Origin of the sequence: Ralstonia sp. UNC404CL21Col, assembly GCF_000620465.1 — a bacterium.
Taxonomy (GTDB): domain Bacteria; phylum Pseudomonadota; class Gammaproteobacteria; order Burkholderiales; family Burkholderiaceae; genus Ralstonia; species Ralstonia flatus.
Window position 1 is genome coordinate 829534 of sequence record NZ_KK211140.1, and the last position, 54658, is coordinate 884191.

Below are 54658 nucleotides of genomic sequence, written 5' to 3' on the forward strand. Positions count from 1 at the left end.
CGTGGGTGCGCAATTGCCGTCAGACACGCTGCAACAGCAATTCCCTGCCCAAGCCAAGGTCGGCCCGGCCGAGCGCTTGGCCGAACTCATTCGCTCGCACTTGCCGGGGGTGCCCCTGCAAGCCATGCCAGTGCCACCGCGCCAGATTCCATTCAACGCAGGTCAGGTGTATTTCGAGTTGGACCAGGATCACCCGCTTTGGGCGCAGGTCCAGCGCTATGGTGGGCTCGCCCTGCACGTCGCCGGCCAGTTCCCGGAATTGCGGCTTGAATTGTGGGGGGTACGGCAATGAATAATCCCGCAACAATTGGCGGCATCAATCCGCACGTCCCAGCGCCCGACGTGGCCCAACAGGGCGGCAAGGCACACGATACGGCCGCACAAGCCGCCAACGAGCCGCGCCAAAGCAAGCGCAAACCAATCGAGCAACGCGTCGAGAAAGCACTGAATCAGGTCAATCCATTGCTCTCGGCTGCTCGCCCCTTGCTGCGTGCACTGGCGGACATGCCCGCCGAATTGCGCGTTGATCAGGCCGACTTGCTGAAGAAAGTCCTGGTGCAGGAGTTGCACGACTTTCAGACCGTCTGCGAACGTGCTGGCATCCGCACAGAACACATCCTGGCGGCACGCTATAGCCTGTGTACAGCGCTGGACGAGGCTGCCCTCAGCGCCCCGTGGGGTAGCCGGAGCAACTGGGCGAGTGAGAGCCTGCTGATCAAACTGCATGGTGAGCACGAAGGCGGCGAGAAAGTCTTCCACGTGCTGGGCCGGCTGGTGAACAACCCGGAAGAACATATCGACGTCATCGAGGTGGTCTACTACCTGCTCGCATTGGGCTTCCAAGGCCGCTACGGCAACATGACCGATGGCGACCGCCAGCATCTGGCCATCCGCCAGCGCCTCTACGATTTGATCCGCAAGCATCGTGGCGCTGTCCCCAGAGAGCTTGCCGCGAACCTGAACGTTGCGCCCGCCGGGCGGTTCTCCATGGTCCGCACCATCCCCATTTGGCTGAGTGCCACCGTGCTGGGACTGGCCGCATTTGGCCTATTCGCCTGGTACAAGTACCAGCTCGCACTGCGTACGCACGATCTGGAGCAGCAGATCCAGGCCATCGGCCAGATCACGCCTCCACCGCCGCCCAAGGCCGCACCATTGCGCCTGGCCGAGTTGCTCAAAGACGAGATTGCCCGTGGCGTGGTGACGGTCAACGAAGACGCCAAACACAGCGCCGTCATTTTCCGTGGCGACGACATGTTTGCCGCTGGCCATGCCGACGTCAACGCCAAAGTTCAGCCGTTGCTGGACAAGGTGGCCGCCGAGATCGCCAAGGTGCCGGGCAAGGTCACTGTCACTGGCCATAGTGACAACCAACCTATCCGCACCGCCCGATTCCCCTCGAACCAAGTGCTGTCGGAAGAACGTGCTGCGCACGTCTCGGAATACCTCGCCAGCAAGGGCGTCGCGCAGGGGCGGCTGGAAGCCATCGGCAAGGGCGATACCGAACCTGTCGCAGATAACACCACGTCGGACGGCCGGGCAAAGAATCGCCGGGTCGAGATCGACGTCACGCAGCAGTGAGATTGCAGACATGAAATTTCTGAAACAGGTGGGCACCGCCATGGTGTCCTGGCAGGCGCTGGCCCTCACGGCGATCGTGCTGCTTTCTACCGCTGTCTGGTGGATTGGCCCGCTACTGAGTTTCGATGGCATGGTGCCGCTAGCCGGTGTTGGCACGCGCGTCGCTGTCATAGCATTGCTGCTGGCGCTGTACTTCTTCCTGGTGTTCGGGCTGCCGCTGTTCTTTGTCGCGGCCACCGCGTTGTGCCTGCTTATTTGGCATGCCGGTCCGTTGCTGGCATTCAATGGGCAGCACCCGCTGCAGGATACGACGCCGCGTCTGCTGCTGATTGCCGTCATTGCACTCGTATCGGCGGCCTATCTCGTTTACCTGCTGTGGCACCGCTTCCGGACGGACGAGGGATTTCGCAACTGGGTGATAGGTACGCAGACCAAGAATGATGAACCCGTCGCAGGCGCGGACACTAAGGCCGTCGCAGCCAGCGTGGAAGCTGCCATGCGCCAGCTGAAGGCGCTGCGCACCGGGAGCGGCTTGTCGAAACTGCTCGATGGCCGCCGCTATCTATACGAGTTGCCGTGGTACCTCACCCTGGGTCCAGCCAATGCGGGCAAGACCAGTATGCTGACCAACGCGGGCCTGGGTTTTCCGCTCACCGGTGGCGTCGGTTCGCCATCGCAAGCCAATGAGGATCGCAAAGCCCCGATATGGCGATTCACCAATGAGGCCGTCTTGATCGACACCGTTGGTAATTTCACCAGCCAGAACAATGCATCGGATGCCCTGCGGGCAGAATGGGAGAAGTTCCTAAGCCTGCTACGCAAGTACCGAGGGCGAGCCCCCGTCAACGGCGTGGTGGTCACCGTCAGTGTGCGGGATCTCGTTGGGCAAACTGCGCAACAACGTTCGGACGAGGCACAGAAGATCCGCGCACGCTTGGCGGAACTGCGGCAGGAGCTGCGCATCCAGTTCCCCGTCTATGTCGTGGTGACCAAGCTCGATCTGTTGAGCGGTTTCGCGCAGTACTTCCAATACCTGGGTAGTGAAGGGCGTGCGCAGCCGTGGGGCTTTGGCCTGCCCACCGATCGGAAGGCCAAACGCAACCAAGTTCTGCCGCCGTTGAGCGAGCTCTGCCGCACCGAGATGGCTGCGCTGGAGAAACGTCTGGTCGCTGGCGAAGCCGATCGCTTCAACGAAGAATTCGACGCCGGCCGGCGCAAGGTCCTGCTCGGCCTGGTTGAGGAGTTCGATGGCCTGACCGAACCCCTTGCGGACCTCGTCGAGCACATCTTTGCCGATTCGCGCTACGACAACACGCAGAACAAGGCGATGCTCCGTGGCGTGTACTTCACCAGTGCCGCACAGACCGGCGAGTCGGTGGTCGCTGCCAGTGACACGGTGGCCTCGCAAGTCCTGGATGGCAAGACACCGTCTGAAGCGCAGTCAGCGCGTTCCACGGTGGGCTCCGACAGCTACTTCCTGTCGGACCTGTTCAAGCGCGGTATCTTTGCCGAATCACACCTAGTGCGGCCCAATCTGCGTTGGGAATTCCGCTTCCGCTTGATGCGGCTGCTGGCCCATACCGCAGTGCTGGCATTCGTTCTGTGGTTGGTGCTTGGGTTCTATACGAGTTTTGGCTACAACACCAACTACCTCGACGTGGTTCAGGAGAAGGCCAAGGCCCTGACCGTCAAGGTGACTGGCTTCTATAAGAAGCCCGAAGCCGACGGTGTGCCGGACCTGCTGGCCGCGGCGCATGACCTGCCAGAATTCACGAACCTGAACCTGCTGGACCCGTCACTGAGCTGGCGCTACGGGCTGTATGTCGTAGCGCCCGTGCTCGCAGTGTCCACGGCCACCCACGTCAAACTGCAGGACAACCTTTTGGTGCCGTATCTGGTCCGTCGCGTGGAAGCGGTGCTCTCCGCCGCCATCGTCGACAAGGATGCCAAGCTGACCTACGACACCCTGCGCGTCTACCTCATGCTGTACGACAAGGAGCAGTTCCGTGCTCCCGACGTACGGAGTTGGGTGCAAAACGATTGGGCAACGGGTGGCGCGGATGCCTTTGGCGGCCGGATCACTGTGGTCGAGCAGCTCGACAGCCTGCTCGATGGCAGGCGAGCGATCCAATCGCCCTATGCCAAGAATGAGGCGTTGATTCGCTCCGCACGAGACTTCCTGGACGGCAACACCTCCACGGAACGCCTATACGAGCGTGCCAAAGCCGCCATGATGGAAGAGGCCCCGGCCGATTTCACGCTTGTGCGTGCGATCGGCCCGCAGGCCGGTACGGTCTTCTCGCGCGCCAGTGGGGAGCCGTTGGAGCGCGGTATTCCCGGCCTGTTCACCTACGCGGGTTATCACAATCTGTTCAATGCCCGCCTGCCGGAGTTTGTCAACAAGGCCCAGGCGATTGACGTTTGGGTGATGGGGCGTGCAGGCGGCGCTCAAAAAAAAACGCTTGAGAGCGCCGCTGGCAAGCTGACCGGCGACGACCCCGTCACGCGAGAAATCCGCCGCCTGTACCTGACGGAATACGCGCAGAGGTGGACGGAATTCTTGCGCGATATTCGCGCGCTCACCGGCAACAACCTCACCTTCGACCTAGAGGTGCTGCGCAACTTCGCTGCCCCGGACTCGCCGCTCGCGCGTCTAGGGCGTGTCGTCGTCAAGGAAACGACCCTCAGCCAACCGGCAGAACAAGAGGACAAGTCCCTGGCCGACAAGGCGCTCGCCGCTCTGGACAACAAAGCCGACAAAATCACGGGGTTCGCATCCCGCGCCGAAGCTCGCCAAGAGCGTGCGTTGGTCGACAACCGCTTCGCCGCGTTGCGCGAAGTTGTCATGGGGCAGGCCGACGTTGCTGTCCCCAACGCGCAAGCCGCCAACAACAAGCCGCGATTAGATGCCATTGCCGGTATGGTCAACGCGTACTACACCTCGTTGATGGTCGCCAGCAACGCGTTGGAGACTCGCAATTTGCCACCGCCTTCCGAAGCCGGTGCACAGTTGCGCATGGAAGCCGCCAAGCTGCCGGCGCCGCTCAAGGAGGTGCTAGCAGATTTGGTGATCCAGGGCACGCGTGACGTCAACAAGGGAATCGGGGACATCCTGATCGCGCAGATGAACGCAGTCATCGGCGAGAGTTGCCGCAGCGCTATCGACGGCAAGTACCCGTTCACGCCGACATCCAAGCAGGACGTGGATACGGAAGACTTTGCGCGGGTTTTCGCCAGCGGCGGTGTGCTGGATGACTTCTTCCACAAAGTCCTGGCGCCACATGTGGACACGACCATTTCGCCATGGCGCTACAAGCTGACCGCGCCGGATGTACCACCGGTTGCCGGCCCCAGTCTTGTTCCGTTCCAACGGGCCAGAGAAATCCGCGAAGTGTTCTTTCGCGACCCTGGTGCCAAGAAGATAGCCTGGAAAGTCGACTTGAAGGTGGTAGAACTGGACCCGGAAATCGTTGAGCTGACGATGGACTTCGATGGCCAGAGCCAGCGCTACGTCCACGGGCCGGTGATTCCGCTCAAGGTGACGTGGCCGGGGCCGCGTGGCGGGCAGGGCGCGGAAATCACGGCCAACCCGCGTGTTCGGCCCGAGACTTCCTCGCTCATCGCCAACGGCCCCTGGGCCATGATGCGCGTGATTGCCAAGGGCAAGCTGGACAACTCGGCGTCGCCCAGCCACTTTGTGGCTGAGTACGATTTCGATGGACGTAAGGCAAAACTCGATGTCAACACCGGCAGTCAGGCCAATCCGTGGACGACTGGGTTGCTGCAGGGCTTTCAGTGTCCGGGGAGGTCGGGGTGATGGATCACCGGTCACAGTCGAAGAACCACATCCTTCGCCTCGCCCAACCGCTGTTTTGGTTGCTGGCTGAGCTGTCGCCTGAGCTGGAGTCGGCGGCGCGGCTCGATACCCTCCGATCGGAGGCCCGCACACGGTTGAGGACCTTCAAGAAGGCCTCCCTGGCAGCCGCACTCAATGCCGACAGCATCGAGGCGGTGCATTACTGCTTCTGCGCCGCCATCGACCAGGCGGGGAGCCAAGTGCGCGGACGTGCGAACAGCCTGCGTGGCGTCTGGCTCCAACATGGGTTGCTCGCGGAGTTCTACTACGAAAACGCCTGCGGTCAACGCTGCCGTGGATGGATCGAAAAACTCCAACAAACACCGAACGCCAGCGCAAACGCGCTGGAAGTGATCGCCGAACTGACCGCGCGCGGCCTTCGTGATGAGTGCGGCTTGCCATTGCCGAAGATCGCATTGCCAGCGCGCCAGCAGCTCGCATCCACGACGACGGGCATTCCCCACATCCCCTACGGACGTTGGATACCGGAGTGGGCCGGGCCGGTCAACAAACCTGCACCCGAAGTTGTTCTTCTGCGAGAAGCGCCTCTGGAGCGGTCTTGGCTGCCCATCGTTGTTGTCACCGGGCTCATCGTGACAGGGATCGTGCTCGGCATGACGTTTATGCTTCGCCGCCAGCATCAGGACAATCAAGCGCTGGTTACGAAGGTGGAAGCTCTGTCCGCGCAACTGGCCCAGCAGCGTGAATCGTCGGCGGATCGCATTGCGCGCGCGTTGGCGCCCGAGGCCGGGGAGGCTCCGGTCGGCATCAGCACAAAAGACGATCGAATCTATCTTGCCTTTAATAGCGACGAAGGTTTCGCCTCCGGGCAAGCCGACCTTATGCCGATGCTCGCGCGCCAGCTCGATCGACTTGCCACCGTGCTCGCCGACACGCGCGGCAAGATCATCGTTCTTGGGCACACCGACGATGCCCCCGGCCCGCGCGATCGCATGGCATCAAACCTTGCGCTGTCAACCTCACGCGCCACGGCGGTCGCGCGGCATCTGCAAGAGCGCGGGATCGCTTCGGACCGCTTGTCCATCATCGGTCGCGGCGTGAAAGATCCCGTTGGAGATAACCGCACCGCCGCGGGCAGGGCGTTGAACCGACGCGTGGAGATCGTTCTTGAAAGCGTGCCAAATTCAGAGCCGACAGGCCTTCAGCGATAGTGGGGCAACGAGGCAAACTTGTGTGGCGAGTGAAGGGGAAACAGTGGCGTTGACGGCCAGTCGAGACCGAGCGATACGTGCCAAGGATGAAATCCGGTCACACTTTCCCGCGCTCACTTGTTAAACCGTCGCAGTGACGCTTAACGTGCGCGTTTTATCCACAAAGGTGATTGGCCTGCCCAGAGGGATTCGAACCCCCGACCGTCGGCTTAGAAGGCCGATGCTCTATCCAACTGAGCTATGGGCAGATATGCAGATGTGCAGGCTGCCCAGGCATACCAAAAACGTGCGGCCTCCGGTGCCTGGGAGGCCGCGATTCTAACAGATGGGATGTTGCGCCGCGCTAATGCTGGGGCGGGATTTCCGGCGGTACCTCCCCGGGTGGTAGTTCGATTGGGGGCGTTTGCGGTTCGGGGTCGTGCACCGGGTCGTGGGCCGGTTCATCGGGTGGCGGCATCTCCGGCGGCGGGTGCGGGGGCTGTTCGGGCGGCTGCGGCGGCGTGATATGGGCGCGCTTGGTCAGATCGGGCGAAGCGGGCATGGGCGGCCTCCATACATGGGTCGGATTCGGGGTTTGCCCTAATCGCGCCCGCAAGCGTCGTTCCTGCGCATCATCCGAAAGGTCATATACCCAAAATGCGTACCCCCCAATTGGGGGGATTTTTGATACATTTCGTGGCGTCGGGTAGTGCCACACAACAATAACGTTTCATTCGAAATTCCGCGCAATGACGCGGAACGCCGTGCCTACGCACGCCAACCGGCGTGACGAAGCCTTTTCGGTTCCGACCAGACGGGAAATCAGGGAGTCTTGTTTGGGCAGCCATGGAGCGATCCATGGGGCTGCTGTGTTTCGCCATGGCTGCAGGGAGCCGGGCGAGGCGCTAGCCATGGGGCAGGGAGGAAATAATGAACACGCGTCATGCACGACGCCCGGCTGGGTCGTCACGCACCACTTACATCCGTAGTGCCCAGAGCGGGCGCATCGGCGATCGTTCCAACGCCAGCGATCATCGTCTGCCGCCCAGCGGCGTGCCGCGCATGCTGCTGTGGCTGCTGGCGGCGACGGTCCTCTTCGCGGTGGCGAACTACACGTTCAAGCTGTTCGGCTGAAGCAAGGCCGGATCGCCCTACAACACCTTCCCCGGATTCATCAGGCCGCGCGGGTCCAGCGCCTGCTTGATCGCGCGCATCGCCGCCAGTTCAACGGGGCTCTTGTAGCGCGCGTTGTCTTCGCGCTTGAGCTGGCCGATGCCGTGTTCGGCTGAGATGGAGCCGCCGTGCGCATGCACGCTGTCGTGCACGATGCGGTTGATGCCGTCTTGGTTGGCGAGGAATGCGTCGTGCGCATGGCCTTCCGGCGGCGACACGTTGTAGTGCAGGTTGCCGTCGCCAAGGTGGCCGAACGTCACCATGCGGATGTCGGGGTAGGCTGCCGCCAGCGCGCGGTCCGTTACGTCAATGAAGTCGGCAATGCGCGAGATGGGCACGCCAATATCGTGCTTGATGTTCTTGCCTTCGTCGGCCTGCGCCAGCGGAATGTGTTCGCGCAGGCTCCAGAAGTCGCGCGACTGCGCCACCGATTCCGCCACCGCCGCATCGTCGATCACGCCGCGCGCGAGCGCGTCTTCCATGAGCGATTCAAACAGCGTGCGCGCATGCTCTTCGCTTTCCAGATCGGACAATTCCAGCAACACGTATTGCGGATATGCCTGCGTGAACGGCACGCGCAACTGCGGGTAATGCTTGCGCACCAGTTCCAGGCAAAACGCCGACATCAGCTCGAAACCCGTCAGCAGCGTCCCTGCATGGCCTTGCGCCAGCGATAGAAACGCCAGCGCCTGACGCGGCGATTGCAGCGCCGCCAGCGCCGTCACCTTGGCGCGCGGTTGCGGAAACAGCTTCAGCATCGCGCCGGTGATGATGCCGAGCGTGCCTTCCGCGCCGATCAACAGGTCACGCAGGTCGTAGCCGGTGTTGTCCTTGCGCAGGCCACGCAGGCCATTCCACAGTTCGCCGTTAGGCAGGACCGCTTCGATGCCCAGACACAGCTCGCGCGCATTGCCGTAGCGCAGGACGGCGGTGCCGCCGGCGTTGGTGGCAAGGTTGCCGCCGATCGTGCAACTGCCCTCTGCAGCGAGGCTTAGCGGGAAGAGGCGCTCCGCATCGGCGGCAGCCTGCTGCACGTTGGCCAGGATGCAGCCAGCATCGACGGTGATGGTGTTGTTGATGGGGTCGACGGCGCGCACGCGCTGCATGCGCTGCAACGAGATCACCACCGCGTTGCCTTCCATGTCGGGCGTGGCGCCGCCGCACAGGCCGGTGTTGCCGCCTTGCGGAACGATCGGCACGCCATGTTCGCCGCACACGCGCACGAGCGCTGCCACCTCGTCAGCGCTGGCGGGGCGCAATACGGCGCGTGCGCGGCCCGAGAAACGCTTGCGCCAATCGGTGAGGTAAGGCGCCTGGTCTTCCGGTGCGGTCAGGACGTGCGTTGCCCCGATGGCATCAACGCAGGCTTGCAGGAAGGCATCGTGGGTCATGGCGGGTCAGGTGCTCTGGCTGGCGCGGGCTTTGGCGGCCCGCTTGAATGGACGCAGGTAGAAGATGGTCGCCGAGAAAAACACCACGCTGAGCGCTACTTCGCCCCATGCCAGCGATCGCGAGAGCCCAACGTCCGATGTTGCCCGCACGATGCCTTCGGTAAAGAACAGCAGGATGAACATCGACGCCCATTGCATCGTGTAGCGGTTCCTGCGCAGCACGCCGGGCAGCGGCCACGCCAGCAGCAGCGCCTTGAGCGCCAGCCACGAGCCGCCTGGGCGCACGGGCGCGAGCCACAGCTCCCACGCGGCGCACAGGATGATCAATGCGATGAGGCTGCCTGCGCTCGTCAGCGCCAGCGCCCGGGATCCGGTGACGGCGTTGTTGGAGGAAGTCATGCGGCGAGCTTGAGAGCAGTCTGCGCCAGCCGCCGGCCCATGGCTGTGGCGAGTGTGCGTTCGTGTGCGGTCAGCGGTGCGGTATCGCCGCGGTGCGCAACGTGCGACGGCCCGTATGGCGTGCCGCCGGCGTCGGTGGAAAGCAGTTCGCTGTGCTGATACGGCAGGCCCAGGACGACCATGCCGTGGTGCAGCAGCGGCAGCATCATCGAAAGCAGCGTGGTTTCCTGCCCGCCGTGCATGCTGCCCGTGGAGGTGAACACACATGCCGGTTTGCCGGCCAGCGCGCCCGCCAGCCATTGCGGCGTGGTGCCATCCAGGAAGTACTTGAGCGGCGCGGCCATGTTGCCAAAGCGCGTGGGCGAGCCCAGCGCCAGGCCCACGCATTGTTCAAGGTCGCGTACCTCCACGTAAGGTGGACCGCCATCTGGCACGTCGGGCTGTGTGGCCTCGCAGACGGTGGAGACCGCCGGCACGGTGCGCACCCGCGCCTGGGCGCCATCGACGCTTTCGATGCCTTGCGCAATGGCTTCGGCCAAAGCGCGCGTGCTGCCGTGACGGCTGTAGTACAGGACCAGGATATCTTTCATAACAAAGCGTGGAGAGCGTCGCGGTATTATAGTTGCGCCCCCCAACCCCGCGTCCCGCCTCATTTTTCATGCTTTTTGACACCCGCGCGCTTCGTCAATGGAATGCCGCCAAGCTGCGTGCGCTGGCGCGCTACGCCTTGCGCCGCGCCGGCGAAGACCGCCTGCCGCAAGTGGCCGGCAGCCTGACCTTCACGACCGTGCTGTCGCTGGTTCCGATCCTGACGGTGGCGTTTGCGCTGTTCACGGCCTTCCCGATGTTCAAGAGCTTCCGGGCGGACATCGAAGGCTACATGTTCAGCAACCTCGTGCCGGGCAGCATCAGCCGTCCGATCCTGACGTATCTGAACCAGTTTTCCAGCAACGCCAAGGGGCTGACGGCCGCAGGCCTGATCGGCCTGGTCGTGACGTCGGTGATGACCATGCTGACCGTCGAAAACGCATTGAACGCCATCTGGCGCGTGCGTCATCGACGACCGCTGGCGCAGCGCGTTCTCGTGTTCTGGGCGTTGATGACATTCGCGCCAGTGCTGATTGGCGCGAGCCTGTCGGTCAGTTCCTACCTCGTGTCGATCTCGGCGGGCTATGTGCACAAGCTGCCGTTCGGCCTGGGCGTGATCGTGAGCCTGATCCCGATTCTGCTCTCGGCGATTGCGTTCGCGATGCTTTACGTGTTCGTGCCGAATACCAACGTGGAGCGGCGCGATGCGTTCATTGCTGGCCTGATTGCTGCGGGGGCATTCGAAATCGCGAAGCGCGTCTTTGGTGCTTACGTCGCGCATATCCCCACCTACACGGCCGTCTATGGCGCGTTTGCCACGCTGCCGATCTTCTTGACGTGGATCTACGTGAGTTGGCTGGTGACGTTGCTTGGCGCGACCATCGCATCGACGCTGCCGATCATCCGCCAGGGCTACTGGCAGCGGCGCACGTTTCCGGGCAGCGAGTTCTTTGATGCGCTGGGTGTCCTGTTGCTGCTGTATCGCGCACGCGAACAGGCGCCGCGTACGGTGGCCGAACGCGATATCGGCCGGCGCCTGCAATTGGAAGCCGATTACCTCGTCGACCTGCTGACGAAGCTGAAGGCGCTGCATCTGATCGGCAAGCTGCAACAGGATCGCGGTGAGGCTCACTGGGCGTTGCTGTGCGATGCGCACACGACCACGCTGCGGCCGCTCTATGAAAAGCTGGTGCTGAATCTGCCGCGCTTGCCGCGCACCGCGCTGGCTCGCCATCTGGGTGACACGCACGCGCTGGTTAGCCAACTGCAGAATCCCTCCCTCGATGCCACGCTCGAGAGCATTTTTACGAGTGGCGAACGCGGCGTGGCGGCGGCCGCGCACGCGGCTACCGCAACCGCGCCGGCTTCGGCAATGCCCGCCGCTGCCAGCGCCAGCGCCTGACGTTTTCTCAGAACGGGATCTTGCCCATCCAGATGTCGCGGTACATCACCCAGTCGCCCATCAGGCTGTAGAAGGGGTGGCGGAAGGTGGCGGGCCGGTTCTTCTCGAACCCGAAGTGCCCCACCCACGCGAACGCGTAACCGCTCACGGCCGCCCCCAGCAACCACCACAGGTTGCCCGTGAAGACCAGCAGGAACAGGCATACCAACGCTACCGTCGAGCCGGCAAAGTGCAGGCGCCGGCAGGTGCGGTCCTGGTGCTCGCTCAGGTAGTACGGATAGAACTCGGCGAAGCTGCCGAAGCGGTGGGTCTCGGTGGTGGCCATGATGCGTCTCCGGGAGGCGACTTATGCGGCGACCGGGTCTCGTTCGCGCGCAAACGCAATCAGCGCGTCGAGTGTGCCGTCGGGGCATTCTCCCATGATCGCGTGCCCGCCCGGCAGGCCCACGACACGGCTGCCGGCCAGTCCTGCCGCAACCTGACGACCGGCTTTCGCTGGGGTCATCTGGTCTTTCTCACCGACGATCACGAGTGACGGGCACTTCACGGCGGCCATGGCTTCGGCGCCGCGCGCATAGGCGTTGCAGGCGGCAAAGTCCGTGTGGAAGACGGGCGCGTCGGTACCGCGCGCGACACGCTCCATTAGCCGCTGGCTGCCACCGTGCATCCAGAAGCCCGGGCCCGGCGATGACGGCTTGTTTGCCAGACTGGAATGCGACCAGGCATTCACCATGTCGATGGCGCCCGGTGTGTTGTTGAGCGCGGCGTCGAGCAGCGCATCCGACACCTTCATCGGCCAGGCCGTCGCGACCAGCGCGATGCGGCGCACGCGACTCGCATATCTGGACGCGCACTCCAGCGCAATCAGCGAACCCATGCTGTGCCCGACCACAATCACCGGCCGCGTGACCCCAGCCTCGTGCACCAGCGCCATCACCCAATCGGCCATGGCTTCCACGGTCTGCAGCGGGGCGCCGGCGCTGCGGCCGTGCCCCGGCAAGTCGACCGCCAACACACTGAAGCCGTGGTGCGCAAACCAGCGCGTCTGCAGGCCCCACACGGAATGATCGTTCTGCGCGCCATGCACAAATACGACGCACGGCAATTCGGCGTTGAACGGCTTGCCGCCGGTGTAGGCGTAGGCGCGCTCGCCCTGTACGGTCCATTCCATCAGCGGGCTCCCGTTGCGTTGGCGGCTTTGCCGGGCGCGGTGGACATCGCGCGCTCGGCGGCTTTCAGGCCGCGTTTGAGATCGTCGATCAGGTCGTCGGCGTCTTCCAGGCCGATGGAAAGGCGGATCGTGCCTTCGCTGATGCCGGCCGCGGCCAGCGCGTCGGCGTCCATGCGGAAGTGCGTCGTCGATGCGGGGTGGATGACCAGCGAGCGTGCATCGCCCACGTTGGCAAGGTGGGAGAACAAGCCGAGCGATTCGATGAACTGCTGGCCGGCACGCCGGTCGCCGCGCAGATCAAAGCTGAACACTGCACCGCAGCCCCGCGGCAGCAGGCGCTTGGCCAAGGCGTGATCGGGGTGCGATTCCAGCTCCGGATAGGCGACCGACGCCACCATCGGGTGGCTTGCCAGGAAGGCGACGACGCGGCGGGCGTTGTCCACGTGCCGCGCCATGCGCAGCGGCAGGGTCTCGATGCCTTGCAGCAGTTGCCACGCGGCCATCGGGTTCATGCAGGCACCAAAGTCGCGCAGGCCTTCACGGCGCGCGCGCAGCAGGAAGGGCGCGACGGTGCTTTCCTCGGCAAACACCATGTCGTGGAAACCCGCGTACGGCTCGGTCAGCTCGGGGTGCTTGCCGGCGGCCACGTAGTCGAACGTGCCGCCGTCGACCAGCGCGCCGCCGATGGTCGTGCCGTGCCCGCCCAGGAACTTGGTGGCCGAGTGATAGACGAGATCTGCGCCGTGCGCGAACGGCTGCAGCAGCCAAGGGGTGGTGAAGGTCGAATCGACCAGCAGGGGCACGCCTGCGTCATGCGCAATCGATGCGATGGTCGGAACGTCCAGCACATCCAGCCCCGGGTTGCCGAGCGTCTCGCCAAACAGCAGCCGGGTGTTCGGGCGGATGGCAGCGCGCCAGCCATCGATGTCGCCGGGCTTGACGAAGGTCGTCTCGATGCCGAAGCGACGCAGTGTGTAATGCAGCAGATTGTGCGAGCCGCCATACAGCGCCGAAGACGCGACGATGTGCGAGCCGGCCCCCATGAGCGTGACGATGGCCAGATGCAGCGCCGCCTGGCCCGACGCCGTGGCAATGGCGCCTACCCCGTTTTCCAGCGCGGCCATGCGCTCTTCGAACACGGCAACGGTCGGGTTGGAGAGGCGCGAGTAGACGTGGCCCGCGCGTTCCATATTGAACAATGACGCCGCATGTTCGCTGTCGCGGAACACGAAAGACGTGCTCAGGTGGATGGGCGTGGCGCGTGCACCGGTGGCCGGGTCTGGCGCGGCGCCGGCATGCAGGGCCAGCGTGTCGAAGCGGGCTTTGGACATGGATTCAGGCACCCGGAAAGGGCGCGGGAACAGGTTGGGACGGGGCATGCTAGCACTGCTCCCTGTTGCAGCGCATTCCGGGCAAACGCCGAGCGGGCGCGGTTTTTGACGGGTTTTTTCTGCGCTGCATGCTTGTCGAAGCGATCCGGTTTGGGCTAGGATCGAAGCACAACCATAACCACAACCCGCGCGCGGTCGCTCCCCCGGCAGACCGGCACCCCGAACTCTGGGAGACGCAATATGAAAGTCAGCGACATCCTCCACGTGAAGGGCAACACGCTCTACACCGTGGCGCCTGAAACGAAGCTCCAGGTGGCCGTGCAGACGATGGCGGAAAAAGACATCGGCTCGCTCGTTGTCATGGAGTACGGCGAACTGGTCGGCATGCTGACCTTCCGGGAGATCATTAAGGTGGTCGCCAAAAACCACGGTTCCGTGGGCGACGGCACGACCATCCGCAAGGTGATGGACGATCATCCCGTCACCTGCACGCCCGAAACCGAAGTCAACGAAGTGCGCCGCATCATGCTGGAGCACCATGTGCGCTATCTGCCTGTGCTGGACAGCCGCACGCTGATGGGCGTGATTTCCTTCTACGACGTGGCCAAGGCCGTGCTGGAAGACCAAAGTTTCGAGAACAAGATGCTCAAGGCGTACATTCGCGACTGGCCCGAAGAAAAGGCCAACGAAGACTGACCTGCGCGATCTCTCTACCGCATTCCTGAAACCCGCCCGCCGTTGCGAGCGGGTTTTTTGTTGAACCCAGAACCGCCTGCCGATGAGCCAATCGAGCCAGTTTTCGCTGCTGAAGCAGCGTCGCTTTTCACCGTTCTTCTGGACCCAGTTTCTGGGCGCGATGAACGACAACGTTTTCAAGGTGGCGTTTTCCTCGTTGGTCACCTACCACGCTGCGCTGTTTGGCAATGCAGACCCGGCGTCGGCGGCATTCCTGATTTCTGCGATCTTCATTGCGCCGTTTGTGCTGCTGTCTGCCACCAGCGGGCAGATTGCCGATCGCATGGACAAGGCGCGGCTGATCCGTCTGGTGAAGACGTTGGAAATCGCCATCATGGCGATCGGCTGTGCGGGTTTTGCGCTGCGGCATGTTGAACTGCTGTACCTGTGCACGTTCTTGATGGGCGTGCACTCGACGCTGTTCGGGCCCGTGAAGTACGCCTATCTGCCTCAGCATCTGCAATCGGCAGAACTGGTGGGCGGCAACGGGTTGGTGGAAATGGGCACCTTCGTGGCCATTCTGATCGGCACCATCGGCGGTGGCGAGCTGGCCAATTACACGCGCGATGGCGAACTGATCGGCCCGATGTTCACGGGCATCGCATGCATTGTCATCGCCGTGGCCGGCTGGCTGACCGCGCGTGGTGTGCCGGTGTCGCCGGCCTCGCAGCCGGACTTGCGCATCAACTGGAACCCTATCTCTGAGACCTGGCGCAACCTGAAGCTTGCAAGCAACCAGCGCGCGGTGTTCCTGAGTCTGATGGGCATCTCGTGGCTATGGTTCGTGGGCGCGACGTTTCTGACGTCGTTCTTTGCCTTCGCGCGCAATGTGCTCGGCGGAGACCAGAACGTTGTGACACTACTGCTGGCGGTGTTTTCGGTTGGCATCGGGTTGGGTTCGGTGCTGTGCGAAAAGCTCTCGGGGCGCAGGGTGGAAATCGGCCTCGTGCCGTTCGGCTCGATCGGCATGACGGTGTTTGCGGTGGACCTGTACTTTGCCTCGCATGCCGAGGCACTGGTCGCGCACGACGTGCTGACGGGCATTTCCGGCTTTCTGCAGAACCACGGCCATTGGCGCGTGCTGGCCGATCTGTTCCTGCTAGCAATGTTTGGCGGTTTCTACAGCGTGCCGTTGTACGCGCTGATCCAGAGCCGCTGTGAGCCGACGCACCGCGCCCGCATCATTGCTGCCAACAACATCCTCAACGCGCTGTTCATGATCGCTTCAGCGGTGCTGGCGATGGTGCTGACACGCGCCGGGTTCACGATCCCGCAGTTGTTTCTCGTCACCGGCATCCTCAACGCCGTGGTGGCGATCTACATTTACTCGCTGGTGCCGGAGTTCCTGATCCGCTTTGTGATGTGGCTGCTGATCCATACCGTCTATCGTGTGAAGGTGGAGGGCTCGGAGCAGATTCCCGATGAAGGCCCGTGCCTGTTGGTCTGCAACCACGTGAGCTTCGTCGATGCCGTGGTGGTGGGCGCGTTCGTGCGCCGCCCCGTGCGTTTCGTGATGGACCACCGCATCTTCAAGGTTCCGCTGCTATCGTGGTTCTTCCGCACGGTCAAGGCGATTCCGATTGCGCCGATGCATGAAGACCCGGAGATGCTCAAACGCGCCTACGACACGATTGCCGCGGCGCTGGCGGAAGGCGAGGTCGTCTGCATCTTCCCGGAAGGCAAGATCACTGCCACGGGCGAGATGAACCCGTTCAAGGACGGCATGCGTCGCATCATCGAACGCACGCCCGTACCGGTGGTGCCGATGGCGCTGCGCGGCCTCTGGGGCAGCTTCTTCTCCCGCAAGGGCGGGGCGGCGATGTCGCGCCCGTTCCGTCGCGGTTTCCTCAATAAGCTGGAGCTGTGCATCGGCACGCCTGTGCCGGCACATGCCGTGTCGCCGGAAACGATGCAGGCCGCCGTACTGGCGCTGCGCGGCGAGCGGCTTTAGCGCGTGGCGAGCCTCCAGACTTCGATACACTGCCGATCGGCCCGCAATCGGCCTTCATACGTTTTTCTGACCTCCAACTCTCCCGTTACCTGCCATGAAACACGTTTCCCCGCTGCTGTGTGCTTCGTTGCTTGCCCTGGCTGCCGTTAGCGCGCAAGCCGCATCGCCGGCCTCCGAGACGCTGCCCTCCGGTGTGATCGTCCAGACGCTGACCAAGGGCACCGGCCCGTCGCCCAAGGCCAGTGACACGGTCAAGGTCCACTACCGCGGCACGCTGACCGACGGCAAAGAATTCGACAGCTCCTACAAGCGCGGCCAGCCGATCTCGTTCCCGCTGAATCGCGTGATTCCGTGCTGGACCGAAGGCGTGCAGAAGATGCAGGTGGGTGGCAAGGCCAAGCTGACCTGCCCGGCGGCCACCGCTTACGGCGAGCGTGGCGTTCCCGGCACCATTCCGCCCAATTCCACGCTGAACTTCGAGGTCGAGCTGCTGGGTATCGGCGGCTGATCAAGGGGCCGATAGATCGGCCTTACAATAGCGTTTTCCTGATGTTTCGCGCCGCGGCCGTCGCGGCGCTTTCCTGAGCACGATCATGTCTGGCAATACCCTGGGCCTGCTGTTTTCCGTCACCACCTTCGGCGAGTCGCATGGCCCGGCCATCGGCGCAGTCATCGATGGCTGCCCGCCCGGCATGACGCTGTCGGCAGAAGACATCCAGCCCGATCTGGACCGCCGCAAGCCCGGCACCTCGCGCCACGTTACGCAGCGCAAGGAGGAGGACCTGGTCGAGATCCTCTCCGGCGTGTACGAAGGCAAGACAACGGGCACCCCGATCTGCCTGCTGATCCGCAATACCGACCAGCGCAGCAAGGATTACAGCAACATCGCCGAGACCTTCCGTCCCGGCCATGCCGATTACACCTACTGGCACAAATACGGCATCCGCGATCCGCGCGGCGGCGGCCGTTCTTCCGCACGCTTGACGGCACCAACGGTGGCTGCAGGCGCCGTCGCCAAGAAGTGGCTGCGTGAGAAGTTCGGCGTTGAAATCCACGGCTTCATGTCGCAACTGGGCGATATCCAGATTCCGTTCGTTGACTGGAGCGAGGTGCCGAACAATCCGTTCTTCGCGCCCAATGCCGAGATCGTTCCTGAGCTGGAAACTTACATGGATGCACTGCGCAAGGACGGCGATTCCGTCGGCGCACGCATTGAAGTGGTGGCCACCGGCGTGCCCGTCGGCTGGGGCGAGCCGCTCTTCGATCGCCTGGATGCAGACATCGCCCACGCCATGATGGGACTGAATGCGGTGAAGGGCGTTGAGATCGGCGCAGGCTTCCACGCGGTCAGCCAGCGCGGCTCCGAGCATGGTGATGAGCTGACGCCGGAAGGCTTCGTCGGCAACAACGCCGGCGGCATCCTGGGCGGGATTTCGACGGGGCAGGACATCTCCGTGTCGCTCGCAATTAAGCCGACGTCGAGCATCCGTACGCCGCGCCGTTCGATCGACAAGGCGGGTGATCCGGCGGTGGTGGAAACGTTCGGCCGCCATGATCCGTGCGTTGGCATCCGTGCCACGCCGATCGCCGAGGCGCTGCTGGCGCTGGTGCTGATTGACCATGCGCTGCGCCATCGTGCGCAATGCGGCGACGTGTCGGTCGAGACGCCGGCGATTTCGGCAAAAGCTCCCTGAATCGATTCGCCCGGGCAAAAAAAAGACGGCTTCAAGCCGTCTTTTTTGTTGGGCGGTCGCCCGCCGCTTACATGCCGACGTAGTTCGGTCCGCCACCGCCTTCCGGCGTGACCCACACGATGTTCTGCGTCGGGTCCTTGATGTCGCAGGTCTTGCAGTGCACGCAGTTCTGCGCGTTGATCTGCAGGCGCTCAGTGCCTTCGTCGTTCTTGACGAATTCGTACACGCCTGCCGGGCAGTAGCGCTGCTCGGGGCCGGCAAACTGCGTCAGGTTGATGCGTGTCGGAACGGTCGGATCTTTCAGCGTCAGGTGCGCCGGCTGATTCTCTTCGTGGTTCGTGTTCGAAATGAACACCGACGACAGGCGATCGAACGTGATCTTGCCGTCCGGCTTCGGATACTCGATCTTCGGGCATTCCGATGCCGGCTTGAGCGACTGGTTATCCAACTTCGTGCCGTGCAGCGTCCAGGGCGGGTTGCTCACGCCAATCTTGGGCAGCAGCCACTGTTCGATGCCGGTCATGATCTTGCCCAGGGTCGGGCTCTTCTTGAACCACAGCTTGAAGTTGCGCGACTGGTCCAGCTCTTCCTTCAGCCAGCTCTGTTCGAAGGCGGCGGGGTAGGCGGACAGCTCGTCAGCGGAACGGCCGGCCGTCACGGCTTCGAACACGGCCTCACCGCACATCATGCCGCTCTTGATGGCCGCGTGGCTGCCCTTGATACGCGCCGCGTTCAGGTAGCCAGCATCGCAACCGACCAGTGCACCACCCGGGAACACCGTTTTCGGCAGCGCTTGCGGCGTACCGTTGTTGATGGCGCGCGCGCCATAGCCGATGCGCTTGCCGCCTTCGATGTGTGCGCGGATGGCGGGGTGAGCCTTCCAGCGCTGCATCTCTTCGAACGGGCTCATCCACGGGTTCTTGTAGTCCAGCCCAATCACAAAGCCCAGCGTGACCTTGTTGTCTTCCAGGTGATACAGGAAGCCGCCGCCGAAGGTGTCGTCTTCCATCGGCCAGCCTGCGGTGTGGACCACTAGGCCGGGCTTGGCCTTGGCCGGATCGATTTCCCAGAGTTCCTTGATGCCGATGGCGAAGGTCTGCGGGTCTTTGCCGGCGTTGAGCTTGAATTTCTCCAGCAACTGGCGGCCCAGATGGCCGCGCGCGCCTTCCGCGAAGATGGTGTACTTGCCGAGCAGTTCCATGCCGAGCTGGAAGTTCTCGGTGGGCTCGCCGTCCTTGCCGATGCCCATGTTGCCGGTGGCCACACCACGCACGGCGCCCTTGTCGTCATACAGCACTTCGGCTGCGGCAAAGCCCGGGAAAATTTCCACGCCCAGCGCTTCGGCCTGCGTGGCCATCCACTTCACCACGTTCGACAGCGAGATGACGTAGCAGCCGTCGTTGTGGAAATTGCGCGGCACAAGCCAGTCAGGCGTGCGCTTGGCGTCGGTTTCGCTCAGGAATAGCACGTCGTCGCCAGTGACCGGCTGGTTGAGCGGGGCGCCGTCGGCCTTCCAGTTGGGGAGCAGTTCGGTGATCGCGCGCGGGTCCATCACCGCGCCCGACAAAATGTGGGCACCGGGCTCGGAACCTTTTTCCAGCACGACGACGGACACGTCCTTGCCCGTCTCGGCAGCCAGTTGCTTGATGCGAATCGCTGTCGCCAGGCCGGCGGGGCCACCGCCGACGATCACGACGTCATACTCCATGGACTCTCGCGGGCCGTATTGTTCGAGGAGCTGCTGCTGGTTCATAAGTGTCTCTTCGCTGCTTTGGGGACAGTTAGGGGCGTTTGCTTATTGGTATGACGGATTGCTGCATTAGAATTTTCCGCATTGTCCGGGACACGCCCGGATGCGGCAAGGGAAATTTCTGAACGATCGTTCGATTTTTTGCTAAGCTGCGCTCAAATCACATGCCGATGTTGCTTCCGAGCAGCCGGGCGCCTGCCAAACCAACACACGGGGAACACGCATCATGGGTCTGTCGATCAATCTGGAAGGCAAAGTCGCGCTGATCACCGGCGCATCGAGCGGTCTGGGCGCGCGTTTCGCCCACACGCTGGCCGCCGCGGGCGCGAAGGTCGTCTTGGCCTCGCGCCGTGTGGAGCGCCTGAAGGAGCTGCGCGCCGACATCGAATCCAAAGGCGGCAGCGCCCACGTGGTCCGCCTGGACGTGACGGATCCCGACAGCATTCGCGCGGCCGTCGCACACGCTGAAACCGAGGCTGGCACCATCGACATCCTCGTCAACAACTCGGGGGTTTCGACCACGCAACGCATGGTCGATGTCACGCCCGATGATTTCGATTTCGTGTTCGATACCAACACGCGTGGCGCCTTCTTCGTGGCGCAGGAAACGGCCAAGCGCATGATTGCCCGGGCCAAGGGCGCGGAGAAGAACGGCTCGCCGCTGCCGCAATCGCGCATCGTCAACATCGCGTCGGTGGCGGGGCTGAAGGTGCTGTCGCAGATTGGCGTGTATTGCATGAGCAAGGCTGCCGTGGTGCACATGACCAAGGCCATGGCGCTGGAGTGGGGCCGTTACGGCATCAATACGAACGCGATTTGCCCGGGGTATATCGATACCGAGATCAACCATCACCATTGGGAAACCGAGCCCGGCCAGAAGCTGGTGCAGATGCTGCCGCGCAAGCGCGTGGGCAAGCCGGAAGACCTGGATGGGCTGATTCTGCTGCTGGCGTCGGATCAGTCCGATTTCATCAATGGCGCGGTCATCAACGCCGACGACGGCATGGTGTAACGCTTCAGCAGCCTTAATGCCCCATCAGCCGCTGCACAAGTTCGAGTGAGGTGTTGGCGGCGTACTTCTTCATCAGCCGCGCGCGATAGATTTCAACCGTGCGCGGACTGATTTCCAGCTGTTTGCCGATCTGCTTGCTCGTCTTGCCCTCGACCAATTGAGCGGCGATGTCGCGTTCGCGCGGTGTGAGCGCTGCCGTGACCGGGCGGTGCGCTGACAGATCTTCGAACGTCCAGATACCTTCGCCCAGCGGTTTCGCGCGGTCCAGTGCGCGGCCCGTGACGTGGCACCAGAACAGTTCGCCATTGGCGCGCTTCATGATGCGTTCGTCGGAGTAGCTGCCGCGTGCATTCATGACGGGGATGATGCGCGCACCGGTGCGTTCGTATTCGTCATGCGTTGGATAGAGCAGCTCGAACGATTGCCCCATCATGGTCGTGCGTGGGTGACCGAAGATGCGGGCGGCTTCGTCGTTGACGTCGAGCATCACCCGCTCGCGGGACATCACCATGCCGACAGGGGCAAGCTGGAACGCAGTCTGGTAGTCGAGGGCGGGCATATGTATTCGTACGTATTGCTGCGTCGCGCGACGCTTGCGTATTCTCGCCAGATTGTATCGTTACTATTTTCCGGCGCTGCACCGCACAAACCCCAAGTGTGCGTGCGGTCAAAACCCGGCCGGATTCGTTGGACCACCAAGGAAGGAGCACGCATGAACAAAATCTTCGCCAGCGCCAGCGAGGCGCTCGCGGGCGTCGTCAAGGACGGCCAGACCATCGCCGTGGGCGGCTTCGGCCTGTGCGGCATTCCGGAAGCGCTGATCGCCGCGCTGCGCGATTCGGGCGTCAAGAATCTCACCTGCATTTCCAACAACGCGGGCGTCGACGGTTTCGGCCTTGGCCTGCTGCTGGAAACGCGCCAAATCAAAAAGATGATTTCGTCCTACGTGGGCGAAAACAAGGAGTTCGAGCGCCAGTATCTGGCCGGTGAACTCGAGTTGGAATTCACCCCGCAAGGCACGTTGGCTGAAAAGCTGCGCGCTGGCGGCGCCGGCATCCCGGCATTCTTCACGAAGACCGGCGTCGGCACGCTGGTTGCCGAAGGCAAGGAGCTGCGCGAGTTTGACGGCGAGACGTACGTCATGGAGCGCTCGCTGGTGCCCGATGTGGCGCTGGTGAAAGCGCAGGTGGCCGACAAGTCCGGCAACCTGCGTTTCAACCTGACCGCGCGCAACTTCAACCCCGCTGCCGCAACTGCCGGCAAGATCTGCATCGTCGAGGTCGAAGAGATCGTCGAGGTGGGCGAGCTTGCGCCGGACGACATCCATCTGCCCGGCATCTACGTGCACCGCATCGTGCTGAATGCCACGCCCGAAAAGCGCATCGAAAAGCGCACCATCCGCGCAGCCAACTAAGGAGACCGACATGGCCTGGACACAAGACCAAATGGCGGCGCGCGCTGCCCAGGAGTTGCAAGACGGTTTCTACGTCAACCTTGGCATCGGCATCCCGACGCTGGTTGCGAACCACACCGGCGACAAGGAAGTCTGGCTGCAAAGCGAAAACGGCATGCTTGGCATCGGCCCGTTCCCCACGGAAGAGGAAGTGGATGCCGACCTGATCAACGCAGGCAAGCAGACCGTGACCACGCTGCCCGGCAGCGCGATCTTCGGCAGCGACCAGAGCTTTGCGATGATTCGCGGCGGCAAGATCAACCTGTCGATTCTCGGTGCGATGCAGGTGAGCGAGACGGGCGACCTCGCCAACTGGATGATCCCCGGCAAGATGGTCAAGGGCATGGGCGGCGCGATGGACCTCGTGGCGGGTGTCAAGCGCGTGATCGTGCTGATGGAGCACACCGCCAAGAAGAAGGACGGCACCGAAGACCTGAAGATCCTGCCCAAGTGCACATTGCCGCTGACGGGCGTGGGCGTGGTGGATCGCATCATTACGGACCTCGGCGTGATCGACGTGACCGAGCAGGGCCTGAAGCTGATCGAAACCGCGCCGGGCGTTTCCCGCGAAGAGGTCCAGGCCAAGACTGGCGTCAACCTGCTGTAATCGTCGACATCCGGAGACACGCATGCTGCAAGGAAAAACCGCCCTCGTCACGGGCTCGACCAGCGGGATCGGTCTGGGTATCGCCTGCTCGCTGGCCGCGCAGGGCGCCAACATCATCATGAACGGCTTTGGCGACGTGGAAGCGCCCAAGGCGCAGATCGCGGCCGCTGGCAAGAATGCCATCCGCATCGGATACCACGGCGCCGACATGAGCAAGCCGGCCGAGATCGAAGCGATGTTCGCCTACGCCGATGCAGAATTCGGTGGCGTGGACATCCTCGTCAACAACGCCGGCATCCAGTACGTGGCCAACGTGGAAGATTTCCCGACCGAGCGCTGGGACGCCATCATCGCCATCAACCTCACCTCGGCTTTCCACACGACGCGGCTTGCCGTGCCGGGCATGAAGCGCAAGAACTGGGGCCGCATCATCAACGTCGCTTCGGCGCATGGGCTGGTGGCGTCGGCGCAGAAGTCGGCGTACGTGGCAGCCAAGCACGGTATCGTCGGCTTCACCAAGTCGGTGGCGCTGGAGACGGCGCAGACGGGCATCACGTCCAACGCGATCTGCCCGGGCTGGGTGCTGACGCCACTGGTGCAGAAGCAGATCGATGCGCGTGCCGAGAAGGAGGGCCTGTCCGCGCTCGAAGCCAAGAAGGATCTGCTGATGGAAAAGCAACCCTCGGGCGAGTTCGTCACGCCGGACCAGCTGGGTGCGCTGGCAGTGTTCCTCTGCAGCGATGCGGCTGAGCAGGTGCGTGGCGTGGCCTGGAACATGGATGGTGGCTGGGTCGCGCAGTAAGCTGAGTCGCCTTTCGGAAAAGCCTCGCTCCGGCGAGGCTTTTTTGTTTTGGACCGCCGCGGATGTCTGCTGCGCCGCCGCATGCCTGCGGGGCCGCGTACAATCAGGCTTCGCTGTCTCCGTCATTCACGTGTAGGAGTTGTTCATGCCAGTTTCGCCGCGCCTTGCCTTCGTGCAGTGCCTGAGTCCGTCCGGCTTGCACCGGATGGCGTATCACGAGTGGGGCGACTCGCAGAATCCGCGCGTGCTCGTTTGCGTGCATGGCCTCTCGCGCACCGGGCGTGATTTCGACGTGCTGGCGCAGGCGCTGTGCAACGACTATCGCGTCATCTGTCCGGATGTGGTGGGCCGCGGGCGCTCCGATTGGCTGGCCGATCCGAAGGGCTATGTGCTGCAGCAGTACGCGTCCGACATGGTGACGTTGCTCGCGCGCCTGAATGCCGAGTCCGTCGACTGGTTCGGTACCTCGATGGGTGGCCTGATCGGCATTGGCCTGGCAGGCTTGCCGAAATCGCCGATCCGCAAGCTGCTGCTCAACGATGTGGGCCCGCGCGTCACGGAATCGTCGTTGACGCGCATCGGTGCTTATCTCGGACTGAACGTCCGCTTCAAGACGTTCGATGAAGGGCTGGCCTACCTCAAGACGATCAGCGCTTCATTCGGCCCGCACACGCCGGAGCAATGGCGTGAGTTGAACACGGCGATCCTGAAGCCGCAGGGCGGCGAGTGGATCCTGCATTACGATCCGCGCCTGGCCGAGCCGTTCAAGAACACCACGCCCGAAGTGGTCGCGGCCGGCGAGGCGATGCTCTGGAAGCTGTTCGAGGCGATTCCCGGCGAGGTGCTGGTGGTGCGCGGCGCGCATTCCGATTTGCTCACGCGCGAGACCGTCGAAGCCATGATGCAGCGCGGCCAACATGTGAACACGGTGGAAATTCCCGATGTGGGCCACGCGCCGACCTTCGTCCAGCCGGATCAGGTGGCGATCGCCCGCAAGTTCTTCCTCGGTCAATGACCGTTTGTCCGACCCCATTCGATTTGCAAGATGAGCACTGAACTGAAACGTTACAACGTCGAACATCGCTATTCGGACGCTGCTGTCTATAACGGCGTCGTCTACGTGGCCGGCCAAGTGCCCGAGACCACGCTGGACGCCGGCATTGCCGAGCAGACGGCGGAAGTGCTCGCCATCATTGATCGCGTGCTGGCCGCCAACGACAGCGACAAGACGCGCATCCTGATGTGCCAGATCTTCCTCAAAGACATCAGCGAGATTGGCGAGATGAACAAGGTGTGGGACCAGTGGGTCGCCGCCGATTCCAAGAACTCGCCGCCGCGCGCCACCGTTGAAGCCGCGCTGGCCAATCCGAAGTACCGCATCGAAATCGTCGTGACGGCCGCACAGAAAAGCTGAGCCCGTCACGCAACAGGCCAGACGCAAGCAGGACGCATCATGGAGAACAAGACCGAACGGCCGGCCGAGGGGTCCGGATCGACGGCAGAGCAGGTCGCTCGGGCGATCGAATACCTCGTGGCGAATGCCGCGGACAGCGTCACGCTGACCGGCGAGCCGCTGGAGTCGCACGCGCGCGGCACGATCGCCATCCTTGAAGGGCTGCGCGTCGATACGCCGTCGTTGCAGGCGGCCGCGCTGTTTCTGTTGCCGACGCTGGCAATGGACAACGAAAAGGCGCTCGAGCCCGCGTTCGGGGCCGAGGTCGTGAAGCTTGTGCACGATGTGCGGCAACTGCTGCGCATTGGCGCCATTGCCGGCCTCGTCAGCCCGACCGACGCCAGCGTCACGCGCAAGAACGAAGCCGAAGCACGCCGCGCGCAAGTCGAGGCGTTGCGCAAGATGTTGCTCGCGTTCGCGCAGGACATTCGCGTGGTGCTGATCCGGCTGGCGTCCCGGTTGCAGTCGCTGCGCTGGCTGGCGCAGACGAAGCGCTCGGCGCCGGAAGGCATGGCGCGCGAGACGCTGGATATCTACGCGCCGCTCGCAAACCGCCTGGGCATCTGGCAGCTGAAGTGGGAGCTTGAAGACCTCGGCTTCCGCTTTGAGGACCCCGATACCTACAAGCGCATCGCCCGCCTGCTGGACGAAAAGCGCATCGAGCGCGAGAAGTTCATCGGCCAGGCCATCGAACAACTCCAAAAGACCTTGCACGATGCCGGCATTCAGGCGGAGGTCAGCGGGCGGCCCAAGCACATCTACAGCATCTGGAAGAAGATGCGCGGCAAGGAACTCGACTTTGCCGATCTGTACGACGTGCGCGCCTTCCGCGTCATCGTCGACGACATCAAGGATTGCTACACGGTGCTCGGTTTCGTGCACCACATGTGGCAGCCGATCCCGAAGGAATTCGACGACTACATCTCGCGTCCGAAGGCCAATGGCTACATGTCGCTGCACACGGTGGTGATCGGCGACGACGGCCGCGCGCTCGAAGTGCAGATCCGTACGCGCGAGATGCACCATTTTGCCGAGTACGGCGTGGCGGCGCACTGGCGCTACAAGGAGGCCGGCAGCAAAGGCTACGCCGGGCAGTTCTCCGCCAGCGAACGCTACGACGAGAAGATCGCCTGGCTGCGCCAATTGCTCGCCTGGAAAGATGACGCCGAGCACACCGTCGCGCACGAGGATTCCCCGTGGGAGCAGCTCAAGCACACCGAGCTGGACGATCACATCTACGTGCTGACGCCGCAGGCGCGCGTGATCGCGTTGCCGCAAGGCGCGACGCCGGTCGACTTCGCTTATTACCTGCACAGCGATCTCGGCCACCGCTGCCGCGGCGCACGCGTCGATGGCACGATGGTGCCGCTGAACACGCCGCTCAAGAACGGCCAGACGGTCGAGATCGTCACCGTCAAGCAGGGCGGCCCGTCGCGCGATTGGCTGAACACCGAGCTGCACTATCTGGTCAGCCCGCGTGCCCGCACGAAGGTGCGCGCATGGTTCAACGCGATGGAGCTGGAAGAGACGCTCGCCCAGGGCCGCGCGCTCATCGACAAGACGCTGCAGCGCGAAGGGAAGACCGCCGTCAACCTGGAAGAGCTGGCCGCCAAGCTCGGCTACAAGACGCCGGATGATCTGTACGCTGTCGTCGCCAAGGACGAGCTGAGCCTGCGCCGTATCGAAGCGGTCTTGCGCTCGGATGGGGCGCCGCCGCCGGCACCCGTCGACGACGAAGCCGCCATCACCAAGAAAAGCCGCGCCACCAGCGTGGCCCGTGGCGCCAAGAGCGGTGTGCTCGTGGTGGGTGTTGATTCGCTCCTCACGCAGATGTCGCGTTGCTGCAAGCCTGCACCGCCGGACCCCATCGTCGGCTTTGTCACGCGTGGCCGTGGTGTCTCGATCCACCGACAGAGTTGCGCGACGTTCCAGCAACTGGCCGCCCGGGCGCCGGGCCGTGTGATCCAGACGGAGTGGGGTCAACGCAGCGATTCGGTCTATCCGATCGACATCCAGGTCGAAGCGCTGGACCGGCAGGGCTTGTTGCGCGACATCTCGGAAATCCTCTCGCGAGAGAAGATCAACGTGACCGGCGTGCGCACGCTGTCGAGCAAAGGCGTCGCGAAAATGCAGTTCACTGCGGAGGTGTCAGAGGCGACGCAGCTGCAGCGCGCGCTGACTTTGATCGAAGAAGTGCAAGGGGTATTGACAGCCAGAAGGAAGTGACGGTATAGTCTTGTTCTTCGGCAGGCTCGTAGCTCAGCTGGTTAGAGCACCACCTTGACATGGTGGGGGTCGTTGGTTCGAGTCCAATCGAGCCTACCAACGCATTTAGCAGGACGCGTCGGGTAGGGTGTCCAAGCCGTCATCCTCGTAATTCCCGGGTTTGTCCCGTACAACTGAACACAGGGCGAAATATGATTCAGGCACCGCGAACTACAACCGCTTCGGAGCGACAGTAGTCAAGGTGCGTTTTTCGCCCTTTGCGGTCTGCCCAAGCGGTAGATGACGCAAATGAAAACGCGGCCTTGGCCGCGTTTTTTTTCGTCCGCAGTTTCATGTCACGCGTGGCGATCAAGCTGAAAGCGCTTCGAAGCATTCGATTCGACAACCTGCTGCGCTGACTTGGCGCGGTGCACGACAGAATAACGACCGCTGTGCATCTCTGAAACCTGAAATGCGCAACGGTGACTCCACAGGAGCAAGCATGATCGCAATCACGTTGCCGGATGGTTCCCGGCGTGAGTTTCCCGGCCCGGTGACGGTCGCAGAAGTGGCGCAAAGCATCGGTGCAGGCCTGGCCAAGGCGGCTCTGGCGGGCCGCGTGGACGGTCAGATGGTCGACACGAGCTACACGATCGACCGCGATGCCAAGCTCGCCATCATCACCGACAAGGACGCCGACGGCGTCGACGTGATCCGTCACTCCACGGCCCACTTGCTCGCCTACGCCGTCAAGGAGCTGTATCCGGACGCGCAGGTCACCATCGGCCCGGTTATCGAGAACGGTTTCTACTACGACTTCGCCTACAAACGCCCCTTCACGCCCGAAGACCTCGCTGCCATCGAAAAGAAGATGACCGAGCTGGCCAAGAAGGACGAGAAGGTAACGCGTGAAGTCTGGAATCGCGATGATGCCGTCAAGCTGTTCGAGGGCATGGGCGAGAAGTACAAGGCGGAGATCATCGCCTCCATCCCGCAGGATCAGGAGATCGGCCTGTACCGCGAGGGCAACTTCGTTGACCTGTGCCGCGGTCCGCACGTGCCATCCACGGGCAAACTGAAAGTCTTCAAGCTGATGAAGGTGGCGGGCGCGTATTGGCGTGGCGACCACAACAACGAGATGCTCCAGCGCATCTACGGCACCGCCTGGGCGAAGAAGGAAGACCAGGAAGCCTACCTGCACATGCTGGAAGAGGCCGAAAAGCGTGACCACCGCAAGCTCGGCCGCGAACTCGACCTGTTCCACATCGACGAGTACTCGCCCGGCACGGTGTTCTGGCACCCCAAGGGCTGGACGTTGTGGCAAGAGATCGAGCAGTACATGCGCCGCGTGTATCGCGAGAACGGCTACCAGGAAGTGAAGGGGCCGCAGATTCTCGACAAGACGCTGTGGGAGAAGACCGGCCACTGGGACAAGTACCGCGAGAACATGTTCATCACGGAATCGGAAAAGCGCGAATACGCGCTGAAGCCGATGAACTGCCCCGGCCACATCCTCATTTACAAGCAGGGCATCAAGAGCTACCGCGACCTGCCGCTTCGCTTCGGCGAATTCGGGGCGTGCCACCGCAACGAGCCTTCGGGTGGCCTGCACGGCATCATGCGCGTGCGCGGCTTCACGCAGGACGACGGCCACATCTTCTGCACGGAAGACATGATCCAGGCCGAGGTGACGGCGTTTACGACGTTGCTGCAGAAGGTCTACAAGGATTTCGGCTTTACCGAAATTCTCTACAAGCTGTCGACGCGTCCAGACAAGCGCATCGGCACGGAAGAAAGCTGGGACCGCGCCGAGGCTGCGTTGGCCGAGGGCTTGCGTGCGTCGGGTTGCGAATTTGAGTACTTGCCGGGTGAAGGGGCGTTCTACGGTCCCAAGATCGAATATGTGCTTAAAGATGCACTTGGCCGTCAGTGGCAATGCGGCACGATCCAAGTCGACCCGAACCTGCCGGAGCGCCTGGATGCTGAATTTGTCGGCGAAGATGGCGCGCGCCATCGCCCCATCATGCTGCACCGAGCTATCGTTGGCAGCCTCGAGCGCTTTATCGGTATCTTGATCGAGCAATATGCCGGAGCGCTGCCGACGTGGCTTTCCCCCGTGCAGGTTGCAGTGCTCAGCATCACCGATTCGCACGCCGAATACGCACAATCCGTTGTGCAATCCCTGCAAAAACAAGGATTTAGGGCGGTCGTTGATTTGCGGAATGAGAAGATTGGGTATAAAATCCGCGAGCATTCCGTCCAGAAGGTCCCATACCAGATCGTGGTTGGCGACAAGGAACGGGATGAAAATCAGGTGGCCGTGCGTGCCCGTGGCAACGTCGATCTAGGCTCCATGCCGCTGTCGGCGTTCGTTGAGCGACTGCAGAACGATCTCGCCAACAAGTCATGAGCTGGGCACGGCCTGTTTTTTTGATTCTTCGAGGACATCAACATCGCTACTGAGAAATCTCACCGCATCAACCGCGAGATCAGCGCACCGGAAATCCGGCTGACCGGGGTTGAGGGAGAAGCGCTCGGCATCGTCAAGCTGTTCGACGCATTGCGTCTGGCAGAAGAAAAAGACGTCGACCTGGTCGAGATCGCGCCGACTGCGCAGCCGCCCGTTTGCCGCCTGATGGACTATGGCAAGTTCAAGTATCAGGAGCAGAAGAAGGCTCACGAGGCCAAGTTGAAGCAGAAGGTTATCCAGGTGAAGGAAGTCAAATTCCGCCCGGCTACCGACGACAACGACTACGGCGTCAAGCTGCGAAACGCCACGCGCTTCCTAGAGGATGGTGACCGGGTGAAGGTTACCTTGCGTTTCCGGGGCCGCGAAATGGCGCACCAGGAGCTCGGTATGCGCGTGCTGGAGCGTATCAAGGCTGACCTGGAGGAATTCGGTCAGGTTGAGCAGATGCCGAAGATGGAAGGCCGCCAGGCAGTGATGATGTTGGCGCCCAAGAAGAAAAAGTAATGCAGCGGCGGCCGGGCGATTCCGGCCGCGCTGAGCAGGTTCCAGACGGAAACGTCGGAAGACGCGGCAGGTGTCAAAGCCTGCCGCGATACAACAAGTGAGCCCGGGTCTTGCAAGTGTCGGCGCCAGCCGTCCACCTGGCTTCATGTCAAAAACGGAGTTGTTCCATGCCGAAGATGAAGACGAAGAAAAGCGCTTCCAAGCGCTTTACTGCCCGTCCTGGTGGCACGATCAAACGTGGCCAAGCCTTCAAGCGTCACATCCTGACCAAGAAGACCACCAAGAACAAGCGTCACCTGCGCGGTACCGAGGGCGTCCATGAGACGAACCTGAAGTCCGTTCGCGCAATGATGCCGTACGCCTAACCCTAACTAACTACGAAAGGAGCATTTCATGCCTCGAGTAAAACGTGGGGTCACAGCGCGGGCCCGTCATAAGAAGGTTATCAGCGCAGCCAAGGGTTACCGCGGCCGCCGCAATAACGTCTATCGCATCGCCAAGCAGGCGGTCATGCGTGCTGGCCAGTACGCCTACCGCGATCGTCGCAACAAGAAGCGCGTGTTCCGTGCGCTCTGGATTGCACGTATCAACGCTGGCGCACGCGAGCATGGTCTGACCTACAGCAAGTTCATGAACGGCCTGAAGAAGGCGTCCATCGAGCTGGACCGCAAGGTGCTGTCGGACATGGCCATTCACGACAAGGTGGCTTTTGCTGCCATCGTGAACCAGGTGAAAGCCAACGTCGCCTGAATTGGATTGGCCGGGCAGGCTGCTGGAATTGCCCAGTGACTTTGCCGGCTGATCACCCTGACGGGGCTCTCACCGAGCCCCGTTTTTTATTCCGCGCATTTCGCGGACCCGAATCACCCGAATTTTCTCGCTCGCCTTCCCATGTCACTGGATCTGGATCAAGTCGTCGTCGATGCCCAAAACGCGTTTGCCTCTGTGGAGGACAACGCCTCGCTGGAAAACGAGAAGGCGCGCTTTCTCGGTAAGTCCGGCGTGCTGACCGACTTGCTCAAAGGCTTGGGCAAGCTCGATCCGGAGACACGCAAGTCCGAAGGCGCGCGCATCAACCAAGCGAAGAGCCGTGTTGAGGAGGCCCTGAACGCCCGCCGCCAGGCGCTGGCCGATGCGCTGATGAACGCACGCCTCGCGGCTGAGGCGATCGATGTAACGCTGCCCGGTCGTGATGTGGCCGAAGGCAGCCTGCATCCGGTGATGAACACCTGGGAGCGCGTCGCCAAGATTTTCGGCTCCATCGGTTTCGATGTGGCCGACGGCCCTGAAATCGAATCCGACTGGATGAACTTCACGGCGCTGAACAACCCGGATAACCACCCGGCGCGCTCGATGCAGGACACGTTCTACATCGACGGTCGCGACAGCGAAGACAAGCTCCTGCTGCTGCGCACGCACACCAGCCCGATGCAAGTGCGCTATGCCCGCATGCACGTCGAGAAGTACAAGCACCTCGACCGCATTCCGCCGATCAAGGTCATCGCTCCGGGACGCACGTACCGCGTTGACAGCGATGCCACGCACTCGCCGATGTTCCATCAGGTCGAAGGCCTCTGGATTGCAGACAACATCAGCTTTGCCGACCTGAAGGGCGTCTATACCGATTTCCTGCGCAACTTCTTCGAGCGCGACGACATCCAGGTGCGTTTCCGCCCGTCGTATTTCCCGTTCACCGAGCCGTCGGCCGAGATCGACATGGCATTCGGCAACGGTAAATGGCTGGAGATTTCCGGCTCCGGCCAGGTGCACCCGACCGTGGTGCGCAACATGGGCCTGGACCCCGAGCGCTACATCGGCTTCGCGTTCGGCTCCGGCCTGGAGCGCTTGACGATGCTGCGCTATGGCATCAACGATCTGCGCCTGTTCTTCGAGGGCGATGTGCGTTTCCTGCGCCAGTTCGCGTAAGGCGCCGAGCGCTCGCACTGGTACTTCATCGCCCCGCTAATCGAATTCTCTTTCCTGTCGCGCCATGCAATTTCCGGAATCCTGGCTTCGCAGTTTCGTCAATCCGTCGATCACCACGGATGAGCTTTCCCATCGCCTGACGATGGCTGGCCTCGAGGTGGAAGAGGTCGACCCCGTCGCGCCGCCGTTCTCGCAGATCGTCGTCGGGCATGTGGTCGAGGTGAACAAACACCCGGACGCCGATCGCCTCAACGTGTGCAAGGTCGATGCGGGCACGGGCGAATTGCTGCAGATCGTCTGCGGCGCGCCGAACGTGTCGGTAGGGATCAAGGTGCCGTGCGCGCTGGTCGGCGCCGAACTGCCGCCGGGCGAAGACGGCAAGCCGTTCAAGATCAAGATCGGCAAGCTGCGTGGCGTGGAGAGCTACGGCATGCTGTGTTCGGCGCGCGAGCTGAAGCTGTCGGAAGACCACGGCGGTCTGCTGATCCTGCCGGAAGACACGCCGGTGGGCGAGGACATCCGCAAGGTGCTCGATCTGGACGACCAGATCTTCGTCATCAAGCTCACGCCGAACAAGGCCGACTGCCTGTCGATCCATGGCGTGGCGCGTGAAGTGTCCGCGCTGACGGGCGCGCCCATCACGGTGCCGTCGATGGCGCCCGTGGCGGTGACGCTGGCCGACAAGCTGCCGGTCAAGGTAGAAGCGCCGGACCTGTGCGGTCGTTTTTCGGGCCGCATCATCCGCGGTGTGAATGCGCACGCGAAGACGCCGGCCTGGATGGTGTCGCGCATCGAGCGCGCGGGCATGCGCAGCGTGTCGGCGCTGGTCGATATTTCGAATTACGTGATGCTGGAGCTGGGCCGTCCGTCGCACGTGTTCGACCTGGACAAGATCCACGGCGGCCTGACGGTGCGCTGGGGCAAGGCTGGCGAACAACTGAAGCTGCTCAACGGCGACACCATCACCGTCGACGAAAAGGTCGGCGTGATCTCGGACGAGCAGGCCATTGAAAGCCTCGCCGGCATCATGGGCGGTGACAAGACGGCCGTCACGCTCGATACGCAGAACATCTACGTCGAGGCCGCATTCTGGTGGCCGGAAGCCATCCAGGGCCGTGCACGCCGCTACAACTTCTCGACCGATGCCGGCCATCGCTTCGAGCGCGGCGTGGACTATGCGACGACCGTTGAACACATCGAGCGCATCAGCGCGCTGATCCTCGAAATCTGCGGCGGCCAAGCTGGCCCGATCGACGATCAGATCGTCAACTTGCCGAAACGCGAGCCGGTGCGCATGCGTGTTGCACGTGCGGCGCGTGTGCTTGGTATTCCCCTGTCGCACGATGTCGTGGCGGACGTGTTCAAGCGCCTCGGCCTGACGTTCAGCGTGGACGGCGATGTGTTTATCGTCGAGCCGCCGTCGTACCGCTTCGACCTGGAAATCGAGGAAGACCTGATCGAAGAGGTCGCCCGCATCTACGGTTTCGAGCAGATTCCCGCCAAGCCGCCCGTGGCCGAGAGCGCGATGCGCCCGACCGACGAGGCGCGCCGCACGATGCACGACGTGCGTCACGCCGTTGCCGCGCGCGATTACCACGAGGTCGTGAACTTCGCCTTTGTCGAGACCGAATGGGAAGCGGATTTTGCCGGCAACACCAACCCGATTCCGCTGCTGAATCCGATTGCCAGCCAGTACTCGGTGATGCGCAGCACGCTCATCGGCGGTTTGCTCGACAAGGTGCGCTACAACCTGAACCGCAAGGCTTCGCGCGTGCGCATGTTCGAAGTGGGGCGTGTGTTCCACCGCGATGCGAGCGTCGCTGACGGTGGCCTGTCGATCGCCGGCTACGCCCAGCCGATGATGGCCGGCGGCATTGCCTATGGTCCGTCGAAGGAAGAGCAATGGGGCGTGCAGACGCGCCCGGTCGATTTCTTCGATGTGAAGGGCGATGTCGAGTCGCTGCTGTGGCCGCTGCAGGCGCGTTTCGAACGCGCTGAGCATCCGGCGCTGCATCCGGGCCGCTCGGCGCGCGTAGTGCTGAATGGCCGTCCCATCGGCTGGCTCGGCGAGCTGCATCCGCGTTGGCTGCAGAAATACGATCTGCCGACTGCGCCGGTGGTGTGGGAGCTGGAACTCGACGCAATCACGGCCGTCGGGTTGCCGAAGTATCGCGAAGTACCCCGCGTGCCCGCAGTGACGCGCGACATTGCGCTCGTGGTGCGCCAAGACGTGGCCGTCCAGGACTTGGTCGATACCTTTGAAAAGACGGCTGTTGGCACGCCTTGGCAGCGCTATCTGCAAGGCGTTGTGCTGTTCGATGAATTCCGTCCGAAGGCCGCCACGGCTGCCATTGGGGCGCAGGAGAAAAGCCTTGCCTTCAGAATTACGTTGCAAGATACTGACAGCACCCTTCAGGACGACATTGTCGAGGCCGCCACACAGCAACTGATTCGAGCGGCCGGCGATGCATTCGGCGCGCGCCTGCGCGCTTGACGTCTCAGACGTCCGCACTGCGCTAGAGACAGCTCGAACGAACCTCCGCATTCGGATCGAATACGCTAAGCGAATCCTATGAACGATCAACACGCGCCAGCGTTGGCGGCATCCTTGGGCGACTCGCTCGGTTCTTCTTCGACAGCGTTGGGCGACGCACGTGACGCGCGCGCTCAGGACGTGCCGACGCTTACCAAGGCGGAGCTTGCCGAGATGCTGTTCGAGCAGGTCGGCCTGAACAAGCGTGAGTCGAAGGATATGGTCGAAGCGTTTTTCGACGTGATTCGCGAGGCGCTCGAGCAGGGCGACAGCGTCAAGCTGTCGGGCTTCGGTAACTTCCAGTTGCGCGACAAGCCGCAGCGGCCGGGCCGCAATCCGAAGACGGGAGAAATCATTCCCATCACTGCGCGCCGCGTCGTTACGTTCCACGCCAGCCAGAAGCTCAAGGCGCTCGTTGAAGAGCGTGTCGAGCCGCTGCCGGTCGACGTCGCGTAATTCTGCTGAGCGATTTCGTTCAGCCGTCCGTTCAATCCGTCTCTTTCGCCAGCCCTGTAGTCCAGTCCTGTATGGCCGCCGATAAACACACGGAGCGGGTCAACCTGCCCCCGATTCCCGCCAAGCGCTACTTCACCATTGGTGAGGTGAGCGACCTATGCGCCGTCAAGCCGCACGTGCTGCGCTATTGGGAGCAGGAGTTTACGCAGCTCAAGCCGGTCAAGCGACGCGGCAATCGGCGCTACTACCAGCATCATGAAGTGCTGCTGATCCGGCGTATTCGCGAGCTGCTGTACGAGCAGGGCTTCACGATCAACGGCGCGCGCAATCGGTTGGATGAGTTGCGGCATGGCGCAAGTGCGGCGTCGCAAGTCGAAGCTGATGAGCCGGAGATGGACGTTGCGGCGCCGATGGCAGCTGCTGTGACCGGTTCGGTGGATGTGCAGGGCTTGCGGCGCGCGCTGTCCGCTGTGTTGGAAGTCCTGCGTACCGACAAGCCGTAATTGCAGTCAACGAGCGCGCAGAGAGCACGCAAAAAGGAAACGAAAAAGCCCGCGTAACGTGATCCGTTACGCGGGCTTTTGTTTTGGTCGGGGCGGGCCTGGCCGACCGCGCCATTGGCGCCGTGGCCGGCATTGTGCGTTGGCGGTGGCGGGGCTGTGGGTCACCCACATCATCCGACAAGGCAAAGCCAATGAACTTCGCAACCCTCCGGCTCCTGGCAGTGGCAGCGGTGGCTGCAGCAGCCGCGTGGGCCTGGCAAGCCGATCGCTACGACAAGACCATCGCCCAGATGCAACGTGCCACCGCTGAAAACACGCGTCTGCAGCGCGCTCTTGCTGCAGGTGATGTACGGATGACAGTGCGCGCCCGTTGCCAGCCCGACGCCGGTGTCGGCACAGGTGAAGATCAGCCCGGCCCCGGCCTGGGCGATGGAGCCGCCGGCCGATGTGAGCTATCTGGAGAGGATGCGGCGGATCTTGTCGATCTCTTCGCCGGGGCTGAGCGGGATTGGGAGAAACTGAGATACTTGCAGGCGCGTGAACGTGCAGTCGAGAGGGCTGGCGTTTGCGTCTCGCCGTAAAGTGGGGTACCTGAGCACGAGGTATGGAAAGCCTAGCCGCCATCCGCTTCCGGCCAAGAGCGGCCATTCGGCTGACCTAACAGCCTGCCAGTGCGGGGTACCAAAACGAATGAGAATCTACTGATGCTGATTTGGGCGCCAACGCGGAAGTCCCTTGATGGTCGAGGCACGCATCCAGGTACGACCAGGAAAATCGAGATCGAACAACTTAGCGATGGAAGCTTCCTGATGATGCGGTATGAATCGGTAGAGGCGCCCCTTCCGACGTCGGGCCACTGGTATGCGTCGCGCGAAGAGGTGTATGACGAGTGCGAGCGAGTCTATGGCATTACTCACGACGATTGGCGCCAACGATGAGCGCAGGGGGACGCTCAATAGTGGATGCAGATCACATGAATCCACAGTTGGCGGTCTGCCAACGTTTCCATGCCGAGTATTTCGGTTGCGACAAGATGCTGAAGGTTGGCGTCTCGCGCAATGTTAGGGAACGACTGCGCCCCCTTAACGGCTTGCAGCTAAAGCTAGAAGGCGAAACGTCGGGCTGGTACATCTGGGCGGGGGAGCAGTTCTCAGAGTCCCCCGACTTCTTCGTGCCTCTACATGTTTCGCATTTGCTGGAATGGGCTCCGCTGCAATGCCATATCTCGGACTGCCGCTAGGGTGCCCGAGTCGGGTTCGCTAATGGTGTGGGCCCGATCGTCTTCAGTCCTGACGGCCGTTGCTGTTGCCGTGTTACCCAACACTGGGCGCTCTAACCGTCTTCCACGTTACTGTTGCCTGCCAAGCCAGCCAAACTAGCAAAATCACCGAGGCAAATGGCCAGAAATAGAAAGGCCAAAGCCATAGGTACTCTGGCATGGCAGTCTTGAAGCTGAGAGGCGGCTCCACCGAGAAAATGACGTGCTCGCCGCGAATCTGACGGCCGACATCTTTAACGATGACGGTTAGCTGGCTCTTGCCTGCAGGTATCACTGGAAACTCGCGAGCCTCCTGATGGAGTGGTAGAACGCTGCCTGCTGGCAGTCCCGCAACCGGCATCATCAGCAGGCGTCCTATCTTGTCACCACCTTGGGAAGCTGGGCCCGCCTCAAGGATGTAGCGCTTTGATGCGTCGCCAAGCTGTACCTCGAGCCGGACAGGTTCACCAACGTTAGCGAAGTAGGCATATTGGGCGCCTCTTTCCGCTGCCCGATGCTCAAATCTTCCGAGCTCTGCGCGATCCTGGCCAAGCGTATGGTCAAAGAGCAGTTGGGCTTGAAGGTTTGACGCAATCGGACGACTGATCGCGACCGACGCTGTAGTGCCTGGAGTGAGTTCAATCTCGGTGTCGATGCCTTGTGCGGCCCAGTCGTTGAGATAAACGCCGGCAGCGAGGAGCAGACTGAAGAACAGCCAGGCTGCCCATCCCCAGACAACAGATCTTTTCATGATTTCCAACGAGACGGTGTCTTGGGCCACGATCGCGACAGTATCTTTCGGACTGGGCTGAGTGGAAGTCGATATAGCATCGTATCTGCGGCATGGAGTCGACATGCCAGCTGTGGTCCCGGCAGCCCCGGGAGGTCATTATGCTGCGTGCTGAGAGGGCGATGGCTGAGACATGGAAAGCGTTGGGTGTGGTTGCAGAGGGAACGCCGATAACACTCGCGGGAATTAATCTTTGGTCCTTTAGATGGACCAAATTACCGCGGCCGGCGGTTGACTTGCCCCATCCACAATACCAAGCTCAACGGTACATGGTGCATGTCTTTGAAATTCGAACGGAAGCTGAGACTCTGCAATTTGCTGCTGCCGAAGTTTCCGCCGGTGTGTGGGCGTTTTACCGACCTAGCGTTGAATGACTGCGCTTCGCGTGGAGCGAAAGATCCTGCCAGCGCAGCAGAGGGAGGCGCCTCTAATCTACCTGCCGCATATCGAGCCTGAAACACTCGAACTCAACGGCCGTCCCGTTGGGCACGAAATCTAGGTCGCCGACGTCAATGCGGAAGCCGAGGACTTCAATGATTCCTTGTTCCTGATCGACGACGTGTCCATATCCGCGGTAGCCATAAGGCTGTCCCGTTTTCTCGATACGTTCCCGGTGGAACTCGTTTTTCAGGTCATCAGGCCAATCTTCCAGATATGCGGCGCTGTCAAGGGCGGTAAGAGAGGCATGCACAATGTCGCCTACATGTGCGACGCATCCGAATAGAAAGGCTGTGACCTCGGTGGTACCGCAGCGGAGGGTTATTGATGCATCATCAGTTTCGGTTCCGCCGCCAATTGGCTCGATACTGACTACTGTTACATTTTGCACACGCACGCTCCGTCTTCATGGAACATCTGACCATCTACTTCACTCACGACATCCGCGACATCCTTCCCTACAGCGACTTTATCGCAAAGATGCGGCCCGCTATCGAAGCGAACGGTGTTGGTGAGTACCTTGGTGACGACATGGCGATTGACGGAGGAGACGCCCAAGGCGTCTTCGCTTGTCAAAGTGCAAGGGCTCTCTTCGAGTTCATTCGGCCCCAGCTTAGTAAACTGGCGTTCATCAAGGGGGCGAAGGTGACTTTTGTCTTTGGGGCGCTGGACTCCGACGCCGACACAGAAGAGTTCTATATCTGAGCCCACGCCAAAAGGTCGGCGTTCTTACGCAAATAGCAGGGTCATTGAATGAATCTGTTTGCTTGGATTGAACGCGGTGTACATCATCCCGGTTGGACGGGCACCGCCTTTCGTGTGCCGTTGTGTCTCGCAATGGTGGCGGCCGTCTATTGGTTGCGCGATGGCGTGCTGTGGCTGAACGTCAATGTACTGCACAGCGACAGCATTGTTCCGAGTGCCGCAAAGCATCACGGCACCGTTGTTATCTTCAGATGGTTCGGGGCGCTCTGGCTAGCTCTGGAGGCGGTCCTCGCGATCCGGCTCATTTTCCGGCGCAAGCTGAATCAGAAGGGCAGTGAGCATTCGGCGCCTTGATGCGGCCGCGACGCTGTAGAAAGACCTTCGCGGCCAGCGACTCTACATCCCTGTCTCGCTGCCACAAGCTGCCGTTCGCGAACGCCGTTCAATCGGTGGCAACATGAATAGCGAAGTCAGCATGTCGGCTGGCATCCAGTCCCGAAAAAAACGATTAGAGCGCTTCGAATGCAACTACACATCAAGCCAGTTTGGACCGACGATGACGGGCTCATGCACTTGCGCGTGTCTGTGGAGGGCAACGAGCGCCAATGGTGGGGCGAAGCCTACTGCTATCCGGCAGCCTTCTCAGAGTTTGGGCAGGCGCTAATAGACTTCCCCAGCTCGATCTCCGATGAGGTCAAGCTCGAGCTCGGTTCAATGGACCCTACGTACGCTGACTACATGTTGGTGCGCGCGTTTGTCTATGACGGTGCAGGCCATTGCGCAATTGAGTTCAAAGCGGAATCGCGGGGCGATGCCATGACTTCTTGGTCCGTCCGGTTTGCGGTTCCAACGGAGGCCGCGTCACTGAACGAGATGGGCAGAAGGATCGTGGCCTGGTCGCTGTCGCCAACTGAACCCTTTGCCTTCGAAGGGGCGGGCCGGTGACTCACTGATCGCGCGCACCGCCGCCAACTCGGGCGGCGATGCGAGCCCCATGGCAACCGACCGCGCCTCTTTCCGCGGCGAGAGGACAAAAAAAAGGGCGACCAACCGGCCGCCCGTTCTACCCGTTTCACATCGGATGATATTTGCCAAAGCCCATGTAGTCATAGAAGACCTGGTTGGCCTCCTCCCAGCTCGCGGCCTCGAACGTTTTCACCAACACCGAATCCTCTTCGAAGACCTGCGGTTGATTCTCTTTGGCTCCTTTCTCAACCAAGATCGGATCTCGTCGGAGAGAGGGCGGTGAGGCCCAGATTTCATAAGTCGTCATGGCAATCGGTCATGGTGCGAAGGCAAGTCCCTATTTAACCTCAATACGGGAGGCGCTGCAGGGTGCGGTCAAGCTCCTCGTCGTCGATTTCAACGAACGCCCAGATGGCACCCGCGTACTCGTCTTGCTTGGTCAGGTCTTCAATGGTCGAGCAGGTTACGTCTACGTCTTCGCCGAGCGCTGCCAGTGTCTGCAGATGCCCCGCGATGGCCTCCCGCGTGTTGCGGATGGCTTCATCGACGGTATCGCCCCACGAGTGCACGCCGGGAATATCCGGCACCGTGACGCCATAGACGCTCCCCTCGTCTTTGTGAATCGCGATGGGGAATTGCATGGCTTTTCTTCCTAGGTTGGCAAGCATGCTGCAAGAAGATTCATATCTGATAGAAATAATTTGAAATCGAGCGTCGGTCGCGTTCGCATAGAGTTTGGCGCACAAACAATAGTGACGACCTTCGGGGGCGGGGGAATAGATGGGAATTTTGCGCCTGTTGATAACGGCCATCTTCATGATTGGTGCCGTTAGCGCGCACGCTGAGATCGGCTCAATCGCCGGCTACAGATGGCAGTATTACTTGTCGACCACCGGTCCCTACTACCCCTCAGCGGAAGTCGCCTGCCGGACCATTGCTGGGTCCGTTCCCATCAAGTACATCACTCCAACGGTGCCCGGAGAATACGCCTGTTGGTTTGACATCGGCGGTTACGACAGCAACTTTTTTGTTGACCTGGACAGCACCGGCTGCGCCGATGGTTATACGCGCCAGGCTGACAAGTCGTGCGCTCCATCGACTCCAGAGGTCAAGGCATGCCCCGTCTCTCATCCCGTTTATCCGGGTACGGGCGCGAAGACACTTACCGAGCGCGACGACGCCGGTAGCGAAGAGCTACCCATCTCCCGCACTTACCGTTCTGATCTTCGTTTCCGCACCAACGGCGCAGCAGGCGGGTGGACGTTTAATTGGCAGCGCGCCCTAGACGTTGCTGTCGTCGGCAGCTATGCGTCTAGTCCAATCACGACTTTGCGAGACGGCGGCACAGTGCGCGTGTTTTCGAAGTCAGGCACCGTTTGGACAACGGCGGGCATTCGCGACACGATCGAGCACGTCGGATCCAATTGGATTTACAAGGTTCCGACAGAGGGTATCGAAGAGACGTACGACGCCCAAGGCAACCTGCTCTCCGTACGCGAACGCAATGGCCGCGCCACGGCGCTGCAGTACACGACCACCGGGCGACTGAGCAAGGTCACTGCCTCCAGCGGCCGGAGCCTGACCTTCGACTACAACCCCCAAGGCCGCATCTCCAGCATTACCGCGCCCGATGGCGCCATCACCCAGTACGCCTACAACGCGAACGGCATGCTGACCACCGTCACGTGGCCAGACAACACCACGCGTCAGTACGTATATGAAGACACCCGATTCCCCACGGCCCTCACGGGCGTCATCGACGAAGCTGGCGTGCGGTATGCCACCTACGCCTATGACGATCAGGGGCGGGCGATCACCAGTGAATTGACCGCCGGCGCAGATCGGTATCAGTTCCAGTATCAGGCGAACGGGCAGACGACGGTCCTGACGCCGGATGGCGGCAGCAGCGTGTATAGCTTCCTGAAGCAGAACGGTGTGTTGTTGCCGACTGGGGTGAGTGCGCCGTGTCCGACGTGTGGGAGCACGTCGCAGAGCACGGACTATGACCCCAGCGGGAACGCTACGCGGAGGGTCGGCTATGACGGCTCGGCAACGACGTATACCTATGATGCGCAGGGGCGGGAGACACAGCGAGTAGAGGCAGCCGGTACTCCAAACGCGAGGACGATCACAACAGAGTGGCATCCCACCTGGCGGCTACCTACAAAGGTGGCGTCGCCGGGGCGCATTGACGGCTTCACCTACGACGACAAAGGGCAACTGAAAGGCTATGCCTGGTTCCCCACCAGCGATGTCGATGGGAGTAAGGGAATGGGCTCCGTTCGCAACGGTTCCATTACTAGTTCTGGATGGACATACAACGATGCCGGTTTGGTCATCGCTGCTGTCGAATTGCTCGACGACACTGTGACCGGCTCGTGGGAATTTACGTACAACGATCAAGGAAACCTGCAGACGTTGACCAATGCAGCCGGCAAGGTCGGCACGGCGCTGCAATATGACGGCGCCGGGCGGCTGCTTGAGGCCGTCAACACCGATGGCCAGCACATTCGTTATCAATACAACGCGCGAGGCAATCTGGTTTCGTACGAAAGGGACGGGCAAACCGTAACGTACGAGTACAACCCGGTGGGCTTTCTGACAGCCGTTAAGGGGCCGGGCACAGCCTATCTTGGGTATGAATACGACGCTACACATCGTCTGGTGGCGACACTTCGACCACAGGACGCTGCAACACTGACGGACGCAAGCCCATTCGGCACCACGTCAGTTGGCGGCGCTCCGGACGCTCAAAGCCAGGATCTTTGGACACAATTGTGGACATGGCTGAAGGCTTGGCTTGGTTCCTGGATTAGTGAGGCGCATGCTCAGGTAGTTCTGATTCGTACACCCATTCCGACGCCGGCGCCTGGGCAGAGCCAAGCTCGGGCGATTAACGCCGGGGACCCTGCAGATGGTCTGGAGCAAGGTGCAGGTGCGAGACGCGATCCAGTGTCCGCGCTGCTGTCCAGTTTGATCCGTGGGGCAGGAAACATATGGGATTCAGTGCGTAGCGCTGTTAGTTCCAGTGCGGAGGAGGATTGCGATCGAGAGCAAGAATGCGAGGAGGGGCGTAATGAGGATGAGGCGCTATGCGCCACGGCCAAGGCACGCTACGGCCCTCGTGGAGAAGGGGTGTGCATGACGTCGGCAGCAAAACGCTACTATGAATGCCGGAGAGTGGGGCGGGCAAACATCACCATTCCGCTTCATGGCATTGAAACGCCGCTGTGATTCTGAAATCGATCAGAGAGAAGACAAATGGAAGTCCTAGGTAACGAGTGGAAGGTCGTTTTCAATCAGCAAACCGAGTCCCTGGAATTTTGGAGCCCAAAGAATGGGGCGCGGCCCCTGGTGGAGCTTCGTATGGAGACGCTCGCTAAGATGTCTTTTGGCGAGGCATCACAGTTTGTAGGGGAGCGCCTGCTCCTCCTGATTCCGAAGTACCACGAGGTGTTCAAGGACTACCTTTGGACTGACGACGGAAATACGCCACCCAAGAAGGATCTCCATGAGCGGTAACGCGGTGCTGTAAACGCATAGCAGACCGCCCAGAGCCGGCTTCGATAGAAGACTTGCAGAGAGCGACAAATGGTGGACGACGCGATCGCAGCGGGTTGCATTTCCGAAATAGCAAAGAACTCTCCTTTCGGAAAAGAGGTCATCTCCTACGAAATACAAGACGACTTCCAATTTGTTCTTCTTTCTGTAGTGACAGATGGGGTGAGTGATGTGTCGCCTCTGGACAGAAAGAGAATCGCGGCTCTTGTGGACGGTATCGTTCCGAAGAGGAGCGGAGAGTATTCCTGGATGGTGAATTTCACTTTGAACGGGAAGATCTTTGATAGCTATTTTGGTGGTGATTTGCTGTCGCCTGACTCTGGCCTGTAAGGCCGGGGCTCGCGCTCCGCTCGTTCTCTTCTGACCTCATGGACGATCCGAAGACCCCGCCAACTTGCCTTGTCGAGTATCTGAAGTCTCCCGTGCTGGAGCGCTCGGACACGCAGATTCGAGCCTTTCTCGGCAGAATGAGTCATGTGGTGGAAGTCGCAGAGGCCGTGGGGCAGTGGACCGCCAAGAAGGAACGCACGGCGTTCGAGTTGCTTGATGACATCGACGCCGATATCAACGTGATCCTAGGCTCGGGCCTAAGTGACGATGGTTCCGACACGGTTTTCCTGATTCACTCCTCCTGGACAGCAGATCTAAGTGCCGCGGCTATGTACGAGAGCCTACGCGCAGATGTCGTGGACTTCGTCTGTTCAGGGTTCGGAAAACTTCTGTTGAGCGAGCGAGATGTCGAGAAGTGGCTGACAGCGTGGCGGTCAGCGATTTCTGCAACGCTGGACGATTTCCAAGTTTCACGTACCGCTGATGAAGCAGTCGGTCGCGTCCTCGGAGTGAACTTGCTGCTCAGCAAATTGCAGATGTTCAGCGCTATGGCTCGTTTGAACCCGCTGCTGGAGCGTGGTGCATGACTTCTGCGAAGGCGAGCATCTGGATCTAGGTCCCGACCATGCGGATTGACATCGATTTCAGCATCTTCGACTCTCCAGTGAGCGCCTATGGGAACGCGACGGGAGATATCGAAGTTAAGACTCTGCCAAAGGTTGGGGATGTTGTGAACTTGTTCGAAGGTCGAAAGGCTTTCGAGTTGGAGGGGTTCTCGGGGCGGCTTAAGGTGATTTCGGTGGACAAGGTCGAGACCTCCGGCAAAGCCATATTTGCTCTCGAAGATGTCGTTGTCTCGTCAAGATCGGTGGCGGCGGAACTGGCAGGGCGGCTGGAGACGGAGCTCGGCTTGTTCTGTATAGATTACGACCAATAGGACACCGCCTGGCTGCATTGAATGCCCTGTGGTCGCAATGGTGTTTGCTACGGCGAGATGGAAAAGCACAAACTCGAAGAATCAATTGTTGCCGCGTTCGCGGATGTGGAAGCCCCTCCTGATTGGGCCCTGGTGGGCAGTCGCGAGGGCTCTGAGCCCGCAGAAGTAGATGCGATCTTTCGCTGCGTGAAGGATTGGAGAAACCTGCACGTCTTCAAGATGGATCAGGATGCGGTCTTGTCCTTCCTGTCCGATGAAGCTTTCAGGTACTACATACAGGCGTTCATGATCTACGACCTCAAGGGCGAGATCCAGTACAACGACGTCGTCTTCCACCTGACATATGGCCTTCAAGACCAGAGCGCGGCGGAGCCGTTGAATCCTCGCCGATACGGAAGCCGTACCCTTCGGGATGTGGCCGTTTATCGGAACTCGATGTTCTCGCCGGCGCAAGCTGTTGCGATCGTTGAGTATCTGAAGAGCAAGCTGGCGGCTGAGGGGCCTGATGGATTTGATGCACCGGCGATTCGGCAGGCGCTCGACAACTACTGGCTTGCACGAGCAGAGCTATCGGGGGCGTGAGCCCGCTTAACTTAGGACGCGCCGCACATGCGCGGTCGCCGTGGATGATGGAAACAGTGTGATTGTGCTGAACACCGGGCCACAGGTGATGTGCGAGGGAAAATGAAATGAAGGAACCATACTTGGCGCTCTACGTAAGGGATAACGCTTTGTGCGTTGCCAAGAAGTTGCCTACAGAAAGCAGCCCTCGAGACATTTTCGAGATAGGCGTGGGCGAAGTGACCTCGAATGAATTCGACGAGGCAGCCAGAAAACTAGGGGGCACGGTTCTTGGAATTCTGAGTCTCTGGCATAAGGACTCGTTCCCCGGTTGGGGTGATGCTCTTACTCAAATCGAAGAAGGCGAAGAAGACGACCTCTATGTGGCCCATCGCTTGATCAGCGAGTCTGTGACGAAGAAAACGGCAGCGCACGTGAAATCGATCGACCTGTTGCTGAGGTGGGCGTCTGCAAAAAACGAAGATGCGAAGCAATTCCTCGAAGAAGCTTGGCCGTTGGTTCGAGAGCGGTTGAATAGCTTCGAGAATTGAAGCAGTTACGATGCTATGAATTTCCTGTCCAATTCCCTGGTCGTTGAGGTCGATACCCCAACCGGAAACGTTTTAGTGTCGCATCCAGACCGGAGTAGCGTTCCCAGCGCACTGGTCACCATTCGCCCCGAAACATTGGAGACGATGGAGTTTGATGAGGCGGCGCACTTTCTGGGGGCGAGACTGTTGCTGTTGATGCCGGCGATGCGGGAGCACTTTCGAACCCACATAGAACGCTTGGCTGCTTCTCCGGACGGGAAGCTTGATTAGCCCGTCCATGAACCTATATCTGATCGCTGCTTTCGCATTCGCTGTGGGCGGCGGAGCAGAATTGCTCCACCGAAAGCGCCGTCAGGCCAGCCTGCGGGCGCTTTCGGAGCGGGAATCGCTGGCCGACATTGAGATCTACAGGCAGTTCTACGCGGGCGGCAATTTTGACGAAGCCGCAGTTCGCTCAGCCTGGAACGAGATCGCTGAGACGCTGCGAGTGCCAGCCGACAAGTTGCGCCCAACTGACAAGTTCGGAACTGACATTGGCGTCTGGTTTATCACGAGCGACGAGCTGGACACGCTCGCCGAGTTGGCAGCGCAGCGTGCCGCTCGGCGTGGGAAGGAGGTCGATATCTCCGCTATCGCAACAGTTGATGATTACGTGAAGGCGTTCGCTACGGCTTCAGCGCCCAGCTAGTTGGGCGCTCGGCGGAAATGTTTTGCACTCGTACCGTAAGGAAGCAACGGGATGGCAACGATTTATGAGATGTGGGAGGTGGTGGACCCCGAAGGCGCTCACAGATAGCGCTCGTCGAAAAAGGACAGTTCGAGGCGCAGCGGCATATGTACGACGGCAAACCAGAGTTGCTGACCTCGTTCGAGGCCGAAACGTTCGATGAGGCAGCCCAGAAACGTAACGACTACTTTGGCTGGGGCAAATATCAGCCAATGGACTAGCTTGGAAACGGGGTAGGGTTGCCGACATGAAATACGCAGACGGACAGCAAGTGCAAGTCGGCGATCGCGTCGGCCTCGGCGCCGACGCCGGCGGCGTGGTCGTGTGTTCGATCGAGGACGGCGTGTTCAGCGCCGGATACTCGTCGGACCAATGGGCCTATCTGGAAAAGCGATTCATGGTCGAATTCCCCACGCTGGGCCTGATCCACTACGAAGTTGCCGAGGAAGACCTGCGGTTGATTTCACGCGCGGTGTCATAGGCCAGCCACGCGATGCGCGTAATACGGCCGCAGCTTGTCCTCAAGAATCGCGTCTGACGCCTCGTGGTCGTGCGCTTCCGGGTTCAGCCATGCATCGATTTTGTCGGGCTTGATCGGAATGAGCACGCGGTCGTGGCCGGTCGCGGCGATCTCCGGCGGTGGGTCTTCCGTGATGATGGCGAACGACAGCAGATCCTTCTCGCCGGGCTTGGTCGCGCGCCAGTGTGACCACACGCAGGCGACGAGCAGCGTCTGCGGCGGGTCGGGGCGGAATTCGAGCACGACGTTTGTACCGTCCGGCTGCTTCACCTGTTCATAGAACGCGTCGACGAGGATCAGGCCGTGCGTGTGGCCGTATTGGCCTTTCCAGAAGCCGCGCAGGTTGTCGCGGCGGGCGCAGTAGGTGCCGGGATATTGCGTGTCGTAGAACGCAGGCTTGCCGGCAGGGCGGCAGTGGTAGCGCATCGGTTTGACGACGCGCCGGCCGTTCTCCATGACCATCACCGGCGCGTACCAGCCGGGGAAGATGCGCGAGTCGCGCACGCCGGGATCTGTGCGGGGGGGGGGCGTCCCGTGACGGACGGCCCTATCGCGATTCGTGGGCCGGAGAGCTACGCGTCAACGTAGACAATGCAGACGTGGAGCGGGGTTGCACCTCGCTCGGCTGGCGGGCTTTCGGAGCCGTGTCGCTAGTGCTTTACCGTCTCGCCGGAGAGCAACAACGACTTCAGTTGCCCCGGCCGGCCAGGATACGGCTCCCAAGTGGCAAGACCGTAATACGCATTAACCAACTTCTCGATCGTTCCACCGGAGTGCCATTGGGCTCCGATGAAGTCAGGGGCGGAGAATTTTCTGTGTGGGGAGAGTCGAGGATCCACCAGCAGCGCTCCAGATCCAATCACTTTCCAGTAGCCTTTTTTTATCTCCGCCCTCGCGACCGAGGTCACGGAGATAACTGCAGCAACGGAAAGCGAGGAGGGGTCGAAACTTTCTTGGGCTGGAATGGCGCAGTCAAAGACTGCAATACACACGACGCCGACGTACCATTCCTCGAGGACTTGCCCGACAACCATCTGCCCGTCCAAACGGGGAATGCCGAAAAGAGTCCCTGGAGCTGCTGTTTGGCGCTTTCGCGGCATGTCGACCTCTGTTGGCCTATTGGTTGTCGGAGTCCAATTGCCGCGGACGCTGCCGGCGCACCGAACTCGCCAAGGCCAGTAGTACGCACAGGCCAGCTAGCCAGAGCGGCAAACGTGTAAGTCCGAAGGTCGCCGCCCGGTAGCTCCGAAGCGAGGCGTACCACTCTACCGTTTCCGGCTGTGCAGAAAGTATGTACGTCAAAAAATGAGCGGTGACGGCGACTAGCCAAGCGCCAAGAACTATCCGCGTGCGAGCCATAGCTTGATCGCGTTATTTACTTCGGCGGAGATCTCAGGGGCCGCCAACCTGTCTGTGTAGATCGACCCGCTTCCCGACACGCCGGGCGCTGAGTACTGAATGGCGTGCGCCAGTTCGTCCAGGTAGGGGCCGCCTCGGCGCCGATACTTCGCAGCCTCGTCGCTGTTGAGCTGCATCGTGAAGCTGTAGTATGCAAAGCTGTGATTGCAGTTCACGTCGAGGTACAGCTGCTGCCCGTCTCTGAGCAGGTACCACGCGTGTGGGCCGTATTCGAGGACTTCCACTCTTCCCTCAATTTGATCTTGTCGTTCTATGCGGCCAACAGATCTCCGCTATGTCGCGGATGAGTGTAGCGCTTCAAGCTGGACGAGGTAGAGCGCGTCTACCAACGGCAGCACGTGTCTGGTCGCTTTGTGGGCTGCGGACGAGCGCCTACCCGTGCGACTCGTACGAGCGCGAGGCGGGTGTGGATTAGAGTGTTTGCGGCACGGAGCGACGGATCGGCGCACTCGAATATTGGACACTGTCAAATATTCGGCCCCAGCCGCGCTGCGCAAAGAAATAGAAAAGCCAGTGTAATCGCTTGATTACACTGGCTTTTGTTTGGTCGGGGCGAGAGGATTTGAACCTCCGACCACCTGCACCCCATGCAGGTACGCTACCAGGCTGCGCTACGCCCCGAAGCCTGAAAGTATAACAGAGGCGTAGCGTTGATGACTAGTAGTTCGCTCGCAGTTCGAGCGCAGCGTCATATGGTCGTGTTGCCGATAGTGACGACAAAGAAATCCCTTGCGCTAGAGTGCGCTCTAGCACCTGTAATCAGGAGCGTTCACGCCAGGAGGCTCACAATGAACGCACTTGATAACAAGCACATCTTGCAGACCGTCTTTGCCGAACTCGCTGTGAGCAACGCCAAGCCTTTCGTTGAACTCATGGCGGAGGATTTCTGCTGGGTTTGCACCGGTACGACGCTGTGGTCTCGGCGCTATGAAGGCAAGCAGACGGTGTTGAACGAGCTGTTCGGTCCGCTGCGCGCGAAGCTCGGGCGCATCGCGACCGTTGCCAGCCGCTTTACTGCGGAAGGCGATACCGTCGTCGTGGAGGCGCAAGGTCGCAACACAACGCGCGACGGCGTTGCCTATAACAATCAGTACTGCTTTGTCATCCAGATGCGCGAGGGCAAGATGCGTGAACTGATCGAATACTTCGACACCGATCTCGTCAACCGGGCCCTCGGCGATCCCGCCGACCTTTCTGACCACGCCCATGGCTGAGCGCGATCCGGCCCGTTTGCTGATTGGCGCCCTCGCTCAACGCACGGGCCGCAGCATTCATACGATTCGATGGTATGAGGCGCAGGGGCTGATTCCCGGCGTTGCGCGCGATGCGACAGGGCGACGTGTCTATACCGAACAGCACGTCAACTGGCTGGAGTTGATGGAACGCCTGCGCAATACGGGGATGTCCGTTGCGCAGATGCGCGAATATACGGCGCTGGTGTGCGAGGGCCGCGGCACCTTGAAAGCGCGGCATGCCTTGCTGGTTGCTCATCGCGCTCAGGTCATGCAGACGATTGCTGAGTGGACGCGCTCGCTTGCGCTGATCGACGGCAAGATCGATTTCTACGGCGAATGGGTCGCCACAGGAACGCGCCCAGCGCGTGAGCCCAGCCTGCCACAAACCGCTGCGAAAACGCGCACGCATCGCACGCCGGAGCGCTAGCGATGGCGGAGGATCAATCCGTCGCCCGCCGATACCGCGCAGGCGTCATCCCCAGGTGCTGCTTGAACGCCTTGCCGAACGCCGCTTCGGATTGATAGCCGACACGCGCGCCAACTTCGCCTGCGCTGAGCCGTGTATGAACCAACGCGTCGCAGGCCAGCGTCATGCGTACGCGCGTGAGGAAATCCCATACCGTCATGCCGGCACGTGCCTTGAAATGCCGCGCGTAGGTGGCGCGTGACATGGCGGCGAGGTCGGCGAGGGCGTCGATGGTCCACGCGCGTTCGGGCGCGCTGAGCAGGGCTTGTACGGATGGCCCCAGGCGCGCGTCCGACAGCAGCGTCAGCGTGCCGGGGCTCGCGTTTTCTCGCTGACCGTAGGCGCGCAGCGCCATCGTCAACAGCGCTTGGCTCAGCGCGGTGACGATCGCCAGCGCGCCCGGTGCCCGCGTTTCGGCTTCGTCGCGCATCAGCCCAATGAGTGCTTGCAGCGCCGGAAACGACGCACTATCACTCAATGACACATGCAACGGGTCGGGCAGTGTGCGCACCAGCAGCGTGGTCGAGCCCCGCTCGTGAACGAAGCGGCCGCAAAGCAGATCTACGTCAACCGCGCCCCGGCCGGTTTGGCGGAGCGGCAGCATGCCGTCGTGCGAGGTGCGCGGCTTGGGAATCCGCGCCTCCGCAGCGCTTGAGTCGTGAATCGTATGGGCTTCACCGCGTGGGAACAGGATGAAATCGCCTTCGCGCAGCGTGAGCGTGCGGCCGCCGGTGTCGAGCCGGCAACAGCCCGACAGCACGAGGTGAAACAGCGCCTGCCCATTCGGCTCCTGATCATGCGGGATCGAGAAACGCCCCTGGAACAGGCAGCGCAAATCCAGGCTGGCCTGCGGCCGGATGAGTTGAATGAATTGGCTGAGCGCGTCCATTGAGACGATTTCGACAAAAATTGCGTTGATGAAGTATTCAACGGATCACGCATCAAGACAATACTCTTTCCAACGGCGCCGACACCGGGTCAGCGCCACACCACCGGAGCACATCATGCTGAACTGGGTCGAGTATCGGAAGGAATTGCTGGGTCGCATTGGCGAGATCGGTCAGATCACGCCGGATACCGTCAAGGGCTACAAGACGCTGTCGGCTGCCTCGACGGGTAGCCTTGACGCGAAGACGCGTGAGCTGATCGCGCTGGCCGTGGCGGTGACCACGCGCTGCGATGGCTGTATCACCGTGCACACCGCCGAGGCCATCAAGCATGGCGCAACGCACGAGGAGATTGCCGACGCGCTGAGCGTGGCGATCTCGCTCAATGCCGGGGCAGCCTTGGTGTATTCGGCGCGCGTGATGGATGCGGTGCAGGCCTACGAAAAGGCCTGAGCGCGTCGGCTACCGGGCGATCCGCAGACGGCAGGTGGCCTGCCGCGCCTCGCCCGGGGCGAGCAGGTGCAGGCCTTCACCGTGGTGGATCGCATTCGGCAGGCCCATCCACGGTTCGACGCAGTAGAAGTCGGACGTGGCGTTTTCCGTCCACGTGGTGATGGCGTGCCAGGGCACCGGCGCGCCGTCGACTTCGAAACGAATGCGGCGGCCGAGCGGTGCTTCCGGGTGCGGCGGAATGACCAGCGTTGCAGCGCCAGCGTCATCGAGCAGGTGATAGCGGTCTTGCAGCGCCGGGTCGTCGAGCTGGTAAGTCCTGCGCCCGGGTTCGGGGCGGTCGAGACTGCCATCGGGCAGTTGGCGTGACAGCCGTGCCGGCGGCATCAACAGCTCGGTCGCGCCGCGCAATGCATGCGGCAGCGCCAGGTAGAAATGATGGCCGGCGTAGAAAGGCATCGGGGCATGCGCGTCACCTTCGTTCAGATGCTTGACCGAGAAGGTCGCCTCGAGCCCATCGTCAATCAGCCGGTACGTCACGCGAAACTCAAAGGCGAACGGATAGCCTTGACGTGTCCCGGGGCTGTCGCGCAGCAACAGAACGATGTGCGCGTCGCTTGCGTCTTCCACCTCGAACGGCATGTCACGTGCGAAGCCGTGTTGCGGCAGGGCGTGAAGTTGCCCGCGCGCGTCGCGCCAGCGGCCGATCTCGCCTGCTACGAAGTGCCGGCCGATGAAGGGAAACAGCAGCGGATTGCCGCCACGGACCTTGGCTGGGTTTGACCAATCGGCCGGCTCCGGCCAGAAGAGAATGTCTTCGCCGCGATGGCGCCAGCGCACGAGCCGGCCGCCGGCATCGGGTGCCAGCAGCAGCATGGAGCCATTGGCATGCGACTCACCGATGCGGATGAGCGTGCGGTCCTGAAAGCGGGCGGTGGGCAGGTCGTGCATAGGCGGGCAAGGTGGCTTGTTGGCATGGGAATCGCGTACTAGATTGTCAATGCGTTTTGCCCGGAGGGAAACCATGTCCGTCAATTGCGTGCTGCCCGCACATACCGTTCCCCCGCCCGACGAGCCCTCGCCACCGGGCATTCCGCCGGATCTGCCATCGCCCGATGAGCCGCCGCCGCCCGTCGAGCCACCGGAGATGTTGCGGACGTAATCTGCTGTTACCAATCGTCACAGCTTTGTGGGAAGCGGTTCGTAAGATAAGCGCCAGTTCTCGCGCAACTGCGCGTTTCTACAACGACGATACGAGCCCAAACATGTCGATTCTTCCGCGTCTGACCCTGTGCGCAGTCCTGGCGGCCTCCATGGCCGGTTGTGTCGTGGCGCCGCCGCAGCCCACGCGTACGGTGGTGGTGCACGAGCCGGTTCCGGTCGCGGCACCTGCACCGGTGGATCCGCGCGCGCGCTTCGACCAAGTGCAGGGTCGCCTCGCGGAAGAATTCCACCGTATCGACGTTCGCCAATCCCAGGGCTACATCGATCCGTATCGCGCGGATGGCCTGCGCGATCGTCTGCGCCGCATCCGCCAGGAAGCCAACGACATGGCCAGCCAGCATCGTGGCGGCTTGTCCGGCGACGAGCAGCGCGCCCTGAATGACGAACTCGGCGCCGTGGCGCACGATATCGGCCGCTAAGCCGCTTTTCCGATCCCTTCATTCGTCGATGTTGCGTTGCAATATCGGCGAAATGCATTGTTGCGCCGTGTTGCGTGCGCGGCCCGCGGAAGCTGATACCCTTGCGTTCCTCCTGAACGAGCAAGCCCGACGCCGCTGCCGCCTCCCGCAGCCGGTTCTGGCCTTGTGCCGTGCGAAAGATCATCCACTGCGACTGCGATTGTTTTTACGCCGCCATCGAAATGCGCGACGATCCGCGCCTGGTCGGCAAGCCGCTGGCCGTCGGTGGGCGGCCGGAACGGCGCGGCGTGGTCGCGACTTGCAATTACGAAGCACGCAAGTTCGGCATCCATTCGGCGATGCCCATGGCGCAGGCCGTCAAGCGTTGTCCCGATTTGCTGATCGTGCCGCCGTCCATGGAGAAGTACCGCCAGGTCGCGCGCCAGATCTTCGCCATCTATCACAGCTACACGCCGCTGGTGGAACCGCTCTCGCTGGACGAGGCGTATCTGGACGTGACCGACAGCCCGATGCTCGCGGGCAGCGGCACCCGCATCGCTGAAGACATCCGCCGCCGCGTGCGCGAAGAGATCGGTATTACTGTGTCGGCGGGCGTTGCGCCCAACAAGTTCATCGCCAAGATCGCCAGCGACTGGAACAAGCCCGATGGCCTGTTCGTCGTGCGGCCGGAGCAGGTCGACGCGTTTGTTGCCGAACTGCCCGTCGACCGCCTGTTCGGCGTGGGGAAGGTGACGGCCGCCAAGCTGCGTCGCCTTGGCGCGGAAACTTGCGGCGACCTGCGCGCCTGGGGCACCGACCGCTTGCAGCAGCATTTCGGCGTGTTCGGTTTCCGGCTGCACGACCTTTGCCGCGGCATCGACCACCGGCAGGTGCAACCTTCGCAGATTCGCAAGTCGGTCAGCGTGGAAGAAACCTACGCCACCGATCTGCGCACGCTCGAAGACTGCCAGCGTGAGTTGATCGTTCTCGTCGAGCAGCTTGCCGCCCGCGTCGAACGTGCTCGGGCTGGCAACATGATCCATAAAACCTACGTCAAGCTGCGTTTTGCCGATTTTCGCGGCACGACGGTGGAGTGCATCTCGCCGCAGGTGTCCTTGCCGGTGTTCTCCAAGTTGCT

The 54658-nt window shown here is 61.7% G+C and carries 62 protein-coding genes, 3 tRNA genes and 1 pseudogene (2 of these 66 running past the window's edge); 46 read left to right on the plus strand and 20 right to left on the minus strand.

From position 1 onward, the window contains the following. The 4 genes in view from tssK to N511_RS25105 are tightly spaced (at most 10 nt apart) and all read left to right on the plus strand, a layout consistent with a single transcriptional unit that may run on beyond the window. Window positions 1-292 carry the 3' portion of a type VI secretion system baseplate subunit TssK gene (tssK, locus tag N511_RS0121805; RefSeq protein WP_027681204.1) on the plus strand. The gene continues 1055 nt to the left of window position 1, outside the view, so only the last 292 of its 1347 coding nucleotides appear in the window; the start codon falls outside the window, past its left edge; it ends in the stop codon at window positions 290-292. Then, on the plus strand, window positions 289-1581 hold the full coding sequence (tssL, locus tag N511_RS0121810) for a type VI secretion system protein TssL, long form (protein WP_081785410.1): 1293 nt from the start codon (window positions 289-291) through the stop codon (window positions 1579-1581). The genes tssK and tssL overlap by 4 nt, the downstream gene beginning before the upstream one ends. 10 nt (window positions 1582-1591) lie before the next feature. Next, window positions 1592-5398, plus strand: a complete 3807-nt coding sequence (tssM, locus tag N511_RS0121815; protein ID WP_027681206.1) for a type VI secretion system membrane subunit TssM — start codon at window positions 1592-1594, stop codon at window positions 5396-5398. Continuing rightward, the gene (locus N511_RS25105; protein WP_155954080.1) at window positions 5347-6609 is read left to right on the plus strand and encodes a DotU family type IV/VI secretion system protein; all 1263 of its coding nucleotides are present in this window, start codon (window positions 5347-5349) and stop codon (window positions 6607-6609) included. Before tssM ends, N511_RS25105 begins: the two co-directional genes overlap by 52 nt. Before the next feature lie 171 nt (window positions 6610-6780). On the opposite strand, the gene N511_RS0121825 is transcribed toward N511_RS25105, so the two are convergent. Beyond that, window positions 6781-6857: transfer RNA gene (locus N511_RS0121825), tRNA-Arg, on the minus strand. A gap of 95 nt (window positions 6858-6952) precedes the next feature. Further along, complete coding sequence (locus N511_RS25110) at window positions 6953-7150, minus strand: hypothetical protein (RefSeq protein ID WP_081785412.1); 198 nt, start codon at window positions 7148-7150, stop codon at window positions 6953-6955. A 368-nt stretch (window positions 7151-7518) separates the two neighbouring features. Between N511_RS25110 and N511_RS0121830 the strand changes: the two genes are divergently transcribed. Then, entirely contained in the window at window positions 7519-7722 is a 204-nt protein-coding gene (locus tag N511_RS0121830; protein ID WP_027681208.1) for a hypothetical protein, read from the plus strand. A gap of 17 nt (window positions 7723-7739) precedes the next feature. Here the strand turns inward: N511_RS0121830 and N511_RS0121835 are convergent, their stop codons facing one another. The 3 genes from N511_RS0121835 to wrbA are packed head-to-tail and all read right to left on the minus strand — an operon-like array spanning window position 7740 to window position 10141. Continuing rightward, complete coding sequence (locus N511_RS0121835; protein ID WP_027681209.1) at window positions 7740-9152, minus strand: FAD-binding oxidoreductase; 1413 nt, start codon at window positions 9150-9152, stop codon at window positions 7740-7742. A gap of 6 nt (window positions 9153-9158) precedes the next feature. Beyond that, window positions 9159-9551, minus strand: a complete 393-nt coding sequence (locus N511_RS0121840) for a DUF2069 domain-containing protein (protein ID WP_027681210.1) — start codon at window positions 9549-9551, stop codon at window positions 9159-9161. After that, the gene (wrbA, locus tag N511_RS0121845; protein WP_027681211.1) at window positions 9548-10141 is read right to left on the minus strand and encodes an NAD(P)H:quinone oxidoreductase; all 594 of its coding nucleotides are present in this window, start codon (window positions 10139-10141) and stop codon (window positions 9548-9550) included. Before wrbA ends, N511_RS0121840 begins: the two co-directional genes overlap by 4 nt. 68 nt (window positions 10142-10209) lie before the next feature. Here wrbA and N511_RS0121850 point away from each other — a divergent pair, with 68 nt between their 5' ends. Beyond that, entirely contained in the window at window positions 10210-11541 is a 1332-nt protein-coding gene (locus N511_RS0121850; RefSeq protein WP_027681212.1) for a YihY family inner membrane protein, read from the plus strand. 7 nt (window positions 11542-11548) lie between these two features. Here the strand turns inward: N511_RS0121850 and N511_RS0121855 are convergent, their stop codons facing one another. The 3 genes from N511_RS0121855 to N511_RS0121865 are packed head-to-tail and all read right to left on the minus strand — an operon-like array spanning window position 11549 to window position 14043. Continuing rightward, complete coding sequence (locus tag N511_RS0121855) at window positions 11549-11866, minus strand: Mpo1-like protein (RefSeq protein ID WP_027681213.1); 318 nt, start codon at window positions 11864-11866, stop codon at window positions 11549-11551. A gap of 21 nt (window positions 11867-11887) precedes the next feature. Further along, complete coding sequence (locus tag N511_RS0121860) at window positions 11888-12712, minus strand: alpha/beta fold hydrolase (RefSeq protein ID WP_027681214.1); 825 nt, start codon at window positions 12710-12712, stop codon at window positions 11888-11890. Further along, window positions 12712-14043 (minus strand): O-acetylhomoserine aminocarboxypropyltransferase, encoded by a 1332-nt coding sequence (locus tag N511_RS0121865; protein ID WP_027681215.1) that lies wholly within the window; start codon window positions 14041-14043, stop codon window positions 12712-12714. Before N511_RS0121865 ends, N511_RS0121860 begins: the two co-directional genes overlap by 1 nt. 240 nt (window positions 14044-14283) lie before the next feature. Between N511_RS0121865 and N511_RS0121870 the strand changes: the two genes are divergently transcribed. The 4 genes from N511_RS0121870 (at window position 14284) to aroC (ending at window position 18423) form a co-directional block, all read left to right on the plus strand. Then, complete coding sequence (locus N511_RS0121870; protein ID WP_009240853.1) at window positions 14284-14739, plus strand: CBS domain-containing protein; 456 nt, start codon at window positions 14284-14286, stop codon at window positions 14737-14739. An 82-nt stretch (window positions 14740-14821) separates the two neighbouring features. Next, complete coding sequence (locus N511_RS0121875) at window positions 14822-16729, plus strand: MFS transporter (RefSeq protein ID WP_027681216.1); 1908 nt, start codon at window positions 14822-14824, stop codon at window positions 16727-16729. A gap of 94 nt (window positions 16730-16823) precedes the next feature. Next, window positions 16824-17237 carry an FKBP-type peptidyl-prolyl cis-trans isomerase gene (locus tag N511_RS0121880; RefSeq protein WP_027681217.1) on the plus strand — a complete coding sequence of 138 codons (414 nt, stop codon included), beginning with the start codon at window positions 16824-16826 and terminating at the stop codon, window positions 17235-17237. 85 nt (window positions 17238-17322) lie between these two features. After that, window positions 17323-18423 carry a chorismate synthase gene (aroC, locus tag N511_RS0121885; RefSeq protein ID WP_027681218.1) on the plus strand — a complete coding sequence of 367 codons (1101 nt, stop codon included), beginning with the start codon at window positions 17323-17325 and terminating at the stop codon, window positions 18421-18423. Between the two features lie 67 nt (window positions 18424-18490). Here aroC and N511_RS0121890 read toward each other — a convergent pair whose 3' ends face one another. Next, the gene (locus N511_RS0121890) at window positions 18491-20176 is read right to left on the minus strand and encodes an electron transfer flavoprotein-ubiquinone oxidoreductase (RefSeq protein ID WP_027681219.1); all 1686 of its coding nucleotides are present in this window, start codon (window positions 20174-20176) and stop codon (window positions 18491-18493) included. A 223-nt stretch (window positions 20177-20399) separates the two neighbouring features. Between N511_RS0121890 and N511_RS0121895 the strand changes: the two genes are divergently transcribed. Beyond that, window positions 20400-21185 (plus strand): SDR family oxidoreductase, encoded by a 786-nt coding sequence (locus tag N511_RS0121895; protein ID WP_027681220.1) that lies wholly within the window; start codon window positions 20400-20402, stop codon window positions 21183-21185. A gap of 13 nt (window positions 21186-21198) precedes the next feature. On the opposite strand, the gene N511_RS0121900 is transcribed toward N511_RS0121895, so the two are convergent. After that, window positions 21199-21744, minus strand: a complete 546-nt coding sequence (locus tag N511_RS0121900) for a LuxR C-terminal-related transcriptional regulator (protein WP_009240848.1) — start codon at window positions 21742-21744, stop codon at window positions 21199-21201. 153 nt (window positions 21745-21897) lie between these two features. On the opposite strand from N511_RS0121900, the gene N511_RS0121905 reads away from it, so the two are divergent. From N511_RS0121905 to N511_RS24435, 17 genes are all read left to right on the plus strand, one after another. Next, window positions 21898-22599, plus strand: coding sequence for a CoA transferase subunit A (locus N511_RS0121905; RefSeq protein WP_009240847.1), 702 nt, complete (start codon window positions 21898-21900; stop codon window positions 22597-22599). Window positions 22600-22609: 10 nt separating this feature from the next. Further along, window positions 22610-23245, plus strand: coding sequence for a CoA transferase subunit B (locus tag N511_RS0121910; RefSeq protein WP_027681221.1), 636 nt, complete (start codon window positions 22610-22612; stop codon window positions 23243-23245). Window positions 23246-23267: 22 nt separating this feature from the next. Continuing rightward, complete coding sequence (locus N511_RS0121915) at window positions 23268-24047, plus strand: 3-hydroxybutyrate dehydrogenase (RefSeq protein WP_027681222.1); 780 nt, start codon at window positions 23268-23270, stop codon at window positions 24045-24047. 145 nt (window positions 24048-24192) lie between these two features. Then, the gene (locus tag N511_RS0121920) at window positions 24193-25062 is read left to right on the plus strand and encodes an alpha/beta fold hydrolase (protein ID WP_027681223.1); all 870 of its coding nucleotides are present in this window, start codon (window positions 24193-24195) and stop codon (window positions 25060-25062) included. Window positions 25063-25092: 30 nt separating this feature from the next. After that, window positions 25093-25461, plus strand: coding sequence for a RidA family protein (locus tag N511_RS0121925; protein WP_004636012.1), 369 nt, complete (start codon window positions 25093-25095; stop codon window positions 25459-25461). A gap of 39 nt (window positions 25462-25500) precedes the next feature. Further along, the gene (locus N511_RS0121930; protein WP_027681224.1) at window positions 25501-27726 is read left to right on the plus strand and encodes a RelA/SpoT family protein; all 2226 of its coding nucleotides are present in this window, start codon (window positions 25501-25503) and stop codon (window positions 27724-27726) included. 22 nt (window positions 27727-27748) lie between these two features. Then, window positions 27749-27825 (plus strand) — tRNA-Val (locus tag N511_RS0121935). Between the two features lie 382 nt (window positions 27826-28207). After that, entirely contained in the window at window positions 28208-30115 is a 1908-nt protein-coding gene (gene thrS / locus N511_RS0121945) for a threonine--tRNA ligase (RefSeq protein WP_027681225.1), read from the plus strand. A gap of 42 nt (window positions 30116-30157) precedes the next feature. Continuing rightward, window positions 30158-30679 (plus strand): translation initiation factor IF-3, encoded by a 522-nt coding sequence (infC, locus tag N511_RS0121950; RefSeq protein ID WP_180815287.1) that lies wholly within the window; start codon window positions 30158-30160, stop codon window positions 30677-30679. A 167-nt stretch (window positions 30680-30846) separates the two neighbouring features. Beyond that, window positions 30847-31044: a 50S ribosomal protein L35 gene (rpmI, locus tag N511_RS0121955; RefSeq protein WP_004636003.1), complete on the plus strand. Its 198-nt coding sequence runs from the start codon at window positions 30847-30849 to the stop codon at window positions 31042-31044. Window positions 31045-31072: 28 nt separating this feature from the next. Next, window positions 31073-31429, plus strand: coding sequence for a 50S ribosomal protein L20 (gene rplT, locus N511_RS0121960; protein ID WP_012762124.1), 357 nt, complete (start codon window positions 31073-31075; stop codon window positions 31427-31429). Window positions 31430-31570: 141 nt separating this feature from the next. Then, complete coding sequence (pheS, locus tag N511_RS0121965) at window positions 31571-32605, plus strand: phenylalanine--tRNA ligase subunit alpha (protein ID WP_027681227.1); 1035 nt, start codon at window positions 31571-31573, stop codon at window positions 32603-32605. Window positions 32606-32669: 64 nt separating this feature from the next. Further along, window positions 32670-35099, plus strand: coding sequence for a phenylalanine--tRNA ligase subunit beta (gene pheT / locus N511_RS0121970; protein WP_027681228.1), 2430 nt, complete (start codon window positions 32670-32672; stop codon window positions 35097-35099). A gap of 78 nt (window positions 35100-35177) precedes the next feature. Then, window positions 35178-35594, plus strand: coding sequence for an integration host factor subunit alpha (locus N511_RS0121975; RefSeq protein WP_027681229.1), 417 nt, complete (start codon window positions 35178-35180; stop codon window positions 35592-35594). Between the two features lie 71 nt (window positions 35595-35665). Then, window positions 35666-36097 carry a MerR family transcriptional regulator gene (locus N511_RS0121980; RefSeq protein WP_027681230.1) on the plus strand — a complete coding sequence of 144 codons (432 nt, stop codon included), beginning with the start codon at window positions 35666-35668 and terminating at the stop codon, window positions 36095-36097. 191 nt (window positions 36098-36288) lie between these two features. Further along, on the plus strand, window positions 36289-36678 hold the full coding sequence (locus N511_RS0121985) for a lysis system i-spanin subunit Rz (RefSeq protein WP_027681231.1): 390 nt from the start codon (window positions 36289-36291) through the stop codon (window positions 36676-36678). 392 nt (window positions 36679-37070) lie between these two features. Next, complete coding sequence (locus N511_RS24435; RefSeq protein WP_051530977.1) at window positions 37071-37337, plus strand: immunity protein Imm33 domain-containing protein; 267 nt, start codon at window positions 37071-37073, stop codon at window positions 37335-37337. A gap of 73 nt (window positions 37338-37410) precedes the next feature. On the opposite strand, the gene N511_RS0122000 is transcribed toward N511_RS24435, so the two are convergent. Then, window positions 37411-38136, minus strand: a complete 726-nt coding sequence (locus N511_RS0122000) for a hypothetical protein (protein WP_155954081.1) — start codon at window positions 38134-38136, stop codon at window positions 37411-37413. A gap of 436 nt (window positions 38137-38572) precedes the next feature. Continuing rightward, window positions 38573-38974 carry a hypothetical protein gene (locus N511_RS0122005; RefSeq protein ID WP_155954082.1) on the minus strand — a complete coding sequence of 134 codons (402 nt, stop codon included), beginning with the start codon at window positions 38972-38974 and terminating at the stop codon, window positions 38573-38575. 17 nt (window positions 38975-38991) lie between these two features. On the opposite strand from N511_RS0122005, the gene N511_RS0122010 reads away from it, so the two are divergent. The 3 genes from N511_RS0122010 to N511_RS0122020 all read left to right on the plus strand — a co-directional run bounded on the left by N511_RS0122010 (window position 38992) and on the right by N511_RS0122020 (window position 40233). After that, entirely contained in the window at window positions 38992-39288 is a 297-nt protein-coding gene (locus N511_RS0122010; RefSeq protein WP_027681235.1) for a hypothetical protein, read from the plus strand. A gap of 48 nt (window positions 39289-39336) precedes the next feature. After that, window positions 39337-39642, plus strand: coding sequence for a hypothetical protein (locus N511_RS0122015; RefSeq protein ID WP_155954083.1), 306 nt, complete (start codon window positions 39337-39339; stop codon window positions 39640-39642). A gap of 168 nt (window positions 39643-39810) precedes the next feature. Further along, on the plus strand, window positions 39811-40233 hold the full coding sequence (locus N511_RS0122020; protein WP_027681237.1) for a hypothetical protein: 423 nt from the start codon (window positions 39811-39813) through the stop codon (window positions 40231-40233). A gap of 127 nt (window positions 40234-40360) precedes the next feature. On the opposite strand, the gene N511_RS25310 is transcribed toward N511_RS0122020, so the two are convergent. Together N511_RS25310 and N511_RS24440 are read right to left on the minus strand one after the other, a co-directional pair. Further along, window positions 40361-40561, minus strand: a complete 201-nt coding sequence (locus tag N511_RS25310) for a hypothetical protein (protein ID WP_155954084.1) — start codon at window positions 40559-40561, stop codon at window positions 40361-40363. A gap of 40 nt (window positions 40562-40601) precedes the next feature. Continuing rightward, complete coding sequence (locus N511_RS24440; RefSeq protein ID WP_037027200.1) at window positions 40602-40895, minus strand: type II toxin-antitoxin system HicB family antitoxin; 294 nt, start codon at window positions 40893-40895, stop codon at window positions 40602-40604. 139 nt (window positions 40896-41034) lie between these two features. Between N511_RS24440 and N511_RS24445 the strand changes: the two genes are divergently transcribed. From N511_RS24445 to N511_RS0122085, 9 genes are all read left to right on the plus strand, one after another. Continuing rightward, window positions 41035-43488 carry an RHS repeat domain-containing protein gene (locus tag N511_RS24445; RefSeq protein WP_081785414.1) on the plus strand — a complete coding sequence of 818 codons (2454 nt, stop codon included), beginning with the start codon at window positions 41035-41037 and terminating at the stop codon, window positions 43486-43488. 132 nt (window positions 43489-43620) lie between these two features. Continuing rightward, window positions 43621-43776 carry a hypothetical protein gene (locus N511_RS25555; RefSeq protein WP_231479660.1) on the plus strand — a complete coding sequence of 52 codons (156 nt, stop codon included), beginning with the start codon at window positions 43621-43623 and terminating at the stop codon, window positions 43774-43776. 69 nt (window positions 43777-43845) lie between these two features. Next, a complete protein-coding gene (locus N511_RS0122045; RefSeq protein ID WP_027681239.1) occupies window positions 43846-44145 on the plus strand; it encodes a hypothetical protein in 300 nt (99 codons plus the stop codon). Between the two features lie 38 nt (window positions 44146-44183). Beyond that, window positions 44184-44732: a hypothetical protein gene (locus N511_RS0122050; protein ID WP_027681240.1), complete on the plus strand. Its 549-nt coding sequence runs from the start codon at window positions 44184-44186 to the stop codon at window positions 44730-44732. A gap of 38 nt (window positions 44733-44770) precedes the next feature. Further along, window positions 44771-45082 carry a hypothetical protein gene (locus N511_RS0122055; RefSeq protein ID WP_027681241.1) on the plus strand — a complete coding sequence of 104 codons (312 nt, stop codon included), beginning with the start codon at window positions 44771-44773 and terminating at the stop codon, window positions 45080-45082. Between the two features lie 57 nt (window positions 45083-45139). Further along, the gene (locus tag N511_RS0122060; protein ID WP_027681242.1) at window positions 45140-45664 is read left to right on the plus strand and encodes a DUF6714 family protein; all 525 of its coding nucleotides are present in this window, start codon (window positions 45140-45142) and stop codon (window positions 45662-45664) included. Window positions 45665-45771: 107 nt separating this feature from the next. Beyond that, window positions 45772-46194: a hypothetical protein gene (locus N511_RS0122065; RefSeq protein WP_027681243.1), complete on the plus strand. Its 423-nt coding sequence runs from the start codon at window positions 45772-45774 to the stop codon at window positions 46192-46194. A 277-nt stretch (window positions 46195-46471) separates the two neighbouring features. Next, the gene (locus N511_RS0122075; RefSeq protein WP_027681245.1) at window positions 46472-46882 is read left to right on the plus strand and encodes a hypothetical protein; all 411 of its coding nucleotides are present in this window, start codon (window positions 46472-46474) and stop codon (window positions 46880-46882) included. 286 nt (window positions 46883-47168) lie between these two features. Next, entirely contained in the window at window positions 47169-47402 is a 234-nt protein-coding gene (locus tag N511_RS0122085; protein WP_027681246.1) for a hypothetical protein, read from the plus strand. On the opposite strand, the pseudogene N511_RS24450 reads toward N511_RS0122085, so the two are convergent. The 4 genes and pseudogenes from N511_RS24450 to N511_RS0122105 form a co-directional block, all read right to left on the minus strand. Further along, window positions 47397-47960 (minus strand): annotated as a pseudogene (locus N511_RS24450) (SOS response-associated peptidase family protein); the annotation flags it as partial. The gene N511_RS0122085 and the pseudogene N511_RS24450 overlap by 6 nt on opposite strands. A 131-nt stretch (window positions 47961-48091) precedes the next feature. Then, window positions 48092-48475 (minus strand): hypothetical protein, encoded by a 384-nt coding sequence (locus tag N511_RS0122095; RefSeq protein ID WP_155954085.1) that lies wholly within the window; start codon window positions 48473-48475, stop codon window positions 48092-48094. A 306-nt stretch (window positions 48476-48781) separates the two neighbouring features. After that, window positions 48782-49084, minus strand: a complete 303-nt coding sequence (locus N511_RS0122100) for a hypothetical protein (RefSeq protein WP_027681248.1) — start codon at window positions 49082-49084, stop codon at window positions 48782-48784. 320 nt (window positions 49085-49404) lie between these two features. Next, window positions 49405-49481: transfer RNA gene (locus N511_RS0122105), tRNA-Pro, on the minus strand. A 167-nt stretch (window positions 49482-49648) separates the two neighbouring features. Between N511_RS0122105 and N511_RS0122110 the strand changes: the two genes are divergently transcribed. Continuing rightward, window positions 49649-50074 carry a nuclear transport factor 2 family protein gene (locus tag N511_RS0122110; RefSeq protein ID WP_027681249.1) on the plus strand — a complete coding sequence of 142 codons (426 nt, stop codon included), beginning with the start codon at window positions 49649-49651 and terminating at the stop codon, window positions 50072-50074. Continuing rightward, on the plus strand, window positions 50067-50522 hold the full coding sequence (locus tag N511_RS0122115; protein WP_027681250.1) for a MerR family transcriptional regulator: 456 nt from the start codon (window positions 50067-50069) through the stop codon (window positions 50520-50522). Before N511_RS0122110 ends, N511_RS0122115 begins: the two co-directional genes overlap by 8 nt. 13 nt (window positions 50523-50535) lie before the next feature. Here N511_RS0122115 and N511_RS0122120 read toward each other — a convergent pair whose 3' ends face one another. Beyond that, on the minus strand, window positions 50536-51450 hold the full coding sequence (locus N511_RS0122120; protein WP_027681251.1) for a cupin domain-containing protein: 915 nt from the start codon (window positions 51448-51450) through the stop codon (window positions 50536-50538). Between the two features lie 115 nt (window positions 51451-51565). On the opposite strand from N511_RS0122120, the gene N511_RS0122125 reads away from it, so the two are divergent. Beyond that, the gene (locus tag N511_RS0122125; RefSeq protein ID WP_027681252.1) at window positions 51566-51901 is read left to right on the plus strand and encodes a carboxymuconolactone decarboxylase family protein; all 336 of its coding nucleotides are present in this window, start codon (window positions 51566-51568) and stop codon (window positions 51899-51901) included. Window positions 51902-51910: 9 nt separating this feature from the next. Here the strand turns inward: N511_RS0122125 and N511_RS0122130 are convergent, their stop codons facing one another. Next, the gene (locus N511_RS0122130) at window positions 51911-52849 is read right to left on the minus strand and encodes an aldose epimerase family protein (RefSeq protein WP_027681253.1); all 939 of its coding nucleotides are present in this window, start codon (window positions 52847-52849) and stop codon (window positions 51911-51913) included. Between the two features lie 73 nt (window positions 52850-52922). On the opposite strand from N511_RS0122130, the gene N511_RS25410 reads away from it, so the two are divergent. From N511_RS25410 to dinB, 3 genes are all read left to right on the plus strand, one after another. Beyond that, window positions 52923-53060, plus strand: a complete 138-nt coding sequence (locus N511_RS25410) for a hypothetical protein (RefSeq protein WP_180815280.1) — start codon at window positions 52923-52925, stop codon at window positions 53058-53060. 103 nt (window positions 53061-53163) lie between these two features. Further along, window positions 53164-53541 (plus strand): hypothetical protein, encoded by a 378-nt coding sequence (locus N511_RS0122135; protein ID WP_027681254.1) that lies wholly within the window; start codon window positions 53164-53166, stop codon window positions 53539-53541. Window positions 53542-53711: 170 nt separating this feature from the next. Beyond that, window positions 53712-54658 carry the 5' portion of a DNA polymerase IV gene (gene dinB / locus N511_RS0122140; RefSeq protein ID WP_027681255.1) on the plus strand. Its footprint extends 127 nt past the window's final position, so only the first 947 of its 1074 coding nucleotides appear in the window; it begins with the start codon at window positions 53712-53714; its stop codon lies off the right edge, out of view.

Bases quoted from the DNA above. Each gene is read 5' to 3' on its own strand.
- N511_RS0122130 (WP_027681253.1), bottom strand. From the start codon at position 52,849: ATGCACGACCTGCCCACCGCCCGCTTTCAGGACCGCACGCTCATCCGC.
- N511_RS0121875 (WP_027681216.1), top strand. From the start codon at position 14,822: ATGAGCCAATCGAGCCAGTTTTCGCTGCTGAAGCAGCGTCGCTTTTCA.
- N511_RS0121900 (WP_009240848.1), bottom strand. From the start codon at position 21,744: ATGCCCGCCCTCGACTACCAGACTGCGTTCCAGCTTGCCCCTGTCGGC.
- N511_RS0122015 (WP_155954083.1), top strand. From the start codon at position 39,337: ATGAATCTGTTTGCTTGGATTGAACGCGGTGTACATCATCCCGGTTGG.
- N511_RS0122060 (WP_027681242.1), top strand. From the start codon at position 45,140: ATGGAAAAGCACAAACTCGAAGAATCAATTGTTGCCGCGTTCGCGGAT.
- N511_RS0122065 (WP_027681243.1), top strand. From the start codon at position 45,772: ATGAAGGAACCATACTTGGCGCTCTACGTAAGGGATAACGCTTTGTGC.
- N511_RS0121850 (WP_027681212.1), top strand. From the start codon at position 10,210: ATGCTTTTTGACACCCGCGCGCTTCGTCAATGGAATGCCGCCAAGCTG.
- N511_RS0121855 (WP_027681213.1), bottom strand. From the start codon at position 11,866: ATGGCCACCACCGAGACCCACCGCTTCGGCAGCTTCGCCGAGTTCTAT.
- N511_RS0121910 (WP_027681221.1), top strand. From the start codon at position 22,610: ATGGCCTGGACACAAGACCAAATGGCGGCGCGCGCTGCCCAGGAGTTG.
- N511_RS0121890 (WP_027681219.1), bottom strand. From the start codon at position 20,176: ATGAACCAGCAGCAGCTCCTCGAACAATACGGCCCGCGAGAGTCCATG.
- N511_RS0121980 (WP_027681230.1), top strand. From the start codon at position 35,666: ATGGCCGCCGATAAACACACGGAGCGGGTCAACCTGCCCCCGATTCCC.
- N511_RS24440 (WP_037027200.1), bottom strand. From the start codon at position 40,895: ATGCAATTCCCCATCGCGATTCACAAAGACGAGGGGAGCGTCTATGGC.
- N511_RS0121975 (WP_027681229.1), top strand. From the start codon at position 35,178: ATGAACGATCAACACGCGCCAGCGTTGGCGGCATCCTTGGGCGACTCG.
- N511_RS0122135 (WP_027681254.1), top strand. From the start codon at position 53,164: ATGTCGATTCTTCCGCGTCTGACCCTGTGCGCAGTCCTGGCGGCCTCC.
- wrbA (WP_027681211.1), bottom strand. From the start codon at position 10,141: ATGAAAGATATCCTGGTCCTGTACTACAGCCGTCACGGCAGCACGCGC.
- N511_RS24435 (WP_051530977.1), top strand. From the start codon at position 37,071: ATGAATCCACAGTTGGCGGTCTGCCAACGTTTCCATGCCGAGTATTTC.
- tssM (WP_027681206.1), top strand. From the start codon at position 1,592: ATGAAATTTCTGAAACAGGTGGGCACCGCCATGGTGTCCTGGCAGGCG.
- N511_RS0122115 (WP_027681250.1), top strand. From the start codon at position 50,067: ATGGCTGAGCGCGATCCGGCCCGTTTGCTGATTGGCGCCCTCGCTCAA.
- N511_RS0121835 (WP_027681209.1), bottom strand. From the start codon at position 9,152: ATGACCCACGATGCCTTCCTGCAAGCCTGCGTTGATGCCATCGGGGCA.
- rplT (WP_012762124.1), top strand. From the start codon at position 31,073: ATGCCTCGAGTAAAACGTGGGGTCACAGCGCGGGCCCGTCATAAGAAG.
- N511_RS0122125 (WP_027681252.1), top strand. From the start codon at position 51,566: ATGCTGAACTGGGTCGAGTATCGGAAGGAATTGCTGGGTCGCATTGGC.
- N511_RS0122075 (WP_027681245.1), top strand. From the start codon at position 46,472: ATGAACCTATATCTGATCGCTGCTTTCGCATTCGCTGTGGGCGGCGGA.
- N511_RS0122095 (WP_155954085.1), bottom strand. From the start codon at position 48,475: ATGGTTGTCGGGCAAGTCCTCGAGGAATGGTACGTCGGCGTCGTGTGT.
- tssL (WP_081785410.1), top strand. From the start codon at position 289: ATGAATAATCCCGCAACAATTGGCGGCATCAATCCGCACGTCCCAGCG.
- N511_RS0121895 (WP_027681220.1), top strand. From the start codon at position 20,400: ATGGGTCTGTCGATCAATCTGGAAGGCAAAGTCGCGCTGATCACCGGC.
- N511_RS0121860 (WP_027681214.1), bottom strand. From the start codon at position 12,712: ATGGAATGGACCGTACAGGGCGAGCGCGCCTACGCCTACACCGGCGGC.
- N511_RS0121920 (WP_027681223.1), top strand. From the start codon at position 24,193: ATGCCAGTTTCGCCGCGCCTTGCCTTCGTGCAGTGCCTGAGTCCGTCC.
- pheT (WP_027681228.1), top strand. From the start codon at position 32,670: ATGCAATTTCCGGAATCCTGGCTTCGCAGTTTCGTCAATCCGTCGATC.
- thrS (WP_027681225.1), top strand. From the start codon at position 28,208: ATGATCGCAATCACGTTGCCGGATGGTTCCCGGCGTGAGTTTCCCGGC.
- N511_RS25310 (WP_155954084.1), bottom strand. From the start codon at position 40,561: ATGACGACTTATGAAATCTGGGCCTCACCGCCCTCTCTCCGACGAGAT.
- N511_RS0122020 (WP_027681237.1), top strand. From the start codon at position 39,811: ATGCAACTACACATCAAGCCAGTTTGGACCGACGATGACGGGCTCATG.
- N511_RS0121865 (WP_027681215.1), bottom strand. From the start codon at position 14,043: ATGTCCAAAGCCCGCTTCGACACGCTGGCCCTGCATGCCGGCGCCGCG.
- N511_RS25555 (WP_231479660.1), top strand. From the start codon at position 43,621: ATGGAGACGCTCGCTAAGATGTCTTTTGGCGAGGCATCACAGTTTGTA.
- pheS (WP_027681227.1), top strand. From the start codon at position 31,571: ATGTCACTGGATCTGGATCAAGTCGTCGTCGATGCCCAAAACGCGTTT.
- N511_RS0122055 (WP_027681241.1), top strand. From the start codon at position 44,771: ATGCGGATTGACATCGATTTCAGCATCTTCGACTCTCCAGTGAGCGCC.
- N511_RS0121915 (WP_027681222.1), top strand. From the start codon at position 23,268: ATGCTGCAAGGAAAAACCGCCCTCGTCACGGGCTCGACCAGCGGGATC.
- N511_RS0122085 (WP_027681246.1), top strand. From the start codon at position 47,169: ATGAAATACGCAGACGGACAGCAAGTGCAAGTCGGCGATCGCGTCGGC.
- N511_RS0121930 (WP_027681224.1), top strand. From the start codon at position 25,501: ATGGAGAACAAGACCGAACGGCCGGCCGAGGGGTCCGGATCGACGGCA.
- N511_RS0121840 (WP_027681210.1), bottom strand. From the start codon at position 9,551: ATGACTTCCTCCAACAACGCCGTCACCGGATCCCGGGCGCTGGCGCTG.
- N511_RS0121830 (WP_027681208.1), top strand. From the start codon at position 7,519: ATGAACACGCGTCATGCACGACGCCCGGCTGGGTCGTCACGCACCACT.
- N511_RS24445 (WP_081785414.1), top strand. From the start codon at position 41,035: ATGGGAATTTTGCGCCTGTTGATAACGGCCATCTTCATGATTGGTGCC.
- N511_RS0122045 (WP_027681239.1), top strand. From the start codon at position 43,846: ATGGTGGACGACGCGATCGCAGCGGGTTGCATTTCCGAAATAGCAAAG.
- N511_RS0122050 (WP_027681240.1), top strand. From the start codon at position 44,184: ATGGACGATCCGAAGACCCCGCCAACTTGCCTTGTCGAGTATCTGAAG.
- N511_RS0122010 (WP_027681235.1), top strand. From the start codon at position 38,992: ATGGAACATCTGACCATCTACTTCACTCACGACATCCGCGACATCCTT.
- N511_RS0121880 (WP_027681217.1), top strand. From the start codon at position 16,824: ATGAAACACGTTTCCCCGCTGCTGTGTGCTTCGTTGCTTGCCCTGGCT.
- N511_RS0122110 (WP_027681249.1), top strand. From the start codon at position 49,649: ATGAACGCACTTGATAACAAGCACATCTTGCAGACCGTCTTTGCCGAA.
- N511_RS25110 (WP_081785412.1), bottom strand. From the start codon at position 7,150: ATGCCCGCTTCGCCCGATCTGACCAAGCGCGCCCATATCACGCCGCCG.
- N511_RS0121985 (WP_027681231.1), top strand. From the start codon at position 36,289: ATGAACTTCGCAACCCTCCGGCTCCTGGCAGTGGCAGCGGTGGCTGCA.
- N511_RS0121925 (WP_004636012.1), top strand. From the start codon at position 25,093: ATGAGCACTGAACTGAAACGTTACAACGTCGAACATCGCTATTCGGAC.
- aroC (WP_027681218.1), top strand. From the start codon at position 17,323: ATGTCTGGCAATACCCTGGGCCTGCTGTTTTCCGTCACCACCTTCGGC.
- N511_RS0121905 (WP_009240847.1), top strand. From the start codon at position 21,898: ATGAACAAAATCTTCGCCAGCGCCAGCGAGGCGCTCGCGGGCGTCGTC.
- N511_RS0121870 (WP_009240853.1), top strand. From the start codon at position 14,284: ATGAAAGTCAGCGACATCCTCCACGTGAAGGGCAACACGCTCTACACC.
- rpmI (WP_004636003.1), top strand. From the start codon at position 30,847: ATGCCGAAGATGAAGACGAAGAAAAGCGCTTCCAAGCGCTTTACTGCC.
- N511_RS25410 (WP_180815280.1), top strand. From the start codon at position 52,923: ATGTCCGTCAATTGCGTGCTGCCCGCACATACCGTTCCCCCGCCCGAC.
- N511_RS0122120 (WP_027681251.1), bottom strand. From the start codon at position 51,450: ATGGACGCGCTCAGCCAATTCATTCAACTCATCCGGCCGCAGGCCAGC.